Source organism: Bacillus sp. RC51, from assembly GCF_044908115.1.
Lineage (GTDB): Bacteria > Bacillota > Bacilli > Bacillales > Bacillaceae_G > Bacillus_A > Bacillus_A mycoides.
The window spans coordinates 1-57,671 of sequence record NZ_JBIYCW010000007.1 but is presented as its reverse complement, the minus strand read 5'-3'; the positions used below and the strand labels follow the sequence as shown (position 1 = coordinate 57,671).

Below are 57,671 nucleotides of genomic sequence, written 5' to 3'. Positions count from 1 at the left end.
ATGACTTACCCCTACGTCACTATTTATAAGATTTCCATACACCTCTAAATATTCATGAACAAATCCATACCATTGAAAATTTTTACTTCTGTTGACTAATCGATATCTCCTTAAAGAATGTGTTGGATTTCCTTCTATATCAAAAGTTAAATAATATTTCATAGATACTGCATCCGTACTACGATCTAACGTATGTTTTAACTGCAACAATTTCTTTATATCTTCCGTATCTATTATGTCATCTGCGTCTAGCCAAAGAATATATTCTTTTGTAGCTTTAGAAAACGCAAAATTTCGTGCCGCTGAAAAATCTTCAATCCATTGAAAATCATAAACTTTCGCGTCGTACTTCTTCACAATTTCTTTTGTACCATCTGTTGAACCTGTATCTACAATAATAATTTCATCCACAACACTTTTAACCGATTCTAAGCATTTTGATATAGTTTGTTCTTCATCTTTTACAATCATGCATAAACTAATAGTAATGGAGTTTTCCATCATATCCCCCCTATCCTTTTGATGTATATGTTTGGAGAGAAATTTATATTTCTTTTGCTTCAAAATTGAGTTTTCATTTTACAAAAGAAACATAATGAGGCGGTGCAGTGAAATTGGATAGGGTAATTTCACTCGAAGATTGCAAATCAATGAAAAAAGCCGAAGCCTGAACAAGACTTCGGTTCTTTATATAGAGAATACATAATTTCGATTCCTTTTTACTCCGCACCTTCCGCGGTCGCAATATCATTCTCTAAGTTTTCTCTTGATAATTCCGCCGCCATAAAATCAGCTGTTTCAGGAAGTGCTAAATGCATATGAGCTTTTTGACAAATTTGGATCGTACAGTTTTCTACAACATAGTCGAAAACATGTCCGCCACCGCGAATTTCATTATCAATGTAATGTAAGTGGAAACCAGCTACACCAATACCTTGCGCGTAATCTGGTGTCCAAAATCCAGCTAGCGTACCTTCTGTATCTTTAAATGAAAAGATCGGTTGTGATTTCGTCACTTCAACGAGCGGCGTATACGGTTTTTCTTGTCTTGGAACAGTTCTCGTTCTTACTTCACGGAACGTACCATCCATTCGAATCGCATAAAATAAGTTTTTACTTGGCATTAATTCATGTAATAACGCTTCCACTTCTTCACGATTCATCGGATGCTCTACCGTATAACTCATTTCTTTTTCAAAAAACGTTACAGTCGCAAACGGTGTTGTTTCCTCTGGCTCTACTTTTTCTGCGGAGCCGTCTGAACGTAAATGGTAAAATTCGTTATCAAACGCGATCATTTCACCATCTAATTGATCAAATGTGCCGATGCCGAAATCACCACGTTCTTTCAATTCCTCAAAGCTAATCACACCATCATATATACCATCTAATAGCGCAAGCATTGTAGATGTTTGATATACTTCATTATTCGTTTTCGTTCTTTTTGCATCAATATCAATTAATTGCGCAACAGTCATCTCACTCATGCCCCCATTAGTTTAATTGGTTTGGTAATAGTTTTTCGCTTAATTTAATGTTGTCACGGTAATCGATTGGAATATCAACAATGACAGGGCCTTCTGCTTCTAACGCTTCTCTCAATACACCTTCTAATTCGTCTGGTGTATTGACACGAAGACCTAACGCCCCGAAACTTTCCGCATATTTCACAAGATCGACATCGCCAAACTCTGTAGCTGATGTTCTGCCGTATTTCATCATTTGTTGGAACGCAACCATATCGTACGTACCGTCTCTCCATACGAGATGGACAACCGGAGCATTTAAACGTACCGCTGTTTCTAATTCCATCGCTGAGAATAAGAAACCACCGTCACCTGACACTGAAACAACTTTTTTACCCGGCTCAACTAAAGTAGCGGCAATTGCCCAAGGAAGTGCAACACCTAACGTTTGCATACCGTTACTAAATAATAGTCTACGTGGTTCATAAGAACGGAAACATCTTGCCATCCAAATAGAATGGGAACCGATGTCACATGTAACGGTTGTATCGTCACTAATTAAAGAACGAAGTGTACGAATGACTTGAAGTGGATGCGTAACACCTTCTGAAGCACGATTTGGAACTTCTGCTTGCTCTGATAATTTCGAGCGTAATCGTTCTAAAACTGCTTCTGATTTCGTATTTAATACAAGCTTCGGTAATTTCTCCGCAATGCTATTTACAGTTAAAGCGATATCACCAATTAATTCACGCTCTGGTTGATAATCATGGTCGATATCTGCTTGGTGGTCATCAAGATGGATAATCGTTCTGTCGCCAAGTTTATTCCAGAATTTCGGATCGTACTCAATTGGGTCATAGCCGATAGATAAAACAAAATCCGCTTCTTCTAGTAAAATATCACCTGGTTGGTTACGGAATAATCCAACGCGGCCAAAGAAATGATCTTCTAACTCACGTGAAATTGCACCAGCTGCTTGATACGTTTCAACAACAGGAAGTTCTGTATCCGCAATTAACTCACGAACTGCTTTCGTCACTTCATTGGTGCTTGCTCTCATACCGAGTAAAATTACTGGTAATTTTGCTGATTTTATTTTTTCTACTACGTATTCAATATGATTTGTGGGAGCGATTCCAAGCTGTGGCTTAGAAAGCGCACCAATAGACTCTACTGTCGTTTCCGCAGTCATAACGTCTTGCGGAAGACTTACAAGTGTTGCTCCTGGATTTGTAGAAGTAGCACTTCGAAATGCATTAGTAAGTGCTTCTGGCACATTATCAGGATGCTCGACTTCTACGCTATATTTTGTGATTGGTTCGAATAATGCAGCATTATCCATAGATTGATGCGTACGTTTTAATCGATCTGTACGCGGAACTGCACCAGCTAAAGCAACAACGGGATCACTCTCCGCATTCGCAGTAACAAGACCTGTCGCTAAATTTGATGTCCCTGGTCCTGAAGTTACAAGACACACACCCGGTTTCCCTGTTAATCTACCAATAGCAGCTGCCATAAATGCTGCGTTTTGTTCATGACGACAAACAATTAACTCTGGTCCTCTTTCTTGCAGTACATCAAATACAGAATCAATCTTCGCTCCTGGAATACCGAAAACATGTGTAACACCTTGTTTAATTAAACAATCAACAACAAGATCTGCTCCTCTTGTTTTTGTTTTCACGTCGTTTGCTTTTACACCTGTACTCAAACTAATCATTCCTTTATTTCATAATGTGTGTAATAAAGATTTTTAATTTCACCTAGTTAATTAATGTGGTGAAGTATTGTTTATCATTATATTACAAATGCATTATTTTTCCAACAATATGAATTTGACAGTTTTTTGACAACCTCTAAGGAATACGCTTACAACCCTTTGTTTATCCTAAAATAATATTTTTATATCTCCTCTAAAAATGCACGAAAAAATTCCATCTAATCACAGTATTAATAAGATTATAGTACCTTGCAAAGAACACTACTAAATGATATATTTGTAAATATTGGAATGCCCAATAATTGGAACGCACCTTGTAATTCGTATCCCCCTTTTCAAAAGATAGGATTCTCAGCTGTAATTCATCATTTTATAAAGGAAAGTGATTGTTATGAACAAAAGTGAATTTTTGGAACAACTTAGTTCTTCCTTGCGGAATATGCCTAATGCAGAAAAGAAAGATATTATTTCAGAGTATGAAACTCATTTTATCAGTGCTAAACAGGATGGGAAATCTGAAGAAGAAATTTCTAGAAAACTAGGAGACCCTAAAACTATTGCTAAAGAACTTAATGTTTCATATGCAATAAACAACGCTGACAATAAACGAAGCTTCAAAAATATGATAACCGCACTATTTTCTGTTATGAGCTTAAGTGTTTTAAACTTTGCCTTTATCATTATCGCCTTTTTCGTACTACTCTTTTTATTACCGGTTCTTCTAGCACTTATAATTGCCACTCCATTATTAATCATTTCACCTATTTTATTAATAGGGTTAGGATTTTTTAACGGTTTTCATCAAATCAGTTATTCCGATGTTTATAATGTGTTCATCGCTTTTTGCATCGGCTTACTCATATCCGTAATATCTTACCAAATGATAAAACATATATACGCACTTTTAGTAAAATATTTGAAATGGAATGTAGCTATTTTACAAAGATAATAATGAATGTAAAAGGAGATTAATATGAAAAAGTATATTTTATATCCACTCATGTTACTTACAATTTTATTTCTATCAGCTTGTTCAAACAGTAACCAATCTAATGAAGCAAATGATACACGATATGATAAATTAGACAATGCACAATCTATTAAAGATGTTACTATTAAAATTCCAGAACATATATTCAGCTCTCAAAAAAAGAATGAAACTATTAATGAAGATGAAATGAAACAAAGTATAAAAAATTATATAGATTATAGTTGGGAATTATCTGAAAACATCATTCCACTTGTTTCAACAATTTCTGATAAGAATTTTACTGAATCCGATCGAGAAAAATTACAAAAACTAATAGATTTAGCGAAACAAAATGATACAAATTTCCACGATTTTATTAATAATAATACGATCCCTGATGATTATAAAAAACCTTCAAATGAAATCTATGAATTTATTTCATCATCTACGGCACTTATATTAGAACTAAAACAGAAAACTGATAAATTTATGCAAAATAGTAGCTTACCAGATATAGATTTTTCTTTTTCAAAACATTTCACTAAAGCTAATGGAAGAAAGCAAAAAGAAATTGAAAACTTTTTGAACGAAAAAAATATTAAAACTTCAATCAACAGTAATAAAAAAAATTAAAGGTTGTATCACATATCCCCTTCAAAATAGTCACTAAAGAATGACTATTTTGAAGGGGATTTTTTGTGGAATAACTATCAAATTCCCTAAATAAAAAAGACGCCCCATCCAAGGGGCGTCTTCCACTATTACGCTTGTTGTTGCGCGCTATATAATTCTTCAAGTGGCTTCATGATGATTTTGTTAACGTCAGTGATAACGATGTTTAAACGTTGCTCAGTTTCCATTAACTTTGTGATTTTTGCATCTTGTTGAATGCGAGTTACAACTTCTTGTGCTTTTTGGTTATCTTCTTCAGTGATTTCTTGGCCTTGCATCATTTTTTGTTGTAGGCCAAGTTGCATTGTACGGAACTCTTCGAATAAGTTCTTTGACTCTGCATCTCCTTGTACTGCTGCGTAGCTTGCTTTTAATGTTTGGAAATCTTCGTTTTCAGCGATTGTTTTTTGTAATTCATATGCAACATCATGAATGTTTTTTGTCATTTTATTTTTCCTCCTTTAGAAGGCTAGCGCTTTTCGCTCACACTGCCTTTTAAGTGCATTTACATACGCACCTCTTCTTACCATATCAAACTATGCATGAGATGGGAAGAAATTTCACTTTTATTTCTATACACCCATCTTTATTACTTAAGGAACAAGAGTAACAAGCCTTGAATAAATCCAATTGTCCCCCCTAATAACGCCCCTAAATATGTAATCATTTTTAACTCATTTTTTGTAATGGACAATACGAGATCTTCTAGTCTCTCTGTTGAAAATGTAGATACTTCCTGCTGGACAATTTCCGCAAGCTGTAGATTTCCCAATATACTTCCCACATTTTCTGTCCCCCACTTCAAGCCTTTCTCTACTACGCTAGGGACGACTTTTTCAACGATTGTTTCTCGAACTGGCTCACATACTTGCTGAACAGACTGATTTAAAAATCTACTCACTGTTTCCTCTACTTTAACTGCCGACAATATGGAGTTCACAATCATTTCTTTCTCTACGAACATTTCTAATTCTTTTACGTCTCTTCCTTTTAACTTTTCCCACTCTTTTTGCAGTACATCAGTTAACAGACGCTCTGTTCCATCTTGTCCTAAAAACTTAATGACTTCCGGCTGCACGCGATCAACTAAACTTACATTCCCTAAAAACATACCAACTAAGTTAAGCATCGTCCCGCGAGAAGCGAAAAAGTCATCAATCATTTTTGAAAGGCGTTCCTTTCCTTCTTCACTTTCCAAAAAGCTAATTCCTCTTTTTAAAATAAAAGATGCTACATTCGGAATCGCATTCTCTACTTTTTCATGAACAGAATGAGGTAACGCCTGTTCCCATGTATATGTATAGTACTCTGCTAAAAATGCATGAATTTTTTCTGTAATAACATGTTCGATTTTCCCGATCGCCTCTTCTTCTACATGTTCTAAATTCCATTTTTCTAACATATCCCGTAACGACTGTTCATTTGTAATTACTTTATCAACTTCCACTTGTGTCCAGCGAATTAAACTGGTTTGAAACTCTTTATTTGTTAGTTTTTTTCCGATTCCTTCTGGTGTTAACAAATGGTCTACAACCATTTTACCTAATTGAACAGCAAGCTCATCGCGGCGCTTCGGAATTAACCCTGGCGTAAATGGAACTTGAAACTTTCCAATATAAATCGGACGATGAGGACGAAATAACATTTTTATCGCTAAATGATTTGTGTATCCTCCAATAATTGCCCCGAGCCCTGTCGTTATTAACATATTTAACCATATATTCATCACAATCAACCTTTCACTTCTCCAAAACTATAGCATATCATCATACGGACAAAAGTATAATGGTATAAAAACGTATTTGCAATATATAGCTTCGCCTATAATGCAAACATCTTATTACTAAAGGAGTGATTTCGTTGGTTCTTGGTCTTTTAACTTCCGGGCTCCATCACGAGCAAACGTATTACACCGAAATCGCTAAGCGAGCTCGTCTTTATCATAACGTCGTTGCCCAATTCACACCGTTTAGCATTGATTCAAAGACAGATCTTGTTTCTGGTCTTATTTACGATACAGATACAGGAAATTGGATAGATCAAACCTTTCCCATTCCTTCATATATATATGATCGTTGTCATTTCAAAGAGGATGAGGAATTCCAACAAGCAAATGCGATTATTCATTCATTACACAAACGTTCTTCCACTACTTTTTTAAACAACACACTTATTAACCCAAGTGATTTGCACAATCTTTTTCTTACTAATAAACGTCTTTCCCCTTACGTACCAAAAATAATAAAAGGAACAGTACAAGGAATTTTTAAATTACTACTAGAAACAAGAGATATTATTATAAGACCAATCAATATACACTCCAATGAAAATTTATATCGGGCCACTTACAAAAATAAAACATTTCATATCGATACAATAAATGAACAACATCATACTTCTACTCAATTCAAACGAACAGATGAATTTATATCATGGTGCAAATCGAACATACACTCATTCCGTTATATGATTCATCCAATGTTACAACCTCCAAATCAACTATCATATCCGATTCATATTCGAACCATTATGCAAAAAAATAAAGAACAGAATTGGAAAGTGCTCGGTCAATTTATACAAAAATCTTCATTCCCAGCACAATTTTTACTTTCAGCAACAGAACGTTCTATGTTACATCCATTTTCTAAAATTAAATATTTACTTTCTCCAACTGGCGTCCAATTATTAAAAGATGCTTTACATGATGTTGTAACCGAAGTTTTTAAAACACTCGATCAGTCCTATTCTTCATTATTTGAACTAGAGCTTTCTACCATTATGGATCAAAAAGGTGCCATTTGGCTTATGTACGTCAATACGATGCCTTCTTACGAAGTTTATACTAGGTACAACGACGAACTGGCTGAACAAATTTTTCATGGTCCATTAAAGTTTAGCCGATTTACACCATAACGAAAGGAGGAAATCCCCGTTGAAAGAGCACATATATACATTAAGTATTTCAGATGAGCATCCAAATAGTATTACTTTACCTTACGTTTTTTCTATTACACCACCAATTACATCCTTTTTCTTTGGCTTACGTTATATTACATGTGAGAATATTAAAATTCATTATTCATTCACGCGAGAAATTATTATTGGCGAACAGATTGCAGCCGATCTTTTACTACCGCATTCGACGACAATCCATGCCTTCTTACACAATCAAACCATTGTTTTCGGCCCATTAATCGGGATTTTCACAACTGGCTTTAACGATGATTCTAATTCTCCTTTAGGAAGTCGTTCCATCTCTCTCAGTGAGTTATTAACACCACCATTCACATTACAGCCATTTGTATTTGTCTTTGGCCTTCAACATATAAACTGGGAAGAGGAAACAATTGAAGGGTACTTCTTTCAAGAAGGAAAATGGGTAAAAAACAAAGTCCCTTTACCAAATGTCATTTACGACCGTTTACCAAATCGGCAAGCAGAAAATTACAAACCTATCGTAAGAGCAAAAAAACGTTTAGAAAGCGACTATGCGATTCCGTGGTTTAATCCGGGATTTTTCAATAAATGGGAAGTGCATCAACTTTTAATGAAAGAAGATTCAATTAAACCATTCTTACCAAATACAGAAGTATTTCAACATTTTGAACAAGTAGAACGACTTCTCGGTACGTATAAGTACATTTATATGAAACCAATACACGGTAGCTTCGGAAGAAATATTCATCAAATACTCTATTCTCAAACTGATAATTGCTACTATTGTCGTTATCGTGAAAATGAACAAAACAAACTAAGAAAGTATCAATCATTAGAAGCCCTTCTTAACCATGTGTTAAAAGGACATGATTTAAAAAAGTTTATCGTACAACAAGGTATCTCACTGCTCCGCTTCGAAGGGCAACCCGTCGATTTTCGCATTCATACAAATAAAAACCATTTTGGTAATTGGGTAGTCAGTGCAATCGTCGCAAAAATCGCCGGCAAAGGTAGCTTAACAACTCATGTAAATAGCGGCGGTGATACGAAATTACTTCAGGAACTATTTCCTGATTCAACAAAGCAAGTTCAAATTGAAAATAAACTAAAACAAACAGCCTTACAAATCAGTTATGCACTTGATGGGCAAGTAACCGGGAACATTGGAGAGATTGGTTTTGACATTGGTTTAGACACCACGGAAAACCCGTGGCTATTTGAAGCAAATTCTAAACCGGGGCGAACTGTATTCCAAGATGAAAAGTTAAAAGAACAAAGTGAACTTACGCGCCAATTATTTTATGAATATGCCATCTATTTAACTGAACACTCTTTGCGCGATACGAAAGAAAAAATGTCACAAATAAAATCAGATCCTTCGTCACATACCGAAAACATCCCTTCCCCTATGATTAACTCACAAATACAAAAACAAAAACTTCCACCTCCTTCATAAGGTGGAAGTTTTTTATTTAAACGAGCTTCACTACAACTTCAGTTTCCACATTACATATTCCGCAATAAAAAACATGATTGCAATACTCCTGTGAATTATTATGTGTTAAACCGTCTACTGCACTTAATAATTCTTGATCCATATATGCACTGTAATCATCTATGTAATCTACAGTTTTCCCATAATCTTGGAGTATACCTTGGCAATTTTGACAAGAATATGTTTGTGATTCTAGCGCGTTGCAAAGCGGGCAAATTCCCATCATGATTCCTCCATACGTTATCGTTTAAAAACAATTAAAAAGCCCTTTTTTTAGATTGAAGAGAGCATCTAGCCGTGCATAGACGCGGTCAGTTCCTTTTTCTACCCTACCCTGGGTTAAAACAGAACTATGCAGTTGTTGCCGTTTAATTTTCATTTTACTAAGCTTTAATTTATCTCACTTTAATTACATTTTCGTTTAAAAGCTTCTTTTTTAGATTAAAGAGAGCATCTAGCCGTGCATAGACGCGGTCAGTTCCTTTTTCTACCCTACCCTGGGTTAAAACAGAACTATGCAGTTGCTCCCGATTTAATTTTCATTTTACTAAACTGGAATTTGTCTCACTTTAACAAATCATAAGTTAAGTAAGCCAAGCTGGTTATACAAAGAAAAAAACGCATATGATTTCGCTCTTAGTTTAGCCTTCTTTCTTAAAAATACAACGATTACTCTCATTTCATAATTTACGAAATGATGAAATATTTTTTACAAAATTTACAAATTATTTTTTTGTATATCTTTCTAGGTAACATCCATACTATGAGTACAAACTTAATTACCGATGGATTAGCGCCAAACGGGGCGATAATCTGGTTCAAATCCAGCTAGTCCAACCAAAAAAAATTTTATAACTCTAAGGAGGATATATTCCTATGGCAAACCAAAGCTCTTACAATCAATTAGTAGTACCAGGTGCAACAGCAGCAATCGATCAAATGAAGTACGAAATCGCTCAAGAATTTGGTGTACAATTAGGAGCAGATTCTACGGCTCGCGCTAACGGTTCTGTTGGTGGAGAAATTACAAAACGTCTAGTTGCAATGGCTGAGCAAAGTCTTGGCGGATTCCAAAAATAAATATATATGGCAAAAAGGTCTCAGGGCATATGCCCTGAGACCTTCCTTAATTTACTGCAACATTTGTAAAAACTTCTTCGTTCGTTCTTCTTTTGGATTTGTAAATACATCTTCCGGTGTACCTTGTTCGACAACGACACCGCCATCCATGAAAATAACACGGTTCGCAATTTGATGAGCAAAGCGCATTTCATGCGTTACAATGACCATCGTCATTCCTTCTTTAGCAAGTTCTTTCATAACCTTTAAAACTTCTTGAACTAGCTCAGGATCAAGTGCTGACGTTGGCTCATCAAATAGTAAAACTTCCGGCTCCATCGCAAGCGCACGAGCGATTCCAACACGCTGTTGTTGTCCACCTGATAATTGGAACGGATATAAGTCTACTTTATCCGCAAGACCAACTTTTTCAAGGAAATAGTTTGCTTTTTTCTTCGCTTCTTCTTTCCCCATCTTTTTCACTGTAACGAGCCCTTCCATTACATTGTGAATTGCTGTTAAATGGGGAAATAGATTATGGTGTTGGAATACCATACCTGTTTGCGTACGAAGATTTACAATATCTTTCTTCGATACTTTTTGAGAGAAATCGAGCTCTTTATTGCCGATGCGAATGTTACCAGCGTTCGGCGTTTCTAACACGTTGAGACAACGTAAGAATGTCGTTTTACCAGATCCAGATGGCCCGATAATAACAACCACTTCGCCCTTCTCAACTGATAAGTCTATATGTTTTAATACGGTATTATCTCCGAAACTTTTTTGTAAATGTTGAATTGAAATCATAAAAACAAAAACTCCTTTTATGAAAGGGTTATTTTAGAGTATAACGTTCTGAACGTTTTTCTAATATTTGTTGCACAATAGATAATAAGAAGCAAATTACCCAATAAATTAGACCTGCTTCAAAATAAACAATTAAAAACTCATAGTTCATTGCCGCAATTTCCTGCGCTTTTCGGAACATTTCTGTTACTAAAATTAACGACGCTAATGACGTATCCTTCACTAAACTAATAAATGTATTCGAAAGCGGCGGAATTGATACGCGTGTTGCTTGTGGTAAAATAACACGTTTTAATGCTTGCGGGTATGTCATCCCAATTGTGTAAGCTGCTTCCCACTGTCCTTTCGGGATTGAAAGGATAGAAGCACGAATAATTTCAGATGCATATGCACCTACATTTAATGAAAATCCAATAACTGCTGCTGTATACGGCTCAACTTCAATATTAAGAGTTGGAAGGCCATAGAAAATAATAAATAACTGTACAAGAAGTGGCGTTCCGCGAATGATAGATACATAGATACGAGCAATCCATTGTAAAATACGACTACCTGAAATACGTGCGAGCGCTGTTAACGTCGCAAGTATAATACCGATAATAAATGTAATAAGCGTTAACGGAATTGTCGTAAAGACAGCTTCCTTCAGCATAGGCGCGAAGGAAGTCTGCATAATATCTATCCAAGTAGACAATCGATCTGACATCAATGCGCTACTTAGATACATTTTCACCGAACCATTTTTTCGTTATTTTATCGTACGTACCATCTTTTTTCATATCTTCTAACGCTTTATTTACTTCTTGTACAAGTTTGTCGCTACCTTTACGGAATAAGAATCCACTTTGTGACGCTTCTTTTTCTGTATCTACAATTTTAATTTTTGCATCTTTTTTCGTTTCTAAATAGTTTAACACTGATAATTTATCATTGATTGTGAAATCAACGCGGCCAGAACTTAATAATTCTGCTGCTTGGCTAAATCCTTCTACACCTGTGATTTCCGCACCATTTTTCTTAGCAATATCTGCGTAGTTACTTGTTAAAGATTGTGCTGCTTTTAATCCTTTTACGTCAGCAAATGTAGCAGGTTTATCTTTATCTTTCGCAACAACTAATGCTGCTGAAGAAGAAATATATGGACTAGAGAAGTCATATTTCTTTTGGCGATCTTCACGAATACCAACTTCGTTCGCAACCATGTCGAAACGTTTTGCATCTATTCCTGCAAGTAAGCTATCCCATTGTGTTTCTTTAAATACAGGCTTTACACCTAAACGTTTTGCAACTTCTTCTGCTAATTCAACGTCAAACCCAGTTAATTTATCGTTTGTATCGTGGAACGTAAATGGTGGATATGTACCTTCTGTACCAATTACAAGCTCACCGCTTTGTTTTATCTTCTGTAATGCATCTTGATTAGCTGTATCTTTTTTCTCTTCTTTACCGCAGCCCGCTACAATCCCAATCGCTAATGTAGTTACTGCAAGCACTGAAAATAATTTTTTCATGATAGTAGTCCTCCAAGTATTCTGATAGGAATTTAAAAACTATATTGATTGTATGCAATTTCGAACAATTTTTCAATGAAAATGTTCTTATTTAGTTTAACCTTTTTCTTCATAATCAAACAAAATGGAAAAATAGCGCTACATACAAAAAATAAGTAACATTTTTTAATATAGCATTTATAAAGAAAAAGGTAAAACAATACCTACTTATTTATAAGTTTTTCAGCCGGTGAAATATATTAACTTCTAAGCGGACAATCCGATCAAAAAAGAACTTGCGAAAATCGCAAGTTCTTCTAAAAATTAAGCACTCTGGTTTCCTTCCATTTGCGTTTTATACATATCGTAATAACGCCCGCGCTTTTTCATTAATTCATCATGGGAACCTTTTTCCAAAATCGTTCCTCTATCAAGCACAATAATTTGATCAGCGCTCTTAATTGTTGAAAGACGATGAGCGATAATAAACGTCGTTCGTCCTTTTTTCACAACTTCTAGCGCTTGTTGAATCATCGCTTCTGTTTCTGTATCAATACTGGAAGTCGCTTCATCTAAAATTAAAATAGCAGGATCAAAAGCAAGTGCCCTAGCAAACGATATAAGCTGACGTTCTCCGGTTGAAAGTGTACTTCCTTTCTCCGTAATTTTTTCATCTATATTGTTAGCAAACCTTTCCGCACCAACATCTCGTAACGCCTTTACGATGCGATCTTTTGAAATTTTTTCATTTTCTAAGCTTACATTGGATGCCACTGTCCCGCTAAATAAAAACGGATCTTGCAATACAATTCCCATATGTTCACGTGTTGCTTGTTTCGGCATCTCTGTTACATCATGACCATCAATCGTAAGCTTCCCTTTTTGAAATTCATAAAACTGAAAGAGCACATTCATAATGGAACTTTTTCCTGATCCAGTATGACCGACAAGTGCCACTGTCTCCCCTTGTTTCGCTTCAAAAGAAATATTTTTTAACACTTCATCTTTTCCATTGTAAGAAAACGAAACATTATCAAATTTCACATTTCCGGTTAAGCGAGGCATACGTTCTTCTTCTACTGCCTCTCCCTTTTCCTCTAGCAATTCAAAGACGCGCTCTGATGCAACACGCGATTGCTCTAAGTTAGCAAGTTGGTTCACCATGTTCGTAATTGGCGAGAACAATCTCGTTAAATAATCGACGAAAGCATACAGTATCCCTAGAGAAAGGAGGCCAGAAGCACTTAATGAAGCACCACCGAAATACCAAATTACACCTGTAAAAGCGATGTTTCTTAATACAGACACTAAATTATGCGAAGTTGCTGCATTTAAATTTAAAATTTTATTTTGATATTTAAAATAATCGCCATTGAGTTCTTCAAATTCCTTCTTCGTTTCATGTTCTTGACGAAATGCTTGAATAATTGGCATCCCTTGAATCGATTCATTCACTGTTCCGTTAATATCCGATAAACGCGAACGCATTTTATGATTGTATACAGACGCATACTTTCTATACATAATCGCCCAAACAATTAAAATTGGGATGATGAGTAAGCATAGTGCCGCCAGTTTTACATCAAGTAAAAATAGCGCAGCGAAAATCCCGATAATATAGATGATACTAGAGACGAATGTCGCAAGCACTGTTACATATAAATCACGAATCGCTTCTGTATCATTCGTTACACGCGATACAATTTTCCCTGCTGGTAAATGGTCAAAATAACGAATTGGCAACGTTTGAATATGGGAAAAGACGTCTTCCCTCATAATTTGAATAATTTTGTTTGCCGCCTTCTGTAAGAAGAACTGCTTTCCGTATGCAAATAATGATACGACTACTAATAAAGCGAAATATCCACCGCCAAGTAGTAATAACCTATTTATTTCTGGTTTATAAAACGCAAATACTTCTTCTTTCGTTAAGGCTTTCGATTTATAAACCTGCACTGCCTTACCACTTTGTACTGTAAGCACATCACCCTTAACAGAACGAGTTCCTTCAAGCGTTATTTTATTCGGTACAAAATAGTACTGAAAGCCAACTTGAATCACTCGGACTTCTTTCCCTTTTTGCTCACCTTGTTCAAAGCGATCACTTCGCTTATAAAAGGAGCCATTATATGAAACAGCATCCTCACTCTTTTCTGTTTCATACCAGGGTCTCTCTATTCCAACGATATGCTCATCGATCATCGTTTTTGCGACGAAAGGACCCGCGAGTTCTGCAATAACGAAAACAAATAGCATCGCCATCGCTGCAAAAATCGGCCCTTTTACTTTCATCGCGTATTGAAACAATCGTTTTGAAACACTCATATTTTCACCCCACTATCCGTACTTTCACTTTCACCTTGTTGTCTTTCGAACTGCTCTGCATACCAGCCCCCATTTCGAACGAGCGCTTCATGCGAACCTTCTTCAATAACCTCACCGTTATCCATAACGAGAATCCAATCCGCATGCTGCACTGCTGACAAACGATGCGTTGTTATAATCGTCGTCTTCCCGCTTCTTTCTGTTCGTATGTTTTCAATAATTGCCGCTTCAGTACGAGCATCAACAGCTGATAAAGAATCGTCCAAAATTAAAATTTCCGGATTTTGAATAACAGCCCTCGCAATCGAAATCCTTTGCTTTTGCCCACCTGATAAAGAAACACCTTTCTCTCCAACGAGCGTTTCTAAACCTTCCGGTAAAAACTCTAAATCCTTTTTAAACGCAGCTATTTCAATCGCTTTTTCAAGTTCTTCTTCAGTCGCTTCTCTATTTCCGAATAAAATATTTTCCTTCGCTGTTTTTGAGAACAAAATGTGTTCCTGAGGTACATACCCAATCCAGCCAAGTACGTTATCATTCGTAATTTTATCTAGCTTCACATCAGAAACCGCAATATCCCCTTCTCCAAGTGGATATTGACGAAGAAACTGACGAACGAGCGTCGTTTTCCCGCTTCCTGTTTTCCCAACAACTCCAAGTGTCTCTCCTTGTTTTAATGAGAACGAAACATTTTTTAAATTTGTTTCAATTGATGAAGGATATGAAAAAGTAACGTTATCAAATTGAATGTAATCTGGCTCTTGTACAACCTTTGGATCTTTCGGACTCTTTACATCTGGTTCATAAGCTAATGTTTCATTTACACGGTCGAGCGACGCATTTCCTCTTTGCATAACATTAATCAATTCACCAATTGCAAACATCGGCCAAATCATCATCCCTAAATAGACGTTAAAAGAAACGAGCTCGCCAAGTGTCACCTTTGATTGGAATACGAGATATGCACCGTACACTAAACCAATTAAATAACTAAGACCGACGAGCATTTTCACAGTCGGCTGGAATAATGCATCGATTCTTGCTACTCTCATATTTTTCTCGTATACGTCATCTCCTAACTGATGAAACCTTTCTTGATCAGCGTTCTCCTGTACATACGCACGAATAACGCGTACACCCGCAATTGATTCAAGTACTTTATCGTTCATATCCCCGAACGCATCTTGCGCGACTGTAAATCTTTCATGCAACTTCTTTCCGTATCTATTCATCGCATACGCCATAATCGGAAGCGGTATAAGCGCAGCAAATGTTAACTGCCAACTAATTGAAAAGCCCATCATACAAACGATTGTAAGCATATATAGACTAGAATCAACGAGCGTTAATATACCAAAACCAGCTGTCATGGAGATTGCTTTTAAATCATTTGTCGCTCTCGCCATTAAATCGCCAGTACGATTTTTTTGATAAAACGTCGGTGTCATCTTAAGTAAATGCCCCATAAATTTTGAACGCATCGTTTTCTCAAGTACGAACGCACCGCCAAATAGTTGGTGCTGCCAAATGAAAGTAAGTACATACCCACCAATCGTTACCCCAAGTAAAATAAAAATATATTGCATAATCGCCTCGTTCGTTAAGGCTCCTGTTTTAATATTATCAATGGTAATTCCTAATACTTTCGGAGGAATTACCTCTATCACGTTTACAATTAAAAGTACCCCAATTGCAATACTATACCTTTTCCAATGCTCTCTAAAAAACCAGCTTAACTTTAGTAATACTGAAAACAATATAACCTCCCCTTTCTGGTTCCCGTTTGATTCACATTTCTTTAGCCGCTATCCAAACCCATCACATTTACATTTCGTAAGCCATACAATTTCATCACATTTTTCCACCTTCCAAATTCTGATTTTTTATAGTAACAAGGAAAATAAACAAAAAAAAGCATACCGCCGCTTTGACGATATGCAATAGAATGCATAAAAGCGTACGTTACGATATACGCAACGTACGCTTCTCATAAGACAAAAAGGTCCTATATATCCGCACGGGTTGCGTAATGATATGAATGTTTTCCGCCATTTAACAGAGCTAAGCCCATTACATTTACGATTACAATCATTACGCACACCCCCTTCATTTATTTTCCATTTATAATCTTACAACTTTATTGAGTATTCTGTCAATTATTTTTTTCGCTTTAGAATAAAATAATCTTTTATCACAAAAAATAAAAGTGATGCATTCTGCTTATAATTCAGTTTGAAATAAGAGAATCTTCTGTAAGAAAGGGCATACAAAATAAAAAAATAGTAAGAAATCGTTTTCACAAACATTTCATTTGAAAAATATTATCAAACCACCTACAATCACCTTATACTCACTCTTACAAGTTGCTATTTTAGGAGGACTAATCATGACAACTAGCAATACGTACAAATTTTATTTAAACGGAGAATGGAGAGAAAGCTCTTCAGGTCAAACAATCGACATTCCATCTCCATACTTACACGAAGTAATTGGGCAAGTACAAGCAATTACTCAAGGAGAAGTAGATGAAGCAATTGCATCTGCAAAAGAAGCTCAAAAATCATGGGCTGAAGCTTCTCTACAAGATCGCGCAAAATATTTATATAAATGGGCTGATGAGCTCGTAAATATGCAAGATGAAATTGCCGATATCATTATGAAAGAAGTCGGTAAAGGCTATAAAGATGCGCAAAAAGAAGTCGTTCGTACAGCTGACTTAATTCGTTACACAGTTGACGAAGCACTTCACATGCACGGTGAAAGCATGATGGGTGATAGCTTCCCTGGTGGATCTAAATCTAAACTTGCGATTATTCAGCGCGCACCACTTGGTGTTGTATTAGCAATTGCACCATTTAACTACCCAGTAAACTTATCTGCTGCAAAACTTGCACCAGCACTTATTATGGGTAACGCTGTTATCTTCAAGCCAGCAACTCAAGGTGCAATTAGCGGTGTTAAAATGGTTGAAGCACTTCATAAAGCTGGCCTTCCAAAAGGTCTTGTAAACGTAGCTACAGGACGCGGTTCTGTAATTGGTGACTACTTAGTAGAACATCCTGGCGTAAATATGGTATCGTTCACAGGTGGTACAAATACAGGTAAACATTTAGCGAAAAAAGCTGCGATGATTCCACTTGTATTAGAACTTGGTGGTAAAGATCCTGGTATCGTTTGTGAAGATGCAGACTTACAAGAAGCTGCAAAGCATATCGTAAGCGGTGCATTCTCTTACTCAGGTCAACGTTGTACAGCTATTAAGCGTGTACTTGTACATGAAAATGTAGCAGACGAACTAGCCGGCTTATTAAAAGAGCAAGTAGCTGAACTATCAGTTGGATCTCCAGAACAAAACAGCACAATCGTTCCATTAATCGACGACAAATCTGCTGACTTCGTTCAAGGTTTAATTGACGATGCTGCTGAAAAAGGTGCAACAATCGTTATCGGTAACAAACGTGAGCGCAACCTAATTTACCCAACATTAATCGACAACGTAACAGAAGAAATGAAAGTTGCTTGGGAAGAGCCATTTGGCCCAATCCTTCCAATCATCCGTGTTTCTTCTGACGAACAAGCGATTGAAATTGCTAACAAATCAGAGTTCGGTCTGCAAGCAAGTGTCTTCACAAAAGACATTAACAAAGCATTTGCAATTGCTAACAAAATCGACACTGGTTCTGTTCAAATTAACGGACGCACAGAGCGCGGCCCTGACCACTTCCCATTCATCGGTGTAAAAGGTTCAGGTATGGGCGCACAAGGTATTCGTAAGAGCCTTGAGTCTATGACTCGTCAAAAAGTAACTGTATTAAACTTAGTTTAATCTTATATGTAGCAGCTGATCTAATATTTAGGTCAGCTGCTTTTTAAATTTCCGATACACCTGTGTATTATGAAGCGGCTTAAATCCTACAGAATTGTATAACCTCTTAGCACTTTCATTTCCTTCTATATAACAGAGTCTAATATCTTCGTGCCCGCCTTCTAACAACTTGTTCACACCAAATTGCAAGGCTTTACGACCATATCCATTTCCTTGATGATTTACTGCAACCATTAAATTCTCTATTGTCCCTTCCCCCACCGTAACCGATGCAACTAACTGGTCATTTTCTAAAGCTACATATACATTACTTTTATTGTTCAACTTGTATTTCTTTATACTATCTTCCGGAGCAAGATAAGGCTTCATATCATTCACTTCATGCAACTCGTAATAACATTCTTGTACCATTGTTACAAACTGGTTAAAAAATCTATCTTCATACTTAATAAACTTAAGATCGGTTTTAGGAAAACTCCCTCCCTTATATACCAATTCAAGCGATCCCCACCATCTTTCAAATCCCATTTTTTTAGCAAAACCAATACAATTTTCCGATTCAACTTTCATATAGGTGCACACAAAATCTGGTTTCATTTCAGAAATACATTCCTCTATTTCCTTATATAAGACAGAACCAATACCTTTCAAACGAGAACCAGGTCCCACATACACACTTATTTGACCAATAGACTCTCCATTACTATTTGTATAAAAGGATGCATACGCGAATCCTTCAATCCCATTTTGGTTGTATAAAAGAAAATGCATAGAGTTCGATACAATATCATCTAAAGAACCTATTTCTTCTTCTGTCCCCATACTTTTTATTAAATTCAATGTCCCGATCCGATCCTCTTTTTCACTATAAGCACGTATCATTTAAATAATCCCCATTCCGATTAAAAGTACATTCCCTGTTAAAAATTCAATATATATTTATTCAATGAATTCGTTTCAAACCCTCCAAGCCCCAATAACGAACTCTTCTCTATAATCTGATTATTACTATATCCATTGACGTATAAAAATACATTTGTTACTCTTAAACATGTTAATTTAATACATAAATCCTCATTCGTATCTCGGTGAGGTAGAGGTTGCAGTCATTAAGAGTATCATTTCAGGAGATGTAGTGGCATTGATGAAGAAATGAGAAAGGAATGATTGCCGAAGTAAGTCGTGTCCACCATGCACGCTTGCTGGGTCTGCATTTAATAAGTGCAGAACTGTCACAAACGTTTCGTTTGTGGAGAGCTATCGAGAGGTATGTCGTGGGTTTCTTATAAGATAGAAAGCATGTAGCGGCAAATTACGTGCTTTTTTTGTTTTGTTTGGACCTTCTCTTCCCTACCGTGGAAGACATACATATCTCCTCGCTTGACTTGGTTATACTAACTTTGGAGGTATTTTCTATGCAACAAAAAAAATGGGGCTTTTGGGTACTAACAGCTTTCGTTGTCGGTAACATGGTTGGCGCTGGTATTTTCATGGTGCCAAGTACGTTGGCACAAACAGCAAGCCCACTCGGTGTCACTTTAGCTTGGTTAACAACAGGATTTGGTGTTTTAATGCTAGCTCTTGTTTTCGGTAATTTAGCAATTCGTCGTCCTGATTTAACGACAGGACCACAAAGTCATGCATATGCTTTATTCTCAACACCAAAAAGAAAGAAAATGGCTGGTTTCAGCATGGTGTGGGGATATTGGGTTGCAAACTGGGCAAGTAACGTTGCCATCATTACATCTTTCGCGGGATATTTATCACTCTTCTTCCCGATTATGAAAGATACGCGACTATTATTTTCAATCGGCTCGTTCGATATAGAAGTTGGAAAGCTCATTACATTTACTATTTGTTCCGTCTTACTATGGGGCACACATTTAATTTTAACAAACGGTGTAAGCGGAGCTGGGAAGCTCAACTTCCTAGCAACAACAACGAAAGTAACTGGATTCCTTCTATTCATCATTGTTACGTTATTTGCGTTCGAAGCTTCAAAATTTGGACAATGGTACACACCAATGATCGATAAAGAAGGCGTATCACACGGTCTACTTTCACAAGTAAACTTAGCTGCTCTTACAACACTTTGGGCATTTATTGGGATTGAATCAGCGGTTCTTTTATCAAACCGAGCTACTTCTCCCAAAACGGTAAAACGTGCGACTGTTGCAGGATTACTTATCACAGTTGCAATTTACTTAGGAATTACAATTTTAACAATGGGTGTACTTCACGTTGATAAATTACAAGCTTCTGAACGTCCATTAGCAGATGCATTAAACGCTGCAATGGGTCATGGTGGCGGGAAACTTATGGCATTACTTGCTCTTACTTCCCTATTCGGTTCAATATTAGGCTGGATTTTATTAAGCTCTGAAGTACCTTATCAAGCAGCCAAAGAAGGTTTCTTCCCTTCCTTCTTTACAAAAACAAATAAAAAAGGAAGTCCAATTTACTCATTACGATTAACAAACATTATGTCGCAAGTGTTCTTATTCTCAACACTATCTGGAACCATTGCGGAAGCTTATACATTCGTTATTACAGTATCAACTTTAGCCTACCTCATTCCATATCTCGTTTCACCAATCTTCCAGTTAAAACTGGTCGCAACTGGTGAAACTTATAAAAATGAGTTACGGGCAAGAATTATAGATGGTGTGGTCGCAGTTATTGCAATTTGCTATGCACTATGGGTTATTAAAACAGGAGCATCCGATATAAAAACATTTCTTCTCGGAATTGGTTTATTCGGGATTGGCTTTGCCTTCTATCCATTAATGAATCGTGATCAGAAAAAAAATAAAAAAAATAAAAACGAGCAAGTTGCGTAACGCAATTTGCTCGTTTTTTACTTTCCAAAACATATATAATAGAAAAAAGAGGTGAAAAACATGTCAATCGAATCACTATGGAGCTCTCGCTTTCAACAACATATTCAAAATGCCATCACATACTTTGCACGTATGATTAACGGTTTACTATATAGCTTCATCTTCGTCTCATGTGTAGGTGCATATTATTACGCTAAGTTTCTTAAAACGGATCCTTCTAAAGGAATATCTCTATTGCTTATTACAATCGTCTTAACAGCGATTATAACGAGATGCCCAATACGTACATTTATTCAAAAGCCCGATGCTGTCTATTTACTAGCATTAGAAGAGAAATTAACATCTTATTTTAAAAAATCTCTTCTATATAATTACATCATTCAGCTTTTCCCGCTTATATTTACGTTCCTTGTTATCGTACCGCTTGCCATGCAATCATTACAACTAGCCGTACCTTTCTTATGTACAATCTTTATAATTTTAATGATTCTAAAGGGCTGGAACATATACATACATTGGATATGGCGTGATAGTCATGAAAAAAACATATGGTTTATCATTCGTATTGCTTGTAACGCCCTGATCATTTACATGCTGTTTTATGTTGCAAATGTAATTGTATTAGGCGGATTACTCTTACTTCTCGCTTTCCTACTTCTATATACGAAGAAACAGCCCCCAAAGCGAATACCATGGGAATACATAATCGAGCAAGAAGAAAAAATGGACATACGATTTTATCAATTCGCTAGCATCTTTACCGATGTTCCGCAAATTAAAAAACAAGTAAACGGCAGAAAATGGCTTACAAATTGGATTGAACCTTTATTACATAAAAAACAAGCTACTTTCTTCTATTTACATACACTTGCATTTTTACGTGGTAATGATTATTTCGGTATATATATTCGCTTGAGGGTAATCGGTGCTTTCATCCTATATTTTGTTCCGAATATATACGTAAAAGCTGCTATCGTTTATATCATCCTATATATGATTTCTATGCAGCTTCGTTCTCTGTGGAAATATTTTTCGGGAAATATTATCGTAGCATTATATCCAATTGATACTGAAGAACGAATGAGTCAATTTCTTAGCTTAATTTTCATATTGCTAAGTATTCAACTCATTGTATTTTCAAGTGTTATACTCATTGCTACAGGACAATTACTACATGCTTTGATTATTATGGTAATCGGTGTACTTTGGATAAGGTTTATTATTGTACCAAAAACGAAGAAACGCATTTCTTCATTTTAACGAAAAAGAGGCTGTACATAACAGCCTCTTTTTCTCGTCCTAAAATTTCTAATCACTTTTCGTAGGCATTTCTCATATAGTGAAAATGACTATACAATTCCTATCCATACGTTAAATAATGATTTCGCACATATAAATAAAAAAGATAGGAGCTCTATTATGAACAACAATCCGCCTTCAACGCCCCAAAACAACTCAGAAGAAAATAGCCGTGACATTAAATTGCAAACCTTACGGGTCATCGGACTCATCGTCCTCATTAGTGGTTATATCCTCGTCGCTCTCTCAGAAGTAGGTGAACTGAAGAATTTATTAACTAATCCTAACGCTAATCCTAACTTAGCTGAAGCTGATTCTTTTTAACTTTAGAAATAAGGGGAGAAATTATTTGATTTCTCCCTTTATCTCTCTTCTTCCTCTTCAGTAAATGGGGATGGTGGGATTTCTCCCTCTCCTTCTCCACCTATTCCTTCCAGCTCTTTAACCAACTCTTCATTCATAAGCGAAACTGTAGAGCAAACTGCCTCATTGGCTATTGTCATCCACCAGCCCATTAACTGTTGCACTTCGGGATCATCCACTGGTCTCCCCACTAATTCTTTTACACCTTTCGTATAACGAATAAAATCTTTGTCCCCTTCTACTAAAGCTTCTTTTGAATGATCAAATAAAACCTCGGTTACTTCATCCGAAGTATGCTGCTCAAACCATTTCCGGTTATCTCTCTCCCATTCTATACTTCTAATTAAGTGCATGAGAAATCCGCTATCTATGTCCTCTTTTTCTTCTAACAAATTTAATGTGCGATTAATAGCCTCAAGGACTGTCTCAATGTGTTCTCTCTTATCTTCGAAAGCCTTTTTTTGTATTTTCAAACCCTCATGTAAGTCTATGTCAACAGTAGGGCTATTAATTATTTCACTTATTTTCTCCAAACTATAACCTAAAAATTTAAAACTTACGATTTGCTGTAAAGTAAGTTCATCCTGCTTCGTATATAAACGATGGCCGGAACTAGGATTTTTTACAGGCTTTAGTAATCCAATTTCATCATAATAGTGTAACGTTCTAATAGAAGTTCCTGTCTTTTCTGAGAACTCGCCAATAGAATAATGCTGTTTTTTGTTCATCTTATATTGCTCCCTAAATGGTGTTATCGTCCTTCTACGCTTTCATCATACTACCTCACGTAACTGTAGGTGCAAGAAGAATTCATTATTTTTAATACATCTATATTATTTACCCAATATGAGAAACTTTCCTCTCATCCTCATACTGCTCTTTCCCTATCGCCCTCATAAATAATAAAATACTGCTCATACCAACTATGAAATAGAGCACACTCATTCCCCAAGAGGCAATAAATGAACCTAACATAACACCTAATGCACCATTCATTTTCGCCACTTGAAAGACCATTCCGTTAATCGCCATATAAGAACCTCGCGCCTCATTTGGCACCATATCTGCCATTATGGATTGACGAACCGGTACATACATCATCTCTCCTACAGTTTGGAAAAGCCCTGCAATTAATAAAATCCATAAACTATTGCTCGTTCCGAGTATGGTAAATCCAATTGTATAAATGAATAAGCCTACATATAAAATCTTTAAATCGTTGAAGCTCTTCAACATTTTAATAACAAGCGCCGAAAATAATACAATTAAAATTGTATTCTCTGTAGATATCCAGCTCAGCATTCGAATACCTGTTAAATCAAACGTAAAACCATTTCCGAAGAAAAAGTGAATCGTTTCAAATTCCTTCTGCAAACGTATCCCTAAATAATTATTAATTTGAAACTCTAAAGATAATGTACATATACTTGCTGCACAAAAAATTAAAAACGCTCGGTCTTTCATCACGACTTTATAACTATCTGCCATATCTTTTAATACATTTTTCTTCTCCACTGTTTTTCGTGCTACATACACTTCTTCCATATATACAGCCATCACATATAAAGTAATGATTGCAACAACCGTTAATACGATAAACAATTGTAATCTATAGTTTTCAAATAGTAACCCGCCAAATATTGCTCCAATCGCAATTGACAAGTTAATAGCCCAGTAGTTAATGCTGTACATGATTTTTCGATTTTCAGGTGTACTCACATCGATTAACATCGCTTCGGTCGCTGGGTTCATAAGTCCAGATCCTAAGCTGTTCACTAGCATAAATAAAAATGTTAACCACGGTGAATCTACATAATCTGAGTTCGCAATTCCCATACAAGCAATGGAAACGACTTGTATACTTTGGCCGATAATCATCACTTTTTTACGACCGAGTCGATCTCCAATATATCCACCGTATAAACCAATTACTAATGAAGCTATTACATTAATTAGTAGTAAAGCACCAGCCATCGCACTACCTAACTTTATTGAAAAATAAATTGCCATAAACGGAAAAATCATCGTTGATACCGCTCGTGTTAAAAATGATGTTATAATTCTAATTTTTATATTTCGATGCATACTCCAGAATCCCATCGGTTCCCCCTCCTTATGCTTATTCATTTTACTTTGAAAAAGAGGAAGAAAAAGGTTAGAATATTCTAAAGAGTTTCCCCTTTTAAATAGAAGGAAGTGCATACATATGAAGATTATGGACTATTATGTTCGTTTAAGGTTACATTCACAAGATCAGCAACTTATACGAAATAGCTTACAAGAATTAGCGGATATTTTATATTGCAGTACGAAAAACGTGAAGATTTTATTAAAGAAAATGAGCGAGGAACAATTCATTAAGTGGACACCAGGGCGTGGTCGCGGAAATAAAACAGAAATTATATTTGTACATAGTTTCGTAGAAGCAATTGAATCCTATACAGATGAACTGTTAGCCCAAGAAAAATTAAAAGATGTCTTTCTTCTTTTAAAAGAACCTCTACCCCTTGCACTTCAAAAAAAGATAGAAAATAAACTACATCATCATTTTGGATACAAACCTTCAAATGATATGTACGACATATTGAAGATTCCTATATCAAGAAAGATATTCCCATTAGATCCGGCTTTTGTGGCTGTAACTACGGAGAGCCATCTTACTAGTCAAATTTTTGATACATTAGTCTTTTATAACGATGTGACAGAACAAATGGAACCGCACATTGCTCATACGTGGGAATTAAGTCAGGATCAACTTACGTGGACGTTTTATTTACGAAAAGATATACATTTTCATAATGAAACTCTTTTAACTTCTAAAGATGTTCAATTTTCATTTGAAAGATTGCAGCAAGCTCAATCTCCTTACGCATGGTTAACACAGGAAATTGTCCAAATTGAAACACCATCACCACTGCAAATTCGATTCCATTTAGCAAAACCAAATTTATTTTTCTTACGTTATGTGAGTTCCATGCAACTCGCAATTTTACCGCATGATGCAGTTATTCAAAATCATCACTACATAGGTACTGGACCTTTTAAACTTACTCATTACTCTGAAGACAATATCGTACTCGAAGCGTTCACCCATTATTTTAAAGAGCGTGCGTTATTAGACCGTATTGAATTTTGGGGTATTCCTGATCATTTGCAAATAAATGCTGATTATGAACTACCAAATGAAGAGGAAAATGAAAGGCATGATATACAAATAGAAGAAATAGGTTGTATTTATGCTAGCTTCAACTTTACAAAACCTGGTCCTCATCACGACATTCACTTTCGAAAAGCTTGGAGAGAACTATATGACGTTGAAACGATACTTCATAGCATAGAAGGCAGACGAACAATTGCTGCTTCAAGCTTTTTCCCTGAAAGAAGCCGCCAAGTTCCTAAAAGGTCCTACTCTCTTGAAAAAGCGAAAGAGTATTTAAAAAAGAGCACCTATAATGGAGAGACGATTCATATTTACTTCTTCGCATTTAAAGATAGTGCAAATGATGCACATTTCCTAAAAGAACGCTGCGAACAATTAGGAGTACACGTAGAACTTCACCCATTTCTCGTTTCAGATTATATGGATCGTTCTATTGATAAACATGCGGATATTATTTTCATGGGGGAAGTATTTGCTACCGATCATGAAATTGCATTTTTAAATGTATTTAAAAATAAAAGTTGCTTCGTAAATCGATTCATGGACCCGCACTATGCAAAACAAATTAATTGTTTACTTGATACCTTTTTATTAGAAGACAATAAAGAAAAACGGTATAAGCTCATGTATGAGATCGAAGAGTTTTTACAAACAGAACACATCATTTTATTTAACTATCACGTTTTAAAAAGAAAAACATATCCTTCTTCTTTAAAAAACGTAACAATTGATTCATTCGGTTGGGCGAATTTTGCGAAGTTATGGATACAGCCATCCCCGCATTAAAATATGAGTTTTTATAAAGTGAAACTTTAATCAGTGGGGGTTTTGTTCATCCCCACTGATTATCAGCCTTCACCAATCGGGCTTTTACGAGCAGTTGATCCCCCACCTAACTTCTTTGCTTCCGCTGAATTTTGAGGTGGGAGTCTTACTGCCCGGCGAATAGCGGGATAAAAGGAGAAGAACCATGAAAAGCAACCTAGAAAAAAGGCTTTCCTATCTATACACAGGTGAGTTATTTTCAGTCATTACTTTTATTTTCACAAGTTACTTACTTAATTATGCTTATCCTACGTTACATTTATATTCCTTATATTCTTTTTGGATCTCATTTCTTCTTTTAGAGTTTATCTTATTACAAGGAACACTTTACTGGTACGTAAAGTGGAAACGACTAAAAAAAGAGAAAACATCTGTTACACCCATTAGGATGATTCAATATTTAAAAATACTTAAAAAGATAAATATAGCATTACTTATCACGGGATTTATTACGTTTACTATTGATTTTGTAATTTGGTATCCCCACTTACCTTTAGGTGGGCTATCATTCACTCTATTTATTTATATTTTTGCATTACTTGAGTACATTAACTATTATCATACTCAGCTTTCATACGATAACATCTCTGATATTAAACATTTAATCAAATCAAAAAAACTAAAACAGTCCTGTATGAGTAAAGATTTTCAACGTATTTCATAAAAGGTTAAATTCCGCTTATGAAGACTTTAAGCTAAGAAAAACTAAGCAATTTTTATGAATGCAAGAGAAGGTACTACCTCCTTAGTAGTACCTTCTTTTACATGTTTAAAGATGAACCTTTTTACGCACAAAGATGCAAACTACTATTAAATTACCTCAGCCAAATGATTCTTCAAGTCCATCAAAAATTTCTCAATATCCGGATTTTTCACCACATCATAACAAGCAAAGCTCTTTAACGGACTCATACCAATAAACTTCTGCACACGATGTAAATGACTAAGTGCTGATTCTAAACTTTCTCCTTCAAAGAACTTCGTCTTATCTCCGAATGCTTTTTCAGGTGCATTCCAAGTTGTAGAAAACATATACTGCTTCTCTTTTAATAAACCACCTGTTCCGTATTCATCTGCACCTTTAAAGAACAAACCGTATTCATACACTTCATCCATATATGTTTTAAATAATCCCGGTACACTAAACCAGTAAATAGGTGTTTGATAAATTACAACATCAGCCCATAAAAACTTTTCTTGCTCTTCCTTAATACTGTATCCAGCTTGAATCGTTGTTGTTTTCACATGATGATTCTCACTTAATACAGTTATCATATAATCAACTAACGTTCTATTTAATCGTCCTTCTTTCGTACCGTATTTTTCATGTCCATTTATAATGAAAATATTTTTCATCACTTTTCTCTCCCCTATATGATCTACTCTTCAGCTATTAAGCCGAGTTGCTGCTTCAGCGTAAGATTATCTTCTAAATGCCAATCTTCCGTTATCTTTCCGTCTTTCACATGCAAAATATCAATTGCAAAAAAATTGATTTTCTTATCATTATGAGTTCCTGTAAAAGAAAGACGAGCTGTTACTTTATCACCAACGACTAATAAATCTTCAATCTCGCAATGTATATCAGGAACTACTTTACGAAAGTTTTGCGCCGCAAGCTTTAATCCTTCAGTGCCTTGTGGTCGACCTTTCGGCAGTGTATTATCGAAAAAATTTTCAGTAACCGTTTGCGGAATAAGTTCCTCCCTACCTGTATCCCAAAATGCATAAAAGCGCTGCGCTGCATGAACTCTTTCTGTCGCTTCTTTTTTGCTCAGTGAAGGATCGATTGTCATTGCTTTTGGCTTCGGCATTTCTTTTAATAACTGAATTTCAGTTTTTTGCTCACCACTACATGCTACAAGTACAATACAAATGACAAAAAAACTAAGAAACATAAACAACTTTTTCATACCCATGGAAATCACCTCCTCTTCATACAAACCCTTTGTATTTCGTATTGCTATTGTATATGCACTAACTTCCTTTATGGAAGTAGTGATATTTTTTTCATATAGTTACCAAAAAGATAGTTTTGTGATACGATAAGGCAAATTCATTCAAAAAATTTTTATGGAGGCTATTTCCATGAGCAATATAGATCCAGTTGTATTAACGAAAGGTTTACCTGGTATACCTTGTCCTATCGCTAAAACGCTTGACGTAATTAGTACAAAATGGACGTTTTTAATCATTCGTGACCTTCTTATCGAAGGAACTTTACGCTTTAGTGATTTACAAAAATCAATGGACGGGATTAGTCCGAAAACATTATCACTTCGCCTAAAAGAATTGGAAGCACAAGGGATTATAACGAGAAAAGTATATCCAGAAGTTCCACCTCGCGTAGAGTACACGTTAACAGATAAAGGAAAGCAATTAGAGGGGATATTTATTGAATTAAAGCGGTTTGGATTAAGTTTATAAACGAAAAGCCCCTTACCATAAAAATAGTAAGAGGCTTTTCGTTATTCACTACATTACTTCGCAAAACTTTGAGCTAGCTGTTTCTCTCTCCACATAAATGTAATGCCGAGACCAACGATTAAAACAACACCTGAAAATGCATATGGATAATTAATGTTTATATCAAATAATATTCCGCCCATCGCTGGTCCTGCGATATTTCCTAAACTCGTATACGTTGAGTTCATACCAGCAACGAATCCTTGCTCTTTTCCAGCTGCTTTTGATAAAAACGTCGTTAAAGCTGGACGAAGTAAATCAAATGCTAAGAAAATAAAACAAGTAACAAGCAGTACAATCCAATAATTAAAGACTACAGTTGAGACGAATGCTAATACTGCACCCACAATTAAACATATTTGAATTAACACTTTCTCACCGAATATGTCAACCAATTTGCCAAACATAAATACTTGCACAACTACCCCAAAGATGGAGCTAATCGTAATAATTGCAGCAATATCTTTCGGTGTGAAACCAAACTTATGATCAGAAAACAGACTAAACACAGTTTCATATGCCGATAATCCGAATGCGAGTACAAATACAATAATAAATGCGATTGCATACATTGGATTTAATGATTTCTTTAAATCCCCGATAAAGCTTGATTCCTTCGTATTAGCAGAAATCTCTGCAAGCTCTTCTTTCGTTAACGGCTCTTTCAAAATAAATATAGAAATCACGCATGCGACAAAAGCAATCACTGCTGCCACAAAGAACGGCACACGTATACCGTATTCTGCAATAAACCCGCCGATTCCAGGCCCTATAATAAATCCGGTACTAATAGCCGCTGAAAGATATCCCATCGCCTTTGGACGTTCTTGAATAGAAGTAATATCAGCAACATATGCCGTAACACCCGGCATAATAAACGCGGCACTAATTCCGCCTAACACCCTCGCTGCATAAAGCATCCACACATCTGTACCTAATCCAAAAAGAAGCTCTGAAACACCAAAAATAAATAATCCAATGATTATCATTTTCTTCCTACCGTAAATGTCGACCCAACGACCCGTAATAGGTGAAGTAATAAGCTGAGCCATTGCAAACACTGCAACGAGATAACCCATCGTCTTTCCTGTTAAATTCATATCATTCATAAAGGACGGCATAACCGGAATGATTAATCCAATCCCTAAAAAAGCGATAAATATATTACTCAAAAGAATGATCAATACCATCTTTTGTTCTTTTATCGGTTTTTTCAATTTTCAACACCTCTTCCCGTAGTTCCTCTCAAAAATAATGCCCAAGAAGCTTTTTCTTTATCCTGCTATTTGTGGGTTCATACTGAGTAAAGATGTCCCCACTCATTAGATTTTCACTCTATCCTTCCACACATACATAAACACAGGGTGAATGACTATCATTCAGTTTCCCGCAGAAATGAACCTACCTTTTCAGACAGGTTCATCTTACTACTTCTTTATATGTAGTGCATGTGTTAAAAAATCTAGTACTTCTGCCTTTTGTAGCTCGACTTGCTCATCATCTTTATGATCATATAAATAAACTTGTTCCGCTGCTGATTCAACAAGAGCGATAAATAACTTCGCTGTTCGCTCAGCGTGAACCGAATCACGAATTTCACCTGATTCTTTTGCCTCACTTAAAAAGTCACTTAGCCATATATAAAGAGGCTCATATACAGCTTCCCATTCTTTTATATGTTCAGTTGATGCAAGGCCCGCATACATTAATGCTTGTATTTCACGATATTCAGCTATAAAGGTAAATACTGCATCTATTACTTGCTCAACTTTACTTGAAAAAGGTGAATCGTTCTGTACTTTTTCTTTCACTGCAAGTATCATCTTCTCAACCATCACTTCTGCTATTGCAGGCATAACAGATAACTTAGAAGGAAAATATAAATAGAAAGTTCCTTGTGCAATGCCAGCCAATTTCACGATATCAGAAATCTTCGTTTTTTCAACGCCCTTTTCCTGAAACACTTCAATAGCTGCATAGACAATTTTTTCTTTTTTATTCATCATCTAAACCCTTTCACACGCGTATTGAATGACTGTCACTCATTTTATAAAATAACTAGCTGTACTGTCAATCATCGTGCACTTTTCATAATAAAAATCTCCCAACAAATCGTTAGGAGATTTAACTTTAATATCCTTTTCTTATGAAAGAGCCTTTAATCCCGTAACTCCACATACGATAAGAGCTACACTAATCAAACGTGCCTTACTTTTCGATTCACCAAACAGAAACATATTTAATAAAACAGCTCCTGCTGTTCCAATGCCAATCCAAACCGCATAAGCTACACTTACTTGTAAGAACAAGAAAGATGTGTATAAGAATGCAAAGGAAGTTGCAAATCCACCTATATAAATCGCTCCATTTGCTAACGTCTTATCTTTACTATACATTTTAAGGCCTATCACACCGACTATTTCACTAATTGCAGCACAAAATACGAAAAACCAACCCATTTTTAAGCAGCTCCTTTCACAATTTCTTCCGCGGTTTCTTCTTTATTATCAGCCAGTTTTAAACCGATAACGCCCGCTACAACCATTACGATAAAGAATAGTTTTCCTACACTGAAACTGCCGCCGAAAAGGAATACATCCATTAGGAAAGTACCTACCGTACCAGCTCCGGCAAACACAGCATATACAGTCCCTGTTGCAAGATGTTCGCACGCTTTCGATAGGAAGTAAAAATCAACAGCGATAACTCCTACAATAATGACCCAATGCCACCAAGTATGAGCTGTATTAAAACCAAACACCCAAAAAATTTCAAAGATACATGTTAATATGACATATAACCAAGCTTTATTTTTCATATCTCTCACCTTCTATTATTCACTGACTGACCGTCAGTCATTTTTAATTTAAAAAATATAATCTCACTCTAACTACTATTTAAAAAACCAATATCATCCTCATTTATCCTTATATTTGTTCCGTTATTAAGCTAACTACATATAAAAGTTGCTTATCTACACCCTTTCATAAAAAAATGACTGAATGTCATTCATAAACATTCTACATGACCAATTGATAAAGTGTCAACACCCGGATTCTATTAACCAAAAATATTTTAAATTTCTTAAATCCACATGAATATTTCTTAATAATCTGTGAATAATTGTAGTAACATAATATTTTCTCCATTCCCCCCTTGGAGATCCCTTTGAATCGAGCAGTTGCTTTTAGCTAACTGCTCTTTTTTAATTTATCGGCACATTATAATAAAATACTCATAGATAAATTCCAAAACAGAGACCTGTACTCCCTTTTCAACATGCAACAAAGAACGAAATATTTTGTACGCTATTTACTTTTCAACGAGTCTTTGTATGCAATAATTTTATTTTCGAGCATCTTCTCTGTAATTTCTAAGTTTTCTCTTTGAGTTCGAATAGATTTTTTATGATTTTCTAACAGTTGTAAACGAGCTTCGGTTGTATGCTCCCCTTCTAAATATAATCTAGCATATTCTCTTATTTTCGCTATTGGCATTTGTGTTTGTTTTAATTTCATTACAAACTGCAACCACTTTATATGTGACTCTTCATACAATCTATTCCCATTTGTATCGCGATTTGCAATTAATATGTTCTCCTTTTCATAATAACGTAATGTATGTGTGCTCACTCCTAATAATTTAGCTACCTCGCTAATTGTGTACATAACCATACTCCCTTCGCACGCCATTTACTCTCATATACTTTACTGCCTTATCCAAATTATAAAAAACATTTGACTTAGAGTATACTCTAACAAATACAATCTAACCATGATAAATTAATTTGAATTTAGGAGGCTTTTATATGAAATATACTGTTATTACTGGTGCTAGTTCAGGAATTGGCTATGAATCCGCTTTAGCCTTTGCATCTCGCGGAAAAAACTTAATACTTGTAGCTCGAAGACAAGCAGAATTAGAAGAATTAAAATTGAAAATTAACGAAATGCATCCGGAATTGGATGTTGTCATTCGAAGAACTGATTTATCAGTCACTGAAGAAGTTTATAAATTTTATGAAAGTCTACAAAGTTTTCAAATTGAAACGTGGATTAACAACGCAGGTTTTGGTAATTTTGCCTCAATTGCTGAACAAAATTTAAACAAGATAGAAACGATGTTGCATGTAAATATAGAAGCACTAACAATACTATCTTCCCTTTTCGTTCGAGATTATTCAATGACCGCAGGAACACAGCTTATTAACGTTTCATCAGGCGGTGGATACACGATTGTTGCTGATGCTGTTACGTATTGCGCTACGAAATTTTATGTAAGTGCATTTACAGAAGGACTATCTCACGAACTGAAAGAACAAGGTGCAAAACTACAAGCAAAAGTTTTAGCTCCTGCTGCAACTGAAACAGAATTCGCAAAACGTTCATTTGATATTGATGAGTTCCAATACGATAATGTTGTACCGAAATTCCACACTGCAAAACAAATGGCACAATTTATGCTCGACCTTTATGATAGCGATAAAGTTGTAGGGCTTGTCGATGGTTCTACGTATAACTATGAACTTAGAGATCCACTTTATAATTTTGCCGTGAGAAAAACGAATTCAAATTCTTAACAACATCTCATTTCTGATTAAAATATAGATACCCACTATTTCTTAAATAATAGTGGGCCTTTTTTCTCTCTAAAAATTTCACCCACATACCGTATCATCGCCACCTCATCACAATAATCAACTTTTGGACAATGTCTACAATCAATCCACACTTTTTCTGGCAATGCTTGTCTATTCACAAAATCAAACCCGCACTTTTGAAAAAATTCTGTTTCATATGTTAAAGAAATTACCCTGTTCACTTTTATCTTTGCCGCCTCATTCATTACATGATTCACTAACTTACGTCCTATCCCTTTTCCTGCATATGTATGCAAAACTACTAACGATCGTACTTCTGCGAGATCCTCTCCTAACACATGCAAACCAGCAACTCCAACGACTTCCTCGCCTTCTTTCATAACATATAAACATTGTAAACATTGATAGAGAGACAAAAGAGAACGCGGCAAAACAACTCCTTCTTTTGCATACATTTCAATGAGATTATAAATTTCTTTCACATCACTTGTAACCGCATTAAAGATTTCCATATTATATCCCCTTGCCCCAGTGTTAATATTTATAACATTATATGAATTTTAATTCATAATTTCATATAATAATACATCTCTCTTTTCTCTCCGTCAATCACTTTTCTGAATTTTATCCCGCATTAACGGGCAGTAAGACTCCCACCTCAAAATTCGGCTGAAGCAAAGAAGGTAGGTGGGAGTCGGGCTGCCCCTAAACGCCCGATTGGTGAAGGCTAATAATCAGTGGTGGATGAACAAAACCCCCACTGATTAAAGTTTCACTTTACACAAACAAAAAACCAAGCAACTTAATCGATGCTCGGTTCCTCATTTCGTATCGGCAATACCGTCGAATATTTAATTTCACGAAGTGCTAAACTCGTCTGTATCCGTGTAATACCAAGCTTGTTCAACTTTCTAATAAACTGCTCCAGTTCTTTACGATCACGATTCGCAACTTTTAATAAATAATCATACTCTCCTGTTAAACAGTGACATTCTAACACTTCAGGCATAGATTCTAATTCTCGTTCTAACACTTCCAGCTTTTCATACTGATGAATATTCGTACTCATAAAAATGAAACATAATAAATCAAATCCAAGCTTTTCTTGATTTAAAATTGCTACTTGCTTATCAATAAAACCTTCCCCATCTAACCTTTTTATTCGTGCATGCATCGCAGCTGGAGATAAATTAACACGGCGTGCAAGCTCTGCATTACTTACTTGTGATTCTTTCTGCAATATATCTAAAATTTTCACATCCAAATCATCAAGCACTTTAATAACAGATGACTCCATCAAAATTCCCCCTTTTTTCTTACCGACGATTATTCGAAGAAACATCTCATAACTTATATAAAACTGAATGTTTTTCTGTAAATAAGATTTCTAACGAAACATTTTATCGAGTTTTCACCATTATACAAAAGAATATATTAGATAATAAAGAAAAATGCTAAAATTATTTACAGTTCATTCTTATTTCAACAAAGGGGTTTTTAGTATGCCTTATTTTTACGTCTTTTTACTATTATTAACGAGCTTACTATGGGGAGGGAATTTCGTCGTTGGGAAATCGCTCGTTGATCATGCATCACCAATGACACTGACAAGTTTAAGATGGATGATTGCGATTGTTTGTTTATTACCACTCGTATGGTTTAAAGAGAAGAAAATTATTCCACCGCGTGCTGCTATAATCCCGTTAGTAATTATGGGCATTACAGGCGTCGCTCTTTTCAACATTTTTCAATTTTTAGCATTAGAAAAAACATCCGCAACGAATGTAGGTCTTATTTCTACATTGAACGCTATTTCAATTGCATTATTTTCTGTGCTATTTCTAAAAGAAAAAGTAAATACGCTTCAAGTTCTTTCTATGATTCTTTCATTTTTCGGGGTCATCCTCGTTCTTTTAAAAGGAAACTTTGCTCTTTTATTTTCACTACATTTTAATAGCGGGGATTTATGGATGATTGCGGCTGTTTGTATTTGGGGAATCTATTCTGTTTGTAGTAAATGGGCTACAAAAACAACTACACCACTCATGGCAACATTATATTCTGGTATTTTCGGCGTTATTTTATTACTACCATTTAACATAGGAAGCTTCACTGTTTCCAATATTAATTCTTCTTTCATTACATCACTTTTATATACAGGACTCATTTCAACGGTACTTTGTATGGTGTTTTGGAATATTGGTGTACAGAAATTAGGCGCTACTACATCGGGGATTTTTCTAAATTTCAATCCAATTTTCACAGCTATTTTAGCATTTATTTTCCTTGGAGAAGAACTAACATGGATTCAAATTTTCGGGACAATTATCGTCGTTACAGGGTGCTATTTATTCTCTCATTTTAAAACTGTTTCTCCTCAGACGACTAGAGCTTTAGTACGAAAGCATTCTTAATGAAAAAGCATCGCCACCAAAGTGGCGATGCTTTTATTTACCTTTCATTTCTTTCACATACTGCTTTTCTTCTTCTGGCAATAAACGTTCTGTTGCCTTTCCGGTATCACCACCTTGAATTTCCCACAAAAAGTTATGATCCTCAACCGTTTGTGAAAAATCTCCTTTCTCCCAACGCTCCAAAGTAGAAAGTAGCTTTGCTTTATATTTAAAATTTGTACTGCTTTCTACTGCGTTCTTCGCACTACGAATTTCCTTATTTGTCATTTCGATAAATCCCCATTTATCAGATGATTTCACTTTTTGATGTACCATCCTATGCATTGTAGAAATAATTTCATCCTCACTAAATTGTGGCTTCTCTTCCGCAACTTTCTTGTCCTGTTGGCTCATCACTTTTTGTGTTTTAAGACTCTTCTCCTCTTCCTCTATATAATTAAGAAGTTTAGTAACACCGAATACAGCTCCTATCGCAATTACAATCATTGTAATTGCCCCTATTATCCATTTTTTCATATTATGTACTCCCCATTCCCCTAATAATTACATAAACAAATGGAATCGCCTGCGCACAGCCGATTCCATTTGTTTCCTTATTTCATTTTAAACCTTCATCGCTTCTCGTACAATGTAACTGTCCACATATTGTTTAAATTTCACGATTTTTCCATTTTCAAGCTGCCATACATGAACAAATTCCGCCTCAAATGATTTTCCCGTCTCTTTATAAACTCCTGAGTAAACACCTTCAGCAATAATCACATCTTTTCCGTTTACTTCATGGTACGTATTTACACTCGCTTTATAATCATCCCATTCTGATCCTAAACGACTAAATACATTTTCCATTATAGCTTCTGTACCTATATACGTTCCGCCGTACGGAAAACCTGCTGCCTCTGTCCACTCTACTTTTTCAGAGAAAGCTTCCGCTAAATGTTTTGCATTTGAAGAAGATGGTCCTTCATATGTGCTTCGAACAATTTCTAAATTTGTTTTTTGCTTCATTATTTTTTCACCCCAAACGCGTTTGCCGCTAAAACAAGTCCAATTTCTAACGCTTTAACGTGCGGGAACCGCTCCTTTATTGCCGTTTGAATTTCTTCACTTGAAGGATTTCCTGCAAGAACTTCATCAAATGCAACTAAATATTTACGAGTATGTTTAATCGCGTCTGCTGTATTTGGTACGTCATAATCACGATGACCCGCTACAACAATTTCAGGATGAAGATTTTCAAGTTCACTTAATGTTTCTAACCATTTATGACGAGCTTCAGCATCTGTTTCTAACGTCCATACGAAAGTATTGTTATAAACGATATCGCCTGTAACAACGGCTTTTAATGATGGAATCCATACATAACTATTATTCGGTGTATCACCTTGCAAACCACCTTTAATGATTAAATCATTTCCCTCTAAAATCAATTTCTCTTCTGTTAATTCCTCTGGAACAATTGGTTGATGAGGAACATTATGCCCAATAGATGGTTTCCACTGTTCCACTTTCTTCTCAAATGTGTTACGAATATCTTCAACAGTATTCCGTAATGCAACAATCTTCGCTTCTGGAAATGCTGCATGTAATACATTTAATCCAAAATAGTGATCTGGATGGAAATGAGTCACATAAATATGAGTTAAATTCTTTCCTGTTTCAATAATTTGAGCTGCTAAACGGTGCGCATCACTTAATAAAAATTGTGCATCGATAAGAATTGCATCTTTTTCTCCGTATACAATTGTGGATGTAACTTGAAATGCTTGCTCAGACCCTGTAAAAACCTCTAAATGTAATTTTGACATGTTATTTCCTCCACTTTTTATTTACTCTTTTATATTCCTTTATTCTTTAAGCTTTATTCTAGTTGTAACTAAGTTAGTTACAACTAGAATAAAAAAATATACGAATCATTTTATTACTAATCGACTTGATGTAATCATTATAGTTACACCAAGTCGTCAAGTCAACACTTAAAAAATGAAATTTACTTCGTTTTCATTACTTTCTCTTTTAAGAAACGATCTACATATCCTTCTGCTTTTACAACGAATAAATACGCACCCATTGATAATAACGCAAGATCTAATTCATACCCTGGGTTCTTTCCATCTCCTAATAATCCTGCTGCTCCATTTACCTTTACGATAGCTCCAGCCAAAATAAGAGCGAATAACAATCCTACATACCTCACGCCTAAACCGATAATTAATAATATACCACCAACTAATTCAACTGTTGCTACGCCGTATGCAAGACCACCTGGTAAGCCGATGCTTGTAAACCACCCTGCTACGTTATCGATACCTGATTGAAACTTCGCTAAACCGTGTGCAAAGAATGTCACTCCTAACACGATACGAATAATTAAATTCCCAATATATTGATTCATTTTGAACTCTCCTTTTTTGTTTTGTTATGGTGAACATTTATTCACAAGACAAAACAATACGGTATTTCTTTTCATTCGTCAAATGCTTTTTTTAAAGAAAACAAAAAACATTATCCGTTTTACGAATAATGTTTTTTATAAAATAGCGCTAATTCAAGCTTTTACTCTATCACACAGAAAAAGTTGAAACTTTTTTCCAGCACCAATATAAGGCAATAACGGTACGTCCTCTTCCACAACCATTCCGACAACATTCACTTTCTCATCTACAGGTAAATCATTTACAACAACTTGCATCTCCCCAGCATATCTACCGTACAATTCATTATCAATTGTAATGCTGCCTTTCTTTCTTGAAATGGTAGACATCGGCTGTAACACGACTTTATTTTCTTCTCGTGATTCTACAGAGCGAATGACATCACGTGCTGGATCAAGCCGGTTCGTATGCACTCGTTCTATCAATTGTACAGTATCGCTATCATCTATAAATGATTGATATCGCACTGGAATAATCCCATTACTCGCACTCGCGATTTCTTGTACACTTTCTAGATTCGCGCTTATATCTCCAATTAGCACTTTATCGACGTCACACTCTTGAACAAGCTCTAAATACGATTCAAGCGGACGCATATAGCGGTGCTTTTCTAACGTTGGTAAACCTTCATATAACGGACCTCGTTTTTCACCATCTCCCGGAATAAATGCCATCGTTTTTATTCCGCACTCATGTAAATACTTATTTTGTTTTTGTAAAAACGACTTTGCTAGTCCTGTTTCTGGACGCGGATAAAAATTATGCCACGCTTCTACACGATCTACTCGTATATTTTCCGCAAGTAACCCTTTCCAAAATGATTCTGTAATCGTACTCGCGTTTAACGCTACCTTCATCTTACGCGATACACTCGCAATTTCTTTTGACATAATTCCGTAATCCATTCGTAAACCAGTAATGCCCCACTCTAATAATTCTTCCACATTTTCATACGTTATGCCTAAATGGTTTAACGATTTTGGAGAGACATCAACCATTAATTCCATTTCATTTTCGAGAGCTTGTTTCCCAAGTATTTGAATTAACTCCTTATACGTATTCGGATCATCTTCTGGAATGTGAAGAGATGTAAAAATAGATGAAAATCCGTTTTCTTTCGCTAATTTTAACCATGCTTCTTGTTTCTCTACTCGCTCTTTTGAAAGATAAATTGAAACTCCTATCATATAAATCTCTCCTTCTATTAATATAAAAAAGAGAAAGGAAGCCCCTTTCTCTATATGTTTTCTGCCATTTCTTCTTTAAAGCCGAAGAAGTACGTAAAGATGAAACCGAAAGTATATGCAATTACTAACCCTAAGAAATATAGTAAATATTTATTATCAGCAATTAACGGGATTAAAGATAATCCTGATACGCCAATTCCGAGTGAAGCCGTTTTCATAACTGCTTGGAATGCACCACCGACAGCCGCTCCTAAACAAGCGGTAATAAACGGTTTCCCAAGTGGTAATGTAACCCCGTATAATAATGGTTCGCCAATTCCTAAAAACCCAACTGGTAATCCACCTTTAATTACGTTACGAAGTCGTTTATTTTTTGTTTTTACATAAATCGCAATTGCTGCGCCCACTTGCCCAGCACCAGCCATCGCGAGTACTGGTAATAAAGGTGTTACGTGCGTTTGATTAATAAATTCCATATGAATCGGTGTTAAACCATGGTGTAATCCGACCATAACGAGTGGTAAAAACGTTCCGGCTAGCACTGCTCCAGCAAATGCCCCACCAACATTTAAAATTGCGTTAATACCGCTCGTAATACCATCAGATAAAAATCCCGCTGCTGGCTGAATCGCTAACATCGTTACTATACTTACAGCTAATACAGTAATAAGCGGTGTTACAATAATATCAACTGCATTCGGCACTGCTTTTCGTACTCTTCTCTCAACTACTACCATAAGCCATGCTGCAAAAATAACTGCAAACAATCCGCCCCGCCCGGGTACCATTGCTTCACCAAATAATTTCACATTTGCCATCGCTGGATTGAAAATTAAAATACCCGCAATCGCTCCAAGAACTGGTGTCCCGCCAAATTCTTTCGCTGTATTCCAACCGACTAAAATCCCTAAAAATGTAAAGATACCGCCGCCAATAAGTAGTAACATTTGTAGCCATGTTGCATTCGGATCAGCACCTGCGTTTTTTGCGAAGTTAGCAACTCCGTTTATAATTCCTGATGCAACAAGACCAGGTATTAACGGAATAAAAATGTTACCTATTTTTCGTAAAAAGTTCTTCACTGGTGTATTATTTTTCTTCTTCATCTCTGATTTAATCTCTTGACCAATATCTTCAAGATGATGATCTGCAACCTCACCAATTCGTAATCCTGTTAAAACTTCCATTTCGGCTGCTACTTTGTTTACCGTTCCTGGACCAACAACAACTTGAAGTGTTTCATCTTCAATGACGCCCATAACGCCTTCAACCTTTTTCAAAAGATCCATATTCACTTTACTTTCATCATGAAGCGTTAACCTCAGTCTCGTCATACAATGAGCAATGCCACGAATATTTTTTATTCCCCCAAGTTGCTCCGTAATCTCACTTGCCATTCTCACTTCTTTCTTCATAACAGATTTCCCCTCCCTATATGTTATAGTGCCTTCTTCACAAATCCTTTCGCTTCTTTTAATTTCTCCAGTGCTTCCCCATACTCACACTGTAGCAATACCATAACAATCGCAGCTTTCACATTACGATCTGCTTTTTCGTAATAATCTGCCGCTACTTCATAACTAACTCCTGTTGCTTCCACAATAATTCGTTTTGATCGTTCTACTAACTTTTCATTTGTAGATTGAACATCTACCATTAAGTTTTTATATACTTTCCCTACACCAATCATAGACGCTGTAGAAATCATATTGAGTACTAATTTTTGCGCTGTGCCAGCCTTCAACCGTGTTGAGCCTGTTAATATTTCTGCGCCTGTTTCCACTTCCACATTTAGTTTTGCATATTTACTTATTTCAGCATTTTTATTACAAGAGATACTAGCTGTACTCGCTCCCACGCTGCCTGCGTACTTCAAGCCGCCAATTACATAAGGAGTTCTGCCACTTGCTGCAATTCCGATAACTGTATCTTTCTCATTTAATCCAATACTTTTTAAATCTTCTTCTGCTAACTCTTCACGATCTTCGGCACCTTCCACCGCCTTGGTAAACGCTTTCAATCCACCTGCTATAAATCCTTGCACCATTTTATCATCTGTTCCAAATGTCGGTGGACATTCAACCGCATCTAAAATGCCTAAACGGCCACTCGTACCAGCCCCAATATAAATTAAACGGCCTTCTTCTTCAAAAGACTTAGTAACAATTTGTACAACCTTTTCAATTTCTTCTATTTCATTTTCAACTGCTAACGCAACAGTTCGATCTTCTTCATTCATACTTTGTAACACTTCTTTTATACTCATCTCATCTAGATTCATCGTTTTCTCATTACGGTGTTCTGTCGATAAATTCTCTAACATATTGCCACCCTCTTCGAAATTATATTTCACACTTTTATTATAACTTTAAGAAACTAAAAATCAATAACTCTTTCTTATTTTATGAAATAAAATTTCACAACATGACATATTTGTGTCAAAGATAATAAAAAAGATGAGTCTCCCCATCTTTTCTTCTACTTCAATTTCCGTAACCGTAATGCTTCTTCTCTCGTCTCCATAAATTGATCTAATACTTTATTACCAATTCGATTGAAAGTAATCACATATAAAGCATCAATCATATTCAGTTGCGTCATTCTCGAAGCAATACTCGCAATGCGATGGTCTTGCTCTACATCTGGCATACAAAGGCGAATATCTGCCGCTTTATATAAAGGAGATGATTGATCTAGCTTCGTAATCGCAATAACTGTAGCTCCTCGCTTCTTCGCATATTGCGCCATTTCAAGTACATCTTTCGTACGACCAGAAGTTGAAATCGCAACAAATATATCATCTTCTTTTAAATTCGTCACAAGCGGTAACATCATATGAAAATCAGATAGCATCATCGCTGTAAATCCGAGTCGTGTAAATTTATAAGCCCCGTCCATCGCTGGAGTAGCTGAACCACCTACTCCGTAAAATATAACTTTATCCGCATTTACAATACGATCTGCAGCTCTCTCAAGTTCCTTCTTATCTATCGCCGTGACACTCGCCTCAATTGCAGCTTTATTCACATATGTAACTTTATTAAACAAGTCGTACGGTCCATCTTCCGTATTCATCACTGAAAAATCATTAATATTATAATCAGCAATCGTTAATTCACGAACGAGCGCGATTTTAAATGATTTAAAGCTCCCAATCCCAATCGACTTACAAAAGCGAACAACACTTGCCTCACTTGCGCCTGCATTCGTTGACACTTCTTTCGTCGTTAAGTTCGGAACAATCTCTGCATTCTCCATTATGTACATGGCAACCTTCTTTTCGGCTGGTGAAAATTGATCCATATTACTTTCAATTTTAAATAGTAATGTTGAAGCTTTCACTATTTAACCTCCACTTCTTATGGTTGCTTTCACTTATTTTCTCTTGCTTCAAAAAGATAAAAACCATCATCGCCAGGAGGATGGTGAACAATTACAGTTCGATCCCCTTTTTTATATGACGTTATTTCACCTTCAGATCGCTGTTTTTCCCATCCATGTATCCAAATTGCAAAGTCAGGTACAAAAGCAGTGTACTTATAGTCTTTCGGGTTTTCGTCTTCTACATAGGAAGAAAAAATAGAAACTGGAAAATCTTTCACTTTTGATTCTTTCCATGCGGTAAATGGCATACATAGTGCAATAAGTATGATTACACCGATAACCTTCCCCTTCGTAATCCTCACACTTCCCACTCCTTGTCATATCACATACATAGATTTTATCATAATTACAATCCATTCATGCTACATGACCACTGCATTTTGTAATAAAAAAGAGCTTATCTACGTCAGATAAGCTCTTTCCCTCTATACAAAATACTTCTTTAAAAGTGGCGGCGTAATAATTGTCGTCAATATAACAACAATGACAATCGCTGTGAAATTTTCTTTCGCTAACAAATTCGCCGCAAGTCCATTTGCTGCAATGATAAGCGCTACTTCCCCGCGCGACACCATTCCCGCACCAATACTAATAGAAGATTGTAAGTTAAACCCTGTTAATCTTGCTCCTAAACCTGATCCGATTAACTTTGTGAAAATTGCGATGAGCGTCATAATTATAATGAACCAAAGTTGGCTTCCGATACCTTGAAATGTAATTTCCATTCCAATACTTACGAAGAAAACCGGTACGAATATCGCGTAAGCAATCGGTTCAATTTTATGTTCCACTTCATGCTTATACTCTGTTTGCGAAATCGCAATTCCTGCTGCAAATGCCCCAATAATACCTGCGATTCCCATCATTTCACTGTAATACGAAAAAGAGAAACAAATAATAAGTGCAGCACTAATTAACGCTTCTGTTACGCGAAGTGGTACGAGCATTTTCATAATCCACGGAACAACTTTCCAAGAGATGAAAACAATACTTACAAAAAAGATGATTTTCTTTGCAATGACTAGCGTTACATTTACATCTTGTGTACCTAAAAAACTCATGACAAACGCTAATAAAATAACGACAATTACATCATCAAATACAGCTGCACCTAAAATCGTCGTACTTTCTCTCGTATTCATTTTCCCTAAATCTCTTAGTGTTTGAACAGAAATACTAACCGAAGTGGCACAAAGTAATAATCCTAAAAAGATTGCATGCGACTGTAACATTCCAAACGCAAGTCCTGCTAAATACCCACCAAGGAATGGGAAAATAATTCCTCCCATCGCTACTGCGAATGCAGATTTTAAATTCCGATTTAACTCTTCTAAATCTGTCTCAAGTCCCGCCATAAACATAAGTAGCAAAACACCAATTTCGCTAAGCTCATCAATAAGTTCTGAACTATTAATAATACCTAGCAAAGCCGGACCGATAATAATACCAACGATTAATTTACCGAGTACAGAAGGCTGGCCGAGCCTAACGCTAATATCACCAGCTAATTTCGTACAAAGTAAAATGACGACAAGTTCAAAATAAAATAACATAGCATCTTCTCCTACTATATGAAGTAAATCTTTTTGTTCCTACATCTATTTCTGCACATAGTTTCTCCTTACAAGCAGCATTTTATTTGTTAAAGTTTTATTTGACAAAATATTCTGAATTATAATAAGATTAATCCAGAAATTTCAAAAAAACTACATACCATAACTGTATCTTCATTCACTCACATACTCTTTTCCAATGGGTTCACACTATTCGGTTCCCTTCTTAGTCATTTAGCTACTGAAAAAACAAATGATGAGAAAAAGAAGCATAACAAAATAGCTCGCCTATAATAAAGGCGAGCTATTTTCATGTTCTATTATGTTTTTTCGTTAACGTTTGTAAAATGATAAATATACCGATGCAAGTGAGTACATAACCTGCAACTTTTGCATACTTATCTCCCCTTACTTCGTCTCTTTCTTTTTCTTTCTCCACGCGTTTACACTATCAAAGAAAAAGTTAATAAATAGCGTTCCTAACCCCGCTAATAAAAACGTCATTAAAAATAGAACCCATATACTTTTCTCTTTTAAGAAATAATATCCTACAAGGAGCACAACCGCGATCCATACATATTCAAGAATTCTTTTTAGCTTTTTCTCTTCCAAATTATTCGCTCCGATACGATAAACTTAACTAAATCTATACAATTCAATCAAATTTACACGAGTTAGTGCTTCATCGTGTTCTCGCAGCCCCAAAGGGACGAGGGGTATAACACTCCACACGAGGCAGTATCGTTACCTCCTATTATCAAGCATTTATTTTACCCATCTTGATAAATTTATCGACGCATTTACATCCCTATCGTGATGGCTATTGCACCCAACACAACACCACTCACGTATTTTTAAACTCCACTGTCCTTCTGGTTGAACTGAATGGTCGTATTTAACTCCGCAACATGAACAAATCTTGCTTGAGGCGAACCATTTATCAGCTTTTACATACTCAATGCCATACTTCTCGCACTTGTATGACAAACATTGAAAGAAGAAGTTTAATTTTTGAAATGAAAATGCTTTCGATAATTTTTTGTTTTTTAACAGGTTTGAGATAAATAAGTCTTCCACAACAATTCTCATTGGTTTGGTTTGGTTTTCACCAATTTAGCTGTTGCTTGGTGGATATGGTTATTTCGGATATTCGTAATTTTCCTAGATAACCGCAGGTGCTCAGTTTTAGCTTTTTCATATCCGGCAGATTGAATTTTTACACCTTTTTTAAATCTCCTAGACATATCTCTTTGAGCTGACTTTTTCCTTTTCAAAAGTTTTTTAACCTTGGCATCTTTGTTTATATTTCGTTCTTTCGTACCATTAGAAGCTACAAAAAGCTCTTTTAAACCAACATCCACACCAATCGACTCATTGGTTAGTTCTTGTGGTTCGAATTCTTTTTTGAACCCTACACTAATCCACCAGTGACGACCATCAAATGTAACTCTTGGATTGGATGTTTTTTTGTTTCTTGGTAGTTGTTGGCTTGTTTTCACTTCTCCAATGGACTGAATATGAACTACTTTCTTTCCTATAACCAGTCTTTCATAATTGGCATAAAATCCTTGGATTAAATCTTTTTTGGATTTATAAGAAGTGTGATAACCATTTTGGTACTTTTCGAACGAATGTTTTCTCGCTGTATCAAAATCTTTTGAAGCCTGTTTGGGAACTTGTGCGTTGATATTTTTTAACCACTCATATTGCTTTCGCTTCTTGATCTTTGTAAATCGTTTCTGTAAAGCTAACTGTGAAACAGATTTTCCAAATAGCTTATAGTATCTATCACTCATTCTTTTACAATAGTTATAAGCAAATCTTGCAGCTCCAGCATGGTTTCTAAGCACTTTTTCTTGTTCAGGCGTTGGAATCAGTCTGACTTTCTTCGCTAATATCATCAGAATTTAACTTCTTTAATGAAAGATTTGTTCTTCTGAATAGTAGCATGTTCCACCAGCATTCTCCTAGGACTACTCGGATACAAACCTGTTAATTTCGATACTTGACTAACTCGTGAAAATTTCATTATTATTCTCACCTCATTGAACCTAACATAGCACGTACGTTCGATATTTTCAATGAAGTTTGATAGATTTAATAAAATTTATCTTGTTCAACTAAGGGCGCAATTCCTTAGCCAGTTCTCTTATGAACTTCTCATGTTTTCACATGAGCGCAGACTATATGTTTATCTACTAGAGATAGAGGATTTTTCCACCACCATAGGCTTGTGGTGTACTCTCGTCAGTTATACGAGATAGTCGTTGAACGTTCATCTTATCAATTTTGACTTAGATGATTCGAGGCGGAAGACCCATTGTTCTAGTGTTTAGGATTTAACCTTGCACGATCTGATTGATTTTTTCTGCTTTCGCGACATTCACGCTCGCTATTTCTAGCCACGCTGTAGTTCAATCAGCTTTAGGGATTGCCCGCATTTAACCCTCACTACTAGCCAATCACTTGACTAACAGGGCTTACTGATATATTTAATTAACTTTAGTTATAGTTGGTTAAATAAATCGTAACAGTTAATTACCCTTTTTCTATGCTACTTTTAGTATAACAAAAAAGAAGCCTATCATGATAAGCTTCTTTTTCTTATACCTTATTTGTTGATGCTTTTTTCAACAAGTGAAATAGCGTGCTCTAGCGTACGATTCATTGATTCCACATACTCATCTTTTACATTTTTATCTTTTAACACAGCTTCTGCAACTGTGATTTTTTGACTTAATGATTTAACAGAACCGTCTGTTACATTTCCATCTTGCGCTTTCTTTACTAAAGCTTTTGCAAATTCAACATTCACTTTTAATTTTTCTTTCGGTGTTTTTGGCTGCTCTTCTGCTACCTTTGATTGTACAAATGTTTGGTTTGCTGTTTTTAATTCATTATACGTTTGAACAATTTGTTCTCCTGTACTTGCTATATTCTCAAACACTTTCTTTGCATTGTCATAACTTCTTTGTAATTCGTTAAAAGCTGCTTGTGAATACTGACCTGATTTTTCACCAAATTCATAAGTACCTGCCAATACTTCTTTCACTTTCGCAATCTCTTCATATAACGCATTTACTTGCTCTAATTTTGTACGATTAGAAAACTCGTTATATGCTGCTAATACTTCTGAAGAGCTCAACGCTTTACTATATAATTTTGCAAGCGCAATTTGTCCATTTAACGGAATACCACCATTTCCGTTACTATCTGGGTCTGCACCAAGTGCAAATGGCACGTTCGGGTGATATACTTTCCCTTGAGCTGGTTGACTATTTACTTTTTTACCATCTACATAAATTGCTACTTCACTACCGTTATACGTTCCTGTTAAATGATACGTTTTGTTTGCTGCTAATTGAACGCCTACACGTTTATAACTGCCACCAATATGAGCCCATAGTTCTACATATCCATTTCCTGTAGATTCAAAACCAATTCCGCCACTCTCTGTATTTTGTAAAATTCCTTGTCCACGAATTTCATTCATCGAAAATACAGTTTCTAACGTAAACGTATTCGCTACTTTTTCTTTTTGTGCTGCTGAAAATGGAAGGTACCCAAATGTATTTGCTTTTCCATTTAATTTCATTACATTTGTTTTCAGAGCTTTATCATATTCAATAAATACATTCCCTTTCACATCACCTTTCGTCCCAAACGGTGAGCTATCTTTAAATGTACCATCTAAGAAATTCACATCAAAAACGTCTGCCTTTGGTACTTTCACATTCGGATCAATATTATCTTTTTTCGTTGTGATTTCTGCAGTTAATGGTTGCTCACTTTCATTGCCAAACGAATCAATTGCAACCACTTCAAGTGTATATGATTTCCCGCCATCTAATCCAGCAAGCGTAAATGTAAGTTCTTTTGGCACTGGATCACGATAAAATTCAGAGAACGCTAATAGCTTATTTTTAATCTCACCTGTTTGTTTATCCTTTGCTTGCAAGCGATAAGAATGAACAAGAAGGTTGTCCAATGCTTGCGGGAATGTTACTGTTGCCGCATTTTCCGTTACATTTGATACAGCAAGCTTTGCATCCTTCGCAAAGTATGGCTTTTCTTTATCACGATCTTCTACATAGTTGAATCCTTCTTTTTTCGTTGGTAATTTAATTTTCCAAGGCTCACCTGTCCAAGAGTTTGTATGGAAATCACGGCGATTAATCGTTACCTCTTTGTCATCTACCTCTACTAATAAACCTTGGCTTAATGTACTAGCTCCTGGCGGGATATTCCCTTGTACTTTACCACCTTCAACTTCCATATAGCTTACAGAAGATGTTCCAACAGACGTAAAGTCTTTTTGATGAATCGATCTTGGATCATCTAACGGATAATGTGAATGACCTGAAAACGTAATTACTTGTGGGAATTCTTTTAATACCGCATTAATTTTTGCACTATCTTTCGTTCCCCATTCTTGGCTACCGTACACTGTATCTTTAATATGTTGATGTAAAAACACAAAAATCGGTTTTTCTGGATCATCTTTTTGTGCCTTTGCCATTTCTTCTTTTAACCAATTAATTTGCTTGTCCGAATAATAGCCATGCGTTGTTCCATCCTCTGGTGACATTACGATAAAGTGATACCCTTTTACTACATTATGATAATAAATCGATTCCATTCCTGTCTTTTCTAAGAAACGCTTCTGTGCTCCCTCTACAGATAAGCCGTTCCAATAATCATGATTACCTAGAGAATTCATTCGTACCGCATCTTTATTTGCATTTTCGTTATACACTTGCATAAAACGATCATATTGCTTTACTGAACCCGAATCAGTAAAATCACCTACAATGACAAACGCATCTTGCTTTGGTGCAAGCGTATTAAATTGCTCAATCGCTCTTTTCCAGCGGAACGTATCATCTGTTCCACTATCTTTAATATGCACATCACTTACAACTGGAAAAACAAGCTTCTTCTCACTTGGTGCCTTTTCTTGCTTTTTCTCTTCCGCTTTAACCGACGCACTCCACGGAAATGACACGAATGCTAATACAAAAACCATCAATAATCCAATAAGTCCTTTTACTTTTCTTAAAGCAGTTCTTTCCACGTAAATCCTCCTCATATAATAAACTATTTACAATGGTTATTGTATCGAATGCATATTAACTTAGTTTGAATTAAGAATGAAATTTATTTAAGTTTTGTAAATATACAGTCAATTTTTTGTAACATCCCACATTACTTGTATTATCTTATACAACCACCTTTTGTCTTACAGAATTTATGATGCGGGAAAGCCCACGAACCTATATGGTCTGTTGTGGGAGTGGTGATGGCACACCGCAATCTTGCACGTCAGCGATACCAGAAATGGACTTCGCCTTTGGTAGCTAGAATCCCACTGACGTTAGTCAGCTTGCCCCTTTAGGGGTGGGAGTGTCAAAGACTCTCATAACTTATTATGAGCTGTAAGCCTATTAAACATCTTTCGTGAAATTTTTCGCTCCTTTATTAACACAACCTATCGCTTTACAACATTTAATAGTAATAAATAGTAGCTATGAAGGGAGGAACTATTAATGGCTTGTAAAAAAAATATCGGCTGCTATGCCCCTTTATCTATCATCTGCCCTCCCTACGATCCACCTAACCCACCTAAACCACCAAGCTGTGAACTAGTCACGAATGAATTCGCTGGTAATTTTTTTATAACAAAAGAAATCCCTCCACCTTCTGAAAATTCCACATTAGTTTTATGGGAAGGAGATGGTTTACTTAAAATATCAGGTACCATTTCTGTGTATAATAGCACTAGTAGTACTGGAGGGATTACCGTTCAAATTATTGGGCAGGTGACAAATACTTTTACTGTCTATCCTGGCAACACAATGTCATATACAGGTCAATCATTACAATCTGTGACAATCGTTAATATTCCAAATAACCCAATTCAATATATAGAGGGAAAATATTGTTGCCAATTCTCATTTTGCTTATAAAATTCTTTACCACCCTAACTTACAAACTATACAAAAAAGCATACCATTACGGTATGCTTTTCCTTATGAAATCGGATAACGCACTGTAAGGCATAATTGCCCTTGGCTCGTTGCCGTCCCTGTTGTTACAATTTGAATTGTAGTAAAATACCTTACTGTAAACGATCCACTACTTTGTGGTTGTACAGTAATTGTATTAACTACTGTCGCTCCTACTAGAAAGTTTACTGTAACTGGATTTACACCCACATCATATTTTACATATCCAGATGCGTACAAGTCTTGTGTAATATTATTCGTATATACCGTTTCAGTGACCGCACCAGTAGCAGCCCAATCTATACACACCTGATCTTGAACAAGTGTTTTACTGGAACAGCATGATAAGTTAGAATTGCACATCTTAGTCCTCTCCTTTTCTATTATGAAAGTGGATAACGTGTTGTTATACAAAACTCTCCTTGATATGTTCCAGCTGTTCCAGCAGGTAAAGTTACTTCAATTGTCTGGAAACGACGGTACGTAAAAGCTATACTCGTTCCAGGATTTAATGTTTGTGTATCAAGTGTAGCTCCTGTTGCATCCAAAACTGTCAGCGTGATTGGACCTGGCCCGACGTCATACCTAACGAACCCTGTTCCAATCATATTTTGATTAATATTGTTGTTATACAGCACATTTGTAATTGCAGTAGCAACTACAGTTCCTGACCATGGACTACACACTTTATCTTGTACAAAATTTTTATCTGGACAACAAGTTAACGCCGCCCCTGAGCATTCACAAGCCATAGAAATTTCCCCTCTCTCTTACTTATTCCTTATATGTGTATGTCCTTAAGAGTCCTTTGCCTGTATTATTCATCTATATTCACCAAAAATTATGCGCCTTTATCTTTAAATAGATTCCGTTTTGTCCCTCTTTTTCATATATTTATAGATTAGGATACAAGCCACAATTACAAGGACAACTACTAATATAGGTAACATGTACTCCCCAACAATAGCCCCTGCTTTTTCCCAATGCGGACCTAATTTCATTCCAAAATAAATATACAAAGTCGTTAACGGGAACATTGCTACAAATGTATATATGCTAAATTTCCATATATTCATTTTCGCCATACCACATGGAACGGAAATAAGTGTTCGAACTCCCGGGATGAAGCGTCCTAAAAATGCTACAACCGGCCCATATTTCTCAAAGAAATCATCTGCTTTTTGAATTTGTTCTTCTTTAATAAAGAAGTATTTCCCGTATTTTATTAACAGAGGACGACCACCGTAATAACCGAGTGCATATAACGTTAATGGTCCTGTCGTTCCTCCAATTGTTCCAGCTAATACAGCAAGCCAAAAATTCATATCACCCTCGTATACCCAATACCCAACAAGAGGCAAAACTACCTCTGCTGGAATAAATTCAAAAGTTAAAGCTAACACAACTCCAAAATAAGAAAACTGCTTTAAATACTCGATTATATCTAAAATAATTTGCTCCATATTTTTAACTCCTATCCTACATTTACGTTATGCTTTTCTTGTAATTGTACTGGTGCCATCTTTACAATTCGGTTCAAAATGAATAAAACAATTCCAATATCATCTAAAATACCGATAAACGGTAAGAAGTCTGGAATTAAATCGAGTGGCATCGCAACATAGCCAACTAAAAAAGCTATAGATAAGATTTTCTTCTTTATTGAAACCTCTTTTGAAGTAAAAAAGTCAAATAGGAATGGAACAAACTTGCGGACATGAAATACAACTCTTAATCTACTAAAAAGTTTTTTCATTTTTATATCTCCTCTCTTTGTATACAAAAAGGACCCTACCAAATATGGTAAGGGTCCTAAAAAGACAATAAGGGGCCTTTACCATTGCTGGTAAAGGTCTCACTAACAACGAAATCGTTGCCAATAAAGCCGAGGGTTTCTCCCTGTAATGACGACTTTATTGTAATAAGTTACTCCCCTTTATATACACAATTTTATACAATCACATTAAAATATTTGGAGGAGCTTGTCAATATTTTTTTCATCGCCATTAAGATTATTACATTACAAAAGAAGCTATTCTGTATTCTCTTTTGATACAAATTGGAGTTTAAAACGATCTGGGTCATAGAAAGTTATTCTTACTTCTTCACCACAGCAATCTTCCACAAATGATATATGATAAAACTCTAACTTTTTCTTTATCCGCTCGATATCTGAGGTTCTTAAAAATATCTCCGTAGCTGATGATGTGACAGTCTCTCTATGTTCTCCCAGTCCCCTGTTTACAACAAAACAAATTCTCGTTGAGCCGATATCATACCACACACCTGTTACACGTATTTGTGGCCTCTCCTTGCTCGGTTTAAACCCTAGAATTCCTTCATAAAAATATAATGTTTCCTTTAAGTTTTTAGATTCTAATACAATACATGTTGTAACACTTTCCATCCGCACTCCCCCTGCCCCTTTTAGTTTTCTATATGAGTCATAATTTGCAATTATGTACGAATACAATACGTAGTGATGAATATTTCATTTATAAAGGAGGCGTGTAACATGGATGAATTTATGAAATCCTACATACCTTTTCATGGCCCAAACGATCCTTGCCCTCCAATTGGAAAGAAATATTACTCAACTCCCCCTCACTTATATATGGGTTTTCAACCAACTAATTTACCCCAATTTACACCAAAAGAAGCTTTAAGAAAAGGGACTTTATGGCCTGCTTTTTATGATTTTTATGAAAATCCTCACAAAAAAGGACGGTGAATAAAAACGTGACACAAACATTGCCTGATGAATATTACAAATGGATCGAAGAACTGCAAGAATTAGACTTTGTATTAGTTGAACTTACTCTCTATTTAGATACGCATCCCGACGATACTGTAGCTATAAATCAATTCAACGATTTTTCTTATAAACGAAGAGTATTACAACAAAAAATTGAAGAAAAATACGGGCCACTTCAGCAGTTCGGAAATAGTTATTCTAACGCTCCATGGCAATGGAGCCAAGGACCGTGGCCATGGCAAATATAAAATGAAACTTTAATCAAGTGGAGTTTACGGGCAGCAAATAGCGGGATGAAGGAGAGAAACTATGTGGATTTATGAAAAAAAATTACAGTATCCTGTTAAGGTGAGTACTTGTAATCCAGCACTCGCAAAATTATTAGTTGAACAGTACGGTGGTGCGGACGGTGAATTAGCGGCTGCTCTTCGCTACTTAAATCAACGTTATACAATTCCTGATAAAGTCGTTGGCTTACTAACCGATATTGGTACAGAAGAGTTCGCACATTTAGAAATGATTGCTACAATGATTTATAAATTAACAAAAGATGCAACACCTGAACAAATGAAAGCTGCCGGATTAGACGCGCATTATGCGAATCATGACAGCGCCTTGTTTTATCATAATGCAGGTGGTGTTCCTTTTACTGCCACTTACATTCAAGCGAAAGGAGATCCTATCGCAGATTTATACGAGGATATTGCAGCTGAAGAAAAAGCACGTGCGACTTATCAATGGCTAATTGATTTATCAGACGATCCCGATATAAATGATAGCTTACGCTTTTTACGCGAACGAGAAATTGTCCATTCTCAACGTTTCCGAGAGGCTGTAGAAATTTTAAAAGAAGAACGTGATAGGCAAATTTATTTTTAAAACACATATCCTAGCGATATGTGTTTTTTTACGTCAAAAGTTAAATCCTTCCTAATTAACATATAAATAGTATATTTATTCAATTTTACGCATTATTTTAAAATATTTTTAAAATTCCCTCTTGCTTTCTAGTCATCAGACCTTTAAAATGATAACAGTTACTCGACAAATTATTTGAATTTTCGACAAAAACACTCATTAGGAGGATTTTCTTTATATGCGTACAACTTTAAAACCAGCGCAAATACTTTCGATTAGTTTACTACTATTCGCAGTTTTCTTCGGTGCTGGTAATATGATTTTCCCGCCTCTTCTCGGTCTTTCTTCCGGAGAAAATATGTGGGTTTCCATTACAGGATTTATTATTACAGACGTCGGTTTATCTTTATTAGCTATCGTGGCTGTTGCCCTTGCTGGTGGTAGCTTTAATACTTTAGCGAGCCGTGTCCACCCAAAATTCGCAGCAGTATTCGCTATCATTATTTATCTTTCCATCGGCCCACTATTTGTTATTCCACGAACTGGAACTGTATCTTATGAAATTGGGATTGCACCACTTTTCCCAGATCAATGGTACTCTATGTTAGTTTTTAGTGCGATTTTCTTTATAGTCGTCTACTTCTTATCGTTAAATCCATCCAAATTAGTAGATCATATCGGAAAAATATTAACGCCAATTTTGCTTGGAATTATTGCAATTATGGCAACAAAAGCGATTCTTTCACCAGGATCATTTGCAGAACCTGTTGGTGACTATAAAGAAATTCCATTTTTCAAAGGATTTCTTGAAGGCTTTTTAACATTAGATGCAATCGGAGCACTCGTATTATCAACGATTGTTGTAAATGCAATTCGCCAAAACGGTATACAAGATAAGAAATCCATTGCGAAATATACAATTATTTGCGGAAGCATTGCGGCTCTTTTCTTAACAATTGTTTACTTCTTACTAGGTTATATCGGCGCTTCAAACGGAAACTTAGGACAATTTGAAAATGGCGGTCAACTATTAGCAACTATTATGTATCAATTTTTTGGGACAAGCGGTAATGTTTTATTAAGTATCGCAATTATAGCTGCTTGTTTAACGACTGCAATCGGTGTTGTAAGTGCATTCGCCAACTATTTCACAACAGTATTAACAAATGTTTCATATAAGAAGCTTGTACTATACGTTTGTATTTTTAGCTTCGTTATTTCAAACTTAGGATTAAGTTTATTAATCAAAATTACATTACCCGTATTAATTATTTTATATCCAATTACAATCATTTTAATTTTCGTATCATTTATCGATAAATATACGAAACGTAAACCTTCTGTCTATATCGGAGCGATGATCGCAGCATTCATTATTAGCTGTATTCATGCACTTGATAATGTGGGAATGATACCAAGTTTTATCGCTAATATCGTACACACAATTCCTTTTTATAACTTAGGAATCGGCTGGATCGTTCCAGCAATAATTGGTGGTATAATCGGATACTTTATTCCGCAAACAGAAGCTGAAGGTGAAGTTTCTGTAAAATAAAAAGAAGCAAGCATGTATTTCATGCTTGCTTCTTTTTATTTTCTATCGCTGAATACAGTATTTGTATATGAGCGAACAGTTAACATATAGTAGCCTAAGTAAATTATGATATACACTCCTATACTACCTAGTATAGGAAGACTATATTCGAACATTCCTGTAAAGCCCATCAAACTTAAAAATGCAAAGAACGTATGACAAATCGCAAGCAGTAATGGTACTACAAAAATCGCTCCTACTTGTTTTCTTACAGACTCTGTTGCTTCCCTTTTCGTTAGTCCGATTTTCTTTAACATTCCGTATGCTGGTCGCTCTGCCAGCGCTTCTGTTATTTGTTTAAAGTATAAAATACAGCCAGTAGCAAGAATAAAAACAATCCCTAAAAATACACTTGCAAATAACAACACTGCACCATCTTGCAACTCAGCTTGACTCGCCTGTTCAAATGATTGGAATTTCGCCTCCTTAAAAAGAATAGTCTCTAGCTCTTTCGTTAGCTCTCTACTACCGTTTCCTTCAACGATAAATCCCCTTACCTTTGAAACAGCATTTCCTTGCTGCAACTTATTAAATAACGAATCTTGAACAACAAGTCCAACCGGTGCCAGTTTCGCACTAACAATTGTTTCCTCACGATGATCAACAATTGTTATACCATTCTTCATCCCTTCAAAAGACACGTTGTTTCCTTCAAGCGAATTCTTTTCAATGTTATATGATTTATACGGATCTAATAAAATTGCTTCCTTTTCCGAATGAAGCACAGCTTTTTTATTACCTAACATAGAAGCTGATTTATTAAAATCCGACTCTTTTATAACTTGTACATTACCATTACCTATTAAATACCCAGTTAATATTTGTTCTCCATCTATCTTCCCTTGCATAGAAAGTAATGCTATGGACGTTTCATTTTTTATTCCTAACTCATGTTTTTGAATTTCTTCTCTAACTTTCTTATCTAATTCCTTTCCAGTTGTTACATACTCATAACTAACTGGATTCATTAATGTCGCCGTTTTCTGCGCTCCATAATACATACTAGAACTAATTCCAATCGTACATAGCGTCACTGCACTTAATAAAGATAATAGCGCAAGCATCTAATCTGTACCCTTTGTAAAGGACATTTTGAAAAAAGTTAGGCAACATCAAGAAGATGATTTCTGTATCCAACAGGAGTCATCTTTTTTAAATTC

Annotated in this window: 60 protein-coding genes, 2 pseudogenes and 1 riboswitch (1 of these 63 running past the window's edge); of the genes and pseudogenes, 19 read left to right on the top strand and 43 right to left on the bottom strand. The window is 35.8% G+C overall.

Features of this window, described 5'->3' with window-relative positions; all coding sequences use genetic code 11:
• The 3 genes from ABH959_RS15715 to alsS form a co-directional block, all read right to left on the bottom strand.
• A protein-coding gene (locus tag ABH959_RS15715) for a tetratricopeptide repeat-containing glycosyltransferase family 2 protein (RefSeq protein ID WP_215576785.1) crosses the window boundary here: on the bottom strand, positions 1–501 show its beginning. It extends 579 nt beyond the left edge of the window; 501 of the gene's 1,080 nt are visible here — the first part of the coding sequence; it begins with the start codon at positions 499–501; its stop codon lies off the left edge, out of view.
• A gap of 218 nt (positions 502–719) precedes the next feature.
• Positions 720–1,478 (bottom strand): alpha-acetolactate decarboxylase, encoded by a 759-nt coding sequence (gene alsD, locus ABH959_RS15710; RefSeq protein ID WP_404492827.1) that lies wholly within the window; start codon positions 1,476–1,478, stop codon positions 720–722.
• Between the two features lie 16 nt (positions 1,479–1,494).
• Positions 1,495–3,183, bottom strand: a complete 1,689-nt coding sequence (alsS, locus tag ABH959_RS15705) for an acetolactate synthase AlsS (RefSeq protein WP_404492826.1) — start codon at positions 3,181–3,183, stop codon at positions 1,495–1,497.
• Positions 3,184–3,583: 400 nt separating this feature from the next.
• Between alsS and ABH959_RS15700 the strand changes: the two genes are divergently transcribed.
• Both ABH959_RS15700 and ABH959_RS15695 read left to right on the top strand, forming a co-directional pair.
• Entirely contained in the window at positions 3,584–4,141 is a 558-nt protein-coding gene (locus ABH959_RS15700) for an HAAS signaling domain-containing protein (RefSeq protein ID WP_113936703.1), read from the top strand.
• A gap of 24 nt (positions 4,142–4,165) precedes the next feature.
• Positions 4,166–4,795: an NDxxF motif lipoprotein gene (locus ABH959_RS15695; protein ID WP_215599017.1), complete on the top strand. Its 630-nt coding sequence runs from the start codon at positions 4,166–4,168 to the stop codon at positions 4,793–4,795.
• A 128-nt stretch (positions 4,796–4,923) separates the two neighbouring features.
• On the opposite strand, the gene ABH959_RS15690 is transcribed toward ABH959_RS15695, so the two are convergent.
• Together ABH959_RS15690 and ABH959_RS15685 are read right to left on the bottom strand one after the other, a co-directional pair.
• Positions 4,924–5,280, bottom strand: coding sequence for a YlbF/YmcA family competence regulator (locus tag ABH959_RS15690; protein ID WP_404455526.1), 357 nt, complete (start codon positions 5,278–5,280; stop codon positions 4,924–4,926).
• A gap of 143 nt (positions 5,281–5,423) precedes the next feature.
• Positions 5,424–6,569: a DUF445 domain-containing protein gene (locus ABH959_RS15685; protein WP_215599019.1), complete on the bottom strand. Its 1,146-nt coding sequence runs from the start codon at positions 6,567–6,569 to the stop codon at positions 5,424–5,426.
• 125 nt (positions 6,570–6,694) lie between these two features.
• Between ABH959_RS15685 and ABH959_RS15680 the strand changes: the two genes are divergently transcribed.
• Both ABH959_RS15680 and ABH959_RS15675 read left to right on the top strand, forming a co-directional pair.
• Positions 6,695–7,747, top strand: coding sequence for a YheC/YheD family protein (locus ABH959_RS15680; protein WP_404492825.1), 1,053 nt, complete (start codon positions 6,695–6,697; stop codon positions 7,745–7,747).
• A gap of 19 nt (positions 7,748–7,766) precedes the next feature.
• Positions 7,767–9,227, top strand: coding sequence for a YheC/YheD family endospore coat-associated protein (locus ABH959_RS15675; protein WP_113936707.1), 1,461 nt, complete (start codon positions 7,767–7,769; stop codon positions 9,225–9,227).
• Positions 9,228–9,243: 16 nt separating this feature from the next.
• Here ABH959_RS15675 and ABH959_RS15670 read toward each other — a convergent pair whose 3' ends face one another.
• Positions 9,244–9,489, bottom strand: a complete 246-nt coding sequence (locus ABH959_RS15670) for a hypothetical protein (protein WP_404492930.1) — start codon at positions 9,487–9,489, stop codon at positions 9,244–9,246.
• A gap of 653 nt (positions 9,490–10,142) precedes the next feature.
• On the opposite strand from ABH959_RS15670, the gene sasP reads away from it, so the two are divergent.
• The gene (gene sasP / locus ABH959_RS15665; RefSeq protein WP_000013349.1) at positions 10,143–10,346 is read left to right on the top strand and encodes a small acid-soluble spore protein, SasP family; all 204 of its coding nucleotides are present in this window, start codon (positions 10,143–10,145) and stop codon (positions 10,344–10,346) included.
• A gap of 51 nt (positions 10,347–10,397) precedes the next feature.
• On the opposite strand, the gene ABH959_RS15660 is transcribed toward sasP, so the two are convergent.
• From ABH959_RS15660 to ABH959_RS15640, 5 genes are all read right to left on the bottom strand, one after another.
• On the bottom strand, positions 10,398–11,132 hold the full coding sequence (locus tag ABH959_RS15660) for an amino acid ABC transporter ATP-binding protein (RefSeq protein WP_002010843.1): 735 nt from the start codon (positions 11,130–11,132) through the stop codon (positions 10,398–10,400).
• A 28-nt stretch (positions 11,133–11,160) separates the two neighbouring features.
• Positions 11,161–11,859 (bottom strand): amino acid ABC transporter permease, encoded by a 699-nt coding sequence (locus ABH959_RS15655; RefSeq protein WP_033706449.1) that lies wholly within the window; start codon positions 11,857–11,859, stop codon positions 11,161–11,163.
• Positions 11,846–12,643 carry an amino acid ABC transporter substrate-binding protein gene (locus ABH959_RS15650; protein WP_002010840.1) on the bottom strand — a complete coding sequence of 266 codons (798 nt, stop codon included), beginning with the start codon at positions 12,641–12,643 and terminating at the stop codon, positions 11,846–11,848. Before ABH959_RS15650 ends, ABH959_RS15655 begins: the two co-directional genes overlap by 14 nt.
• Before the next feature lie 303 nt (positions 12,644–12,946).
• Positions 12,947–14,947 carry an ABC transporter ATP-binding protein gene (locus ABH959_RS15645; RefSeq protein ID WP_404492824.1) on the bottom strand — a complete coding sequence of 667 codons (2,001 nt, stop codon included), beginning with the start codon at positions 14,945–14,947 and terminating at the stop codon, positions 12,947–12,949.
• The gene (locus ABH959_RS15640; RefSeq protein WP_113936708.1) at positions 14,944–16,704 is read right to left on the bottom strand and encodes an ABC transporter ATP-binding protein; all 1,761 of its coding nucleotides are present in this window, start codon (positions 16,702–16,704) and stop codon (positions 14,944–14,946) included. Before ABH959_RS15640 ends, ABH959_RS15645 begins: the two co-directional genes overlap by 4 nt.
• A gap of 629 nt (positions 16,705–17,333) precedes the next feature.
• On the opposite strand from ABH959_RS15640, the gene gapN reads away from it, so the two are divergent.
• The gene (gapN, locus tag ABH959_RS15635; protein WP_002010835.1) at positions 17,334–18,773 is read left to right on the top strand and encodes an NADP-dependent glyceraldehyde-3-phosphate dehydrogenase; all 1,440 of its coding nucleotides are present in this window, start codon (positions 17,334–17,336) and stop codon (positions 18,771–18,773) included.
• 27 nt (positions 18,774–18,800) lie between these two features.
• Here the strand turns inward: gapN and ABH959_RS15630 are convergent, their stop codons facing one another.
• Positions 18,801–19,655: a GNAT family N-acetyltransferase gene (locus ABH959_RS15630; protein WP_404492823.1), complete on the bottom strand. Its 855-nt coding sequence runs from the start codon at positions 19,653–19,655 to the stop codon at positions 18,801–18,803.
• Positions 19,656–19,859: 204 nt separating this feature from the next.
• A riboswitch (Lysine riboswitch) is annotated at positions 19,860–20,041 on the top strand.
• A gap of 147 nt (positions 20,042–20,188) precedes the next feature.
• Between ABH959_RS15630 and ABH959_RS15625 the strand changes: the two genes are divergently transcribed.
• From ABH959_RS15625 to ABH959_RS15615, 3 genes are all read left to right on the top strand, one after another.
• The gene (locus tag ABH959_RS15625; protein ID WP_404492822.1) at positions 20,189–21,613 is read left to right on the top strand and encodes an amino acid permease; all 1,425 of its coding nucleotides are present in this window, start codon (positions 20,189–20,191) and stop codon (positions 21,611–21,613) included.
• 60 nt (positions 21,614–21,673) lie between these two features.
• Entirely contained in the window at positions 21,674–22,873 is a 1,200-nt protein-coding gene (locus ABH959_RS15620; RefSeq protein ID WP_404492821.1) for an ABC transporter permease, read from the top strand.
• A gap of 159 nt (positions 22,874–23,032) precedes the next feature.
• A complete protein-coding gene (locus ABH959_RS15615; RefSeq protein ID WP_113936711.1) occupies positions 23,033–23,236 on the top strand; it encodes a hypothetical protein in 204 nt (67 codons plus the stop codon).
• Positions 23,237–23,274: 38 nt separating this feature from the next.
• Here ABH959_RS15615 and ABH959_RS15610 read toward each other — a convergent pair whose 3' ends face one another.
• On the bottom strand, positions 23,275–24,003 hold the full coding sequence (locus ABH959_RS15610; protein WP_404492819.1) for a MerR family transcriptional regulator: 729 nt from the start codon (positions 24,001–24,003) through the stop codon (positions 23,275–23,277).
• Between the two features lie 109 nt (positions 24,004–24,112).
• Positions 24,113–25,375: an MDR family MFS transporter gene (locus ABH959_RS15605; RefSeq protein WP_002134601.1), complete on the bottom strand. Its 1,263-nt coding sequence runs from the start codon at positions 25,373–25,375 to the stop codon at positions 24,113–24,115.
• A 106-nt stretch (positions 25,376–25,481) separates the two neighbouring features.
• On the opposite strand from ABH959_RS15605, the gene ABH959_RS15600 reads away from it, so the two are divergent.
• Together ABH959_RS15600 and ABH959_RS15595 are read left to right on the top strand one after the other, a co-directional pair.
• A complete protein-coding gene (locus ABH959_RS15600; protein ID WP_404492818.1) occupies positions 25,482–27,221 on the top strand; it encodes an SgrR family transcriptional regulator in 1,740 nt (579 codons plus the stop codon).
• Between the two features lie 184 nt (positions 27,222–27,405).
• Complete coding sequence (locus ABH959_RS15595) at positions 27,406–27,924, top strand: hypothetical protein (RefSeq protein WP_061689542.1); 519 nt, start codon at positions 27,406–27,408, stop codon at positions 27,922–27,924.
• A 146-nt stretch (positions 27,925–28,070) separates the two neighbouring features.
• On the opposite strand, the gene ABH959_RS15590 is transcribed toward ABH959_RS15595, so the two are convergent.
• Both ABH959_RS15590 and ABH959_RS15585 read right to left on the bottom strand, forming a co-directional pair.
• Positions 28,071–28,616 carry an NAD(P)H-dependent oxidoreductase gene (locus ABH959_RS15590; protein ID WP_404492929.1) on the bottom strand — a complete coding sequence of 182 codons (546 nt, stop codon included), beginning with the start codon at positions 28,614–28,616 and terminating at the stop codon, positions 28,071–28,073.
• Between the two features lie 23 nt (positions 28,617–28,639).
• The gene (locus ABH959_RS15585) at positions 28,640–29,179 is read right to left on the bottom strand and encodes an ester cyclase (protein WP_404492817.1); all 540 of its coding nucleotides are present in this window, start codon (positions 29,177–29,179) and stop codon (positions 28,640–28,642) included.
• Between the two features lie 169 nt (positions 29,180–29,348).
• Between ABH959_RS15585 and ABH959_RS15580 the strand changes: the two genes are divergently transcribed.
• Complete coding sequence (locus ABH959_RS15580; RefSeq protein WP_002166316.1) at positions 29,349–29,687, top strand: winged helix-turn-helix transcriptional regulator; 339 nt, start codon at positions 29,349–29,351, stop codon at positions 29,685–29,687.
• A 53-nt stretch (positions 29,688–29,740) separates the two neighbouring features.
• Here the strand turns inward: ABH959_RS15580 and ABH959_RS15575 are convergent, their stop codons facing one another.
• From ABH959_RS15575 to ABH959_RS15555, 5 genes are all read right to left on the bottom strand, one after another.
• Entirely contained in the window at positions 29,741–30,943 is a 1,203-nt protein-coding gene (locus ABH959_RS15575; RefSeq protein ID WP_404492816.1) for an MFS transporter, read from the bottom strand.
• 210 nt (positions 30,944–31,153) lie between these two features.
• On the bottom strand, positions 31,154–31,732 hold the full coding sequence (locus ABH959_RS15570; RefSeq protein ID WP_002063960.1) for a TetR/AcrR family transcriptional regulator: 579 nt from the start codon (positions 31,730–31,732) through the stop codon (positions 31,154–31,156).
• Between the two features lie 138 nt (positions 31,733–31,870).
• Positions 31,871–32,185, bottom strand: a complete 315-nt coding sequence (locus ABH959_RS15565) for a DMT family transporter (protein ID WP_000539672.1) — start codon at positions 32,183–32,185, stop codon at positions 31,871–31,873.
• A gap of 2 nt (positions 32,186–32,187) precedes the next feature.
• The gene (locus ABH959_RS15560) at positions 32,188–32,544 is read right to left on the bottom strand and encodes a DMT family transporter (protein WP_002134594.1); all 357 of its coding nucleotides are present in this window, start codon (positions 32,542–32,544) and stop codon (positions 32,188–32,190) included.
• Between the two features lie 490 nt (positions 32,545–33,034).
• Complete coding sequence (locus tag ABH959_RS15555; RefSeq protein ID WP_002169085.1) at positions 33,035–33,394, bottom strand: MerR family transcriptional regulator; 360 nt, start codon at positions 33,392–33,394, stop codon at positions 33,035–33,037.
• A 140-nt stretch (positions 33,395–33,534) separates the two neighbouring features.
• Here ABH959_RS15555 and ABH959_RS15550 point away from each other — a divergent pair, with 140 nt between their 5' ends.
• Complete coding sequence (locus ABH959_RS15550) at positions 33,535–34,305, top strand: SDR family NAD(P)-dependent oxidoreductase (protein ID WP_002188426.1); 771 nt, start codon at positions 33,535–33,537, stop codon at positions 34,303–34,305.
• 35 nt (positions 34,306–34,340) lie between these two features.
• On the opposite strand, the gene ABH959_RS15545 is transcribed toward ABH959_RS15550, so the two are convergent.
• A complete protein-coding gene (locus ABH959_RS15545) occupies positions 34,341–34,838 on the bottom strand; it encodes an N-acetyltransferase (RefSeq protein ID WP_404492815.1) in 498 nt (165 codons plus the stop codon).
• Positions 34,839–35,128: 290 nt separating this feature from the next.
• Positions 35,129–35,623 carry an Lrp/AsnC family transcriptional regulator gene (locus tag ABH959_RS15540; RefSeq protein WP_002188423.1) on the bottom strand — a complete coding sequence of 165 codons (495 nt, stop codon included), beginning with the start codon at positions 35,621–35,623 and terminating at the stop codon, positions 35,129–35,131.
• Between the two features lie 205 nt (positions 35,624–35,828).
• Between ABH959_RS15540 and ABH959_RS15535 the strand changes: the two genes are divergently transcribed.
• Positions 35,829–36,740, top strand: coding sequence for a DMT family transporter (locus ABH959_RS15535; protein ID WP_002169088.1), 912 nt, complete (start codon positions 35,829–35,831; stop codon positions 36,738–36,740).
• A 33-nt stretch (positions 36,741–36,773) separates the two neighbouring features.
• Here ABH959_RS15535 and ABH959_RS15530 read toward each other — a convergent pair whose 3' ends face one another.
• The 14 genes and pseudogenes from ABH959_RS15530 to ABH959_RS15465 all read right to left on the bottom strand — a co-directional run bounded on the left by ABH959_RS15530 (position 36,774) and on the right by ABH959_RS15465 (position 50,373).
• Positions 36,774–37,256 (bottom strand): PRK06770 family protein, encoded by a 483-nt coding sequence (locus tag ABH959_RS15530; RefSeq protein WP_340975704.1) that lies wholly within the window; start codon positions 37,254–37,256, stop codon positions 36,774–36,776.
• Between the two features lie 87 nt (positions 37,257–37,343).
• Complete coding sequence (locus ABH959_RS15525) at positions 37,344–37,748, bottom strand: nuclear transport factor 2 family protein (RefSeq protein ID WP_033729782.1); 405 nt, start codon at positions 37,746–37,748, stop codon at positions 37,344–37,346.
• On the bottom strand, positions 37,748–38,548 hold the full coding sequence (locus ABH959_RS15520) for an MBL fold metallo-hydrolase (protein WP_113936721.1): 801 nt from the start codon (positions 38,546–38,548) through the stop codon (positions 37,748–37,750). Before ABH959_RS15520 ends, ABH959_RS15525 begins: the two co-directional genes overlap by 1 nt.
• A gap of 182 nt (positions 38,549–38,730) precedes the next feature.
• Positions 38,731–39,135, bottom strand: a complete 405-nt coding sequence (locus tag ABH959_RS15515; RefSeq protein WP_001077751.1) for a DoxX family protein — start codon at positions 39,133–39,135, stop codon at positions 38,731–38,733.
• Between the two features lie 153 nt (positions 39,136–39,288).
• Positions 39,289–40,362, bottom strand: a complete 1,074-nt coding sequence (locus ABH959_RS15510) for a DUF871 domain-containing protein (protein WP_404492814.1) — start codon at positions 40,360–40,362, stop codon at positions 39,289–39,291.
• A gap of 50 nt (positions 40,363–40,412) precedes the next feature.
• The gene (locus ABH959_RS15505) at positions 40,413–41,777 is read right to left on the bottom strand and encodes a PTS transporter subunit EIIC (protein ID WP_404492813.1); all 1,365 of its coding nucleotides are present in this window, start codon (positions 41,775–41,777) and stop codon (positions 40,413–40,415) included.
• A gap of 23 nt (positions 41,778–41,800) precedes the next feature.
• Complete coding sequence (gene murQ / locus ABH959_RS15500) at positions 41,801–42,685, bottom strand: N-acetylmuramic acid 6-phosphate etherase (protein WP_404492812.1); 885 nt, start codon at positions 42,683–42,685, stop codon at positions 41,801–41,803.
• Positions 42,686–42,840: 155 nt separating this feature from the next.
• Positions 42,841–43,704, bottom strand: a complete 864-nt coding sequence (locus tag ABH959_RS15495) for a MurR/RpiR family transcriptional regulator (RefSeq protein ID WP_002188418.1) — start codon at positions 43,702–43,704, stop codon at positions 42,841–42,843.
• 29 nt (positions 43,705–43,733) lie between these two features.
• Positions 43,734–44,048 carry an outer surface protein gene (locus ABH959_RS15490; protein WP_113936724.1) on the bottom strand — a complete coding sequence of 105 codons (315 nt, stop codon included), beginning with the start codon at positions 44,046–44,048 and terminating at the stop codon, positions 43,734–43,736.
• A 123-nt stretch (positions 44,049–44,171) separates the two neighbouring features.
• Positions 44,172–45,299: a cation:proton antiporter gene (locus tag ABH959_RS15485; RefSeq protein WP_000899801.1), complete on the bottom strand. Its 1,128-nt coding sequence runs from the start codon at positions 45,297–45,299 to the stop codon at positions 44,172–44,174.
• 408 nt (positions 45,300–45,707) lie between these two features.
• The gene (locus tag ABH959_RS15480) at positions 45,708–45,911 is read right to left on the bottom strand and encodes a hypothetical protein (protein WP_061674975.1); all 204 of its coding nucleotides are present in this window, start codon (positions 45,909–45,911) and stop codon (positions 45,708–45,710) included.
• Between the two features lie 153 nt (positions 45,912–46,064).
• Positions 46,065–47,200 (bottom strand): annotated as a pseudogene (locus ABH959_RS15475) (RNA-guided endonuclease InsQ/TnpB family protein).
• Positions 47,200–47,328, bottom strand: coding sequence for a hypothetical protein (locus ABH959_RS15470; protein WP_265324693.1), 129 nt, complete (start codon positions 47,326–47,328; stop codon positions 47,200–47,202). The pseudogene ABH959_RS15475 and the gene ABH959_RS15470 overlap by 1 nt, the downstream one beginning before the upstream one ends.
• A gap of 582 nt (positions 47,329–47,910) precedes the next feature.
• Positions 47,911–50,373: a LamG-like jellyroll fold domain-containing protein gene (locus tag ABH959_RS15465; RefSeq protein ID WP_404492811.1), complete on the bottom strand. Its 2,463-nt coding sequence runs from the start codon at positions 50,371–50,373 to the stop codon at positions 47,911–47,913.
• 472 nt (positions 50,374–50,845) lie between these two features.
• On the opposite strand from ABH959_RS15465, the gene ABH959_RS15460 reads away from it, so the two are divergent.
• The gene (locus tag ABH959_RS15460) at positions 50,846–51,265 is read left to right on the top strand and encodes an S-Ena type endospore appendage (RefSeq protein ID WP_219299925.1); all 420 of its coding nucleotides are present in this window, start codon (positions 50,846–50,848) and stop codon (positions 51,263–51,265) included.
• Between the two features lie 63 nt (positions 51,266–51,328).
• On the opposite strand, the gene ABH959_RS15455 is transcribed toward ABH959_RS15460, so the two are convergent.
• From ABH959_RS15455 to ABH959_RS15435, 5 genes are all read right to left on the bottom strand, one after another.
• Positions 51,329–51,667: a DUF3992 domain-containing protein gene (locus ABH959_RS15455; RefSeq protein ID WP_016093263.1), complete on the bottom strand. Its 339-nt coding sequence runs from the start codon at positions 51,665–51,667 to the stop codon at positions 51,329–51,331.
• A gap of 20 nt (positions 51,668–51,687) precedes the next feature.
• Positions 51,688–52,056 (bottom strand): DUF3992 domain-containing protein, encoded by a 369-nt coding sequence (locus tag ABH959_RS15450; RefSeq protein WP_016093264.1) that lies wholly within the window; start codon positions 52,054–52,056, stop codon positions 51,688–51,690.
• Positions 52,057–52,161: 105 nt separating this feature from the next.
• Positions 52,162–52,767 carry a DedA family protein gene (locus tag ABH959_RS15445; RefSeq protein WP_113936729.1) on the bottom strand — a complete coding sequence of 202 codons (606 nt, stop codon included), beginning with the start codon at positions 52,765–52,767 and terminating at the stop codon, positions 52,162–52,164.
• A gap of 11 nt (positions 52,768–52,778) precedes the next feature.
• Positions 52,779–53,060, bottom strand: coding sequence for a YkvA family protein (locus ABH959_RS15440; protein ID WP_002134573.1), 282 nt, complete (start codon positions 53,058–53,060; stop codon positions 52,779–52,781).
• Between the two features lie 276 nt (positions 53,061–53,336).
• Positions 53,337–53,711 (bottom strand): VOC family protein, encoded by a 375-nt coding sequence (locus ABH959_RS15435; protein WP_113936730.1) that lies wholly within the window; start codon positions 53,709–53,711, stop codon positions 53,337–53,339.
• Between the two features lie 108 nt (positions 53,712–53,819).
• Between ABH959_RS15435 and ABH959_RS15430 the strand changes: the two genes are divergently transcribed.
• From ABH959_RS15430 to brnQ2, 4 genes are all read left to right on the top strand, one after another.
• Positions 53,820–54,035 carry a spore coat associated protein CotJA gene (locus tag ABH959_RS15430; protein WP_404492810.1) on the top strand — a complete coding sequence of 72 codons (216 nt, stop codon included), beginning with the start codon at positions 53,820–53,822 and terminating at the stop codon, positions 54,033–54,035.
• An 8-nt stretch (positions 54,036–54,043) separates the two neighbouring features.
• On the top strand, positions 54,044–54,307 hold the full coding sequence (locus ABH959_RS15425) for a spore coat protein CotJB (RefSeq protein WP_404492809.1): 264 nt from the start codon (positions 54,044–54,046) through the stop codon (positions 54,305–54,307).
• Positions 54,308–54,368: 61 nt separating this feature from the next.
• The gene (gene cotJC, locus ABH959_RS15420; RefSeq protein ID WP_002010774.1) at positions 54,369–54,938 is read left to right on the top strand and encodes a spore coat protein CotJC; all 570 of its coding nucleotides are present in this window, start codon (positions 54,369–54,371) and stop codon (positions 54,936–54,938) included.
• A gap of 217 nt (positions 54,939–55,155) precedes the next feature.
• Entirely contained in the window at positions 55,156–56,472 is a 1,317-nt protein-coding gene (gene brnQ2 / locus ABH959_RS15415) for a branched-chain amino acid transport system II carrier protein BrnQ2 (RefSeq protein ID WP_404492808.1), read from the top strand.
• 35 nt (positions 56,473–56,507) lie between these two features.
• Here brnQ2 and ABH959_RS15410 read toward each other — a convergent pair.
• Positions 56,508–57,575: pseudogene (locus ABH959_RS15410) on the bottom strand (ABC transporter permease); the annotation flags it as partial.
• Between the last annotated feature and the right edge of the window lie 96 nt (positions 57,576–57,671).

Coding starts and splice junctions, on each gene's coding strand:
- gapN (WP_002010835.1), top strand. CDS start 17,334: ATGACAACTAGCAATACGTACAAATTTTATTTAAACGGAGAATGGAGA.
- ABH959_RS15580 (WP_002166316.1), top strand. CDS start 29,349: ATGAGCAATATAGATCCAGTTGTATTAACGAAAGGTTTACCTGGTATA.
- ABH959_RS15590 (WP_404492929.1), bottom strand. CDS start 28,616: ATGAAAAATATTTTCATTATAAATGGACATGAAAAATACGGTACGAAA.
- ABH959_RS15445 (WP_113936729.1), bottom strand. CDS start 52,767: ATGGAGCAAATTATTTTAGATATAATCGAGTATTTAAAGCAGTTTTCT.
- sasP (WP_000013349.1), top strand. CDS start 10,143: ATGGCAAACCAAAGCTCTTACAATCAATTAGTAGTACCAGGTGCAACA.
- ABH959_RS15645 (WP_404492824.1), bottom strand. CDS start 14,947: ATGAGTGTTTCAAAACGATTGTTTCAATACGCGATGAAAGTAAAAGGG.
- ABH959_RS15535 (WP_002169088.1), top strand. CDS start 35,829: ATGCCTTATTTTTACGTCTTTTTACTATTATTAACGAGCTTACTATGG.
- ABH959_RS15585 (WP_404492817.1), bottom strand. CDS start 29,179: ATGGGTATGAAAAAGTTGTTTATGTTTCTTAGTTTTTTTGTCATTTGT.
- ABH959_RS15565 (WP_000539672.1), bottom strand. CDS start 32,185: ATGGGTTGGTTTTTCGTATTTTGTGCTGCAATTAGTGAAATAGTCGGT.
- ABH959_RS15485 (WP_000899801.1), bottom strand. CDS start 45,299: ATGTTATTTTATTTTGAACTTGTCGTCATTTTACTTTGTACGAAATTA.
- ABH959_RS15540 (WP_002188423.1), bottom strand. CDS start 35,623: ATGGAGTCATCTGTTATTAAAGTGCTTGATGATTTGGATGTGAAAATT.
- ABH959_RS15505 (WP_404492813.1), bottom strand. CDS start 41,777: ATGAAGAAAGAAGTGAGAATGGCAAGTGAGATTACGGAGCAACTTGGG.
- ABH959_RS15430 (WP_404492810.1), top strand. CDS start 53,820: ATGGATGAATTTATGAAATCCTACATACCTTTTCATGGCCCAAACGAT.
- alsD (WP_404492827.1), bottom strand. CDS start 1,478: ATGACTGTTGCGCAATTAATTGATATTGATGCAAAAAGAACGAAAACG.
- ABH959_RS15610 (WP_404492819.1), bottom strand. CDS start 24,003: ATGAACAAAAAACAGCATTATTCTATTGGCGAGTTCTCAGAAAAGACA.
- ABH959_RS15515 (WP_001077751.1), bottom strand. CDS start 39,135: ATGAATCAATATATTGGGAATTTAATTATTCGTATCGTGTTAGGAGTG.
- ABH959_RS15650 (WP_002010840.1), bottom strand. CDS start 12,643: ATGAAAAAATTATTTTCAGTGCTTGCAGTAACTACATTAGCGATTGGG.
- ABH959_RS15595 (WP_061689542.1), top strand. CDS start 27,406: ATGAAAAGCAACCTAGAAAAAAGGCTTTCCTATCTATACACAGGTGAG.
- ABH959_RS15450 (WP_016093264.1), bottom strand. CDS start 52,056: ATGGCTTGTGAATGCTCAGGGGCGGCGTTAACTTGTTGTCCAGATAAA.
- ABH959_RS15570 (WP_002063960.1), bottom strand. CDS start 31,732: ATGATGAATAAAAAAGAAAAAATTGTCTATGCAGCTATTGAAGTGTTT.
- ABH959_RS15560 (WP_002134594.1), bottom strand. CDS start 32,544: ATGAAAAATAAAGCTTGGTTATATGTCATATTAACATGTATCTTTGAA.
- ABH959_RS15470 (WP_265324693.1), bottom strand. CDS start 47,328: ATGAAATTTTCACGAGTTAGTCAAGTATCGAAATTAACAGGTTTGTAT.
- ABH959_RS15670 (WP_404492930.1), bottom strand. CDS start 9,489: ATGGGAATTTGCCCGCTTTGCAACGCGCTAGAATCACAAACATATTCT.
- ABH959_RS15510 (WP_404492814.1), bottom strand. CDS start 40,362: ATGATAGGAGTTTCAATTTATCTTTCAAAAGAGCGAGTAGAGAAACAA.
- ABH959_RS15545 (WP_404492815.1), bottom strand. CDS start 34,838: ATGGAAATCTTTAATGCGGTTACAAGTGATGTGAAAGAAATTTATAAT.
- ABH959_RS15600 (WP_404492818.1), top strand. CDS start 25,482: ATGAAGATTATGGACTATTATGTTCGTTTAAGGTTACATTCACAAGAT.
- ABH959_RS15460 (WP_219299925.1), top strand. CDS start 50,846: ATGGCTTGTAAAAAAAATATCGGCTGCTATGCCCCTTTATCTATCATC.
- ABH959_RS15630 (WP_404492823.1), bottom strand. CDS start 19,655: ATGATACGTGCTTATAGTGAAAAAGAGGATCGGATCGGGACATTGAAT.
- ABH959_RS15695 (WP_215599017.1), top strand. CDS start 4,166: ATGAAAAAGTATATTTTATATCCACTCATGTTACTTACAATTTTATTT.
- ABH959_RS15530 (WP_340975704.1), bottom strand. CDS start 37,256: ATGAAAAAATGGATAATAGGGGCAATTACAATGATTGTAATTGCGATA.
- ABH959_RS15615 (WP_113936711.1), top strand. CDS start 23,033: ATGAACAACAATCCGCCTTCAACGCCCCAAAACAACTCAGAAGAAAAT.
- ABH959_RS15435 (WP_113936730.1), bottom strand. CDS start 53,711: ATGGAAAGTGTTACAACATGTATTGTATTAGAATCTAAAAACTTAAAG.
- ABH959_RS15555 (WP_002169085.1), bottom strand. CDS start 33,394: ATGTACACAATTAGCGAGGTAGCTAAATTATTAGGAGTGAGCACACAT.
- ABH959_RS15605 (WP_002134601.1), bottom strand. CDS start 25,375: ATGGGATTCTGGAGTATGCATCGAAATATAAAAATTAGAATTATAACA.
- ABH959_RS15620 (WP_404492821.1), top strand. CDS start 21,674: ATGTCAATCGAATCACTATGGAGCTCTCGCTTTCAACAACATATTCAA.
- ABH959_RS15655 (WP_033706449.1), bottom strand. CDS start 11,859: ATGTATCTAAGTAGCGCATTGATGTCAGATCGATTGTCTACTTGGATA.
- ABH959_RS15690 (WP_404455526.1), bottom strand. CDS start 5,280: ATGACAAAAAACATTCATGATGTTGCATATGAATTACAAAAAACAATC.
- ABH959_RS15625 (WP_404492822.1), top strand. CDS start 20,189: ATGCAACAAAAAAAATGGGGCTTTTGGGTACTAACAGCTTTCGTTGTC.
- ABH959_RS15700 (WP_113936703.1), top strand. CDS start 3,584: ATGAACAAAAGTGAATTTTTGGAACAACTTAGTTCTTCCTTGCGGAAT.
- murQ (WP_404492812.1), bottom strand. CDS start 42,685: ATGTTAGAGAATTTATCGACAGAACACCGTAATGAGAAAACGATGAAT.
- ABH959_RS15440 (WP_002134573.1), bottom strand. CDS start 53,060: ATGAAAAAACTTTTTAGTAGATTAAGAGTTGTATTTCATGTCCGCAAG.
- brnQ2 (WP_404492808.1), top strand. CDS start 55,156: ATGCGTACAACTTTAAAACCAGCGCAAATACTTTCGATTAGTTTACTA.
- ABH959_RS15525 (WP_033729782.1), bottom strand. CDS start 37,748: ATGAAGCAAAAAACAAATTTAGAAATTGTTCGAAGCACATATGAAGGA.
- ABH959_RS15660 (WP_002010843.1), bottom strand. CDS start 11,132: ATGATTTCAATTCAACATTTACAAAAAAGTTTCGGAGATAATACCGTA.
- ABH959_RS15550 (WP_002188426.1), top strand. CDS start 33,535: ATGAAATATACTGTTATTACTGGTGCTAGTTCAGGAATTGGCTATGAA.
- ABH959_RS15455 (WP_016093263.1), bottom strand. CDS start 51,667: ATGTGCAATTCTAACTTATCATGCTGTTCCAGTAAAACACTTGTTCAA.
- cotJC (WP_002010774.1), top strand. CDS start 54,369: ATGTGGATTTATGAAAAAAAATTACAGTATCCTGTTAAGGTGAGTACT.
- ABH959_RS15520 (WP_113936721.1), bottom strand. CDS start 38,548: ATGTCAAAATTACATTTAGAGGTTTTTACAGGGTCTGAGCAAGCATTT.